General features: G+C 35.4%; 41 protein-coding genes. 22 read left to right on the forward strand and 19 right to left on the reverse strand.

Annotation, left to right across the window (positions count from 1 at the left end; translation table 11 throughout):
- Positions 1-225 precede the first annotated feature (225 nt).
- Positions 226-966, reverse strand: a complete 741-nt coding sequence (locus ABJF08_RS10955; RefSeq protein WP_348116265.1) for a uroporphyrinogen-III synthase — start codon at positions 964-966, stop codon at positions 226-228.
- A gap of 757 nt (positions 967-1,723) precedes the next feature.
- On the opposite strand from ABJF08_RS10955, the gene ABJF08_RS10960 reads away from it, so the two are divergent.
- The 3 genes from ABJF08_RS10960 to ABJF08_RS10970 are packed head-to-tail and all read left to right on the forward strand — an operon-like array spanning position 1,724 to position 4,226.
- Positions 1,724-2,455 carry a polyprenol monophosphomannose synthase gene (locus tag ABJF08_RS10960; RefSeq protein ID WP_348116267.1) on the forward strand — a complete coding sequence of 244 codons (732 nt, stop codon included), beginning with the start codon at positions 1,724-1,726 and terminating at the stop codon, positions 2,453-2,455.
- Positions 2,452-3,792, forward strand: a complete 1,341-nt coding sequence (locus ABJF08_RS10965) for a dihydroorotase (RefSeq protein ID WP_348116268.1) — start codon at positions 2,452-2,454, stop codon at positions 3,790-3,792. The genes ABJF08_RS10960 and ABJF08_RS10965 overlap by 4 nt, the downstream gene beginning before the upstream one ends.
- A complete protein-coding gene (locus tag ABJF08_RS10970; RefSeq protein WP_348116270.1) occupies positions 3,789-4,226 on the forward strand; it encodes a DUF4296 domain-containing protein in 438 nt (145 codons plus the stop codon). Before ABJF08_RS10965 ends, ABJF08_RS10970 begins: the two co-directional genes overlap by 4 nt.
- On the opposite strand, the gene ABJF08_RS10975 is transcribed toward ABJF08_RS10970, so the two are convergent.
- Positions 4,223-5,224 (reverse strand): NAD-dependent epimerase/dehydratase family protein, encoded by a 1,002-nt coding sequence (locus ABJF08_RS10975; protein ID WP_348116271.1) that lies wholly within the window; start codon positions 5,222-5,224, stop codon positions 4,223-4,225. The two genes, ABJF08_RS10970 and ABJF08_RS10975, sit on opposite strands and share 4 nt — an antisense overlap.
- Positions 5,225-5,306: 82 nt before the next feature.
- Here ABJF08_RS10975 and tyrS point away from each other — a divergent pair, with 82 nt between their 5' ends.
- Positions 5,307-6,605 carry a tyrosine--tRNA ligase gene (gene tyrS, locus ABJF08_RS10980; RefSeq protein WP_348116273.1) on the forward strand — a complete coding sequence of 433 codons (1,299 nt, stop codon included), beginning with the start codon at positions 5,307-5,309 and terminating at the stop codon, positions 6,603-6,605.
- 77 nt (positions 6,606-6,682) lie between these two features.
- Here the strand turns inward: tyrS and ABJF08_RS10985 are convergent, their stop codons facing one another.
- Positions 6,683-7,654 (reverse strand): acyl transferase, encoded by a 972-nt coding sequence (locus ABJF08_RS10985; RefSeq protein ID WP_348116275.1) that lies wholly within the window; start codon positions 7,652-7,654, stop codon positions 6,683-6,685.
- Between the two features lie 83 nt (positions 7,655-7,737).
- Positions 7,738-9,678: a T9SS type A sorting domain-containing protein gene (locus tag ABJF08_RS10990; protein WP_348116276.1), complete on the reverse strand. Its 1,941-nt coding sequence runs from the start codon at positions 9,676-9,678 to the stop codon at positions 7,738-7,740.
- Positions 9,679-9,949: 271 nt separating this feature from the next.
- Between ABJF08_RS10990 and ABJF08_RS10995 the strand changes: the two genes are divergently transcribed.
- Both ABJF08_RS10995 and ABJF08_RS11000 read left to right on the forward strand, forming a co-directional pair.
- Positions 9,950-10,648: a response regulator transcription factor gene (locus ABJF08_RS10995; protein ID WP_348116277.1), complete on the forward strand. Its 699-nt coding sequence runs from the start codon at positions 9,950-9,952 to the stop codon at positions 10,646-10,648.
- Positions 10,638-11,726 carry an ATP-binding protein gene (locus tag ABJF08_RS11000; RefSeq protein WP_348116278.1) on the forward strand — a complete coding sequence of 363 codons (1,089 nt, stop codon included), beginning with the start codon at positions 10,638-10,640 and terminating at the stop codon, positions 11,724-11,726. The genes ABJF08_RS10995 and ABJF08_RS11000 overlap by 11 nt, the downstream gene beginning before the upstream one ends.
- On the opposite strand, the gene ABJF08_RS11005 is transcribed toward ABJF08_RS11000, so the two are convergent.
- On the reverse strand, positions 11,630-12,739 hold the full coding sequence (locus tag ABJF08_RS11005) for a glycosyltransferase (RefSeq protein WP_348116279.1): 1,110 nt from the start codon (positions 12,737-12,739) through the stop codon (positions 11,630-11,632). The genes ABJF08_RS11000 and ABJF08_RS11005 overlap by 97 nt on opposite strands.
- Positions 12,740-12,808: 69 nt before the next feature.
- On the opposite strand from ABJF08_RS11005, the gene trmB reads away from it, so the two are divergent.
- Genes trmB through ABJF08_RS11020 form a run of 3 tightly spaced genes read left to right on the forward strand, consistent with a single transcriptional unit; the run spans position 12,809 to position 14,438 of the window.
- Positions 12,809-13,477, forward strand: a complete 669-nt coding sequence (gene trmB / locus ABJF08_RS11010; RefSeq protein ID WP_348116280.1) for a tRNA (guanosine(46)-N7)-methyltransferase TrmB — start codon at positions 12,809-12,811, stop codon at positions 13,475-13,477.
- Positions 13,477-14,103, forward strand: a complete 627-nt coding sequence (locus ABJF08_RS11015) for a LysE family transporter (protein WP_348116281.1) — start codon at positions 13,477-13,479, stop codon at positions 14,101-14,103. The genes trmB and ABJF08_RS11015 overlap by 1 nt, the downstream gene beginning before the upstream one ends.
- On the forward strand, positions 14,100-14,438 hold the full coding sequence (locus ABJF08_RS11020) for an MGMT family protein (protein WP_348116282.1): 339 nt from the start codon (positions 14,100-14,102) through the stop codon (positions 14,436-14,438). Before ABJF08_RS11015 ends, ABJF08_RS11020 begins: the two co-directional genes overlap by 4 nt.
- 55 nt (positions 14,439-14,493) lie before the next feature.
- Here ABJF08_RS11020 and ABJF08_RS11025 read toward each other — a convergent pair whose 3' ends face one another.
- The gene (locus ABJF08_RS11025; protein ID WP_348116283.1) at positions 14,494-15,267 is read right to left on the reverse strand and encodes a glutamate dehydrogenase; all 774 of its coding nucleotides are present in this window, start codon (positions 15,265-15,267) and stop codon (positions 14,494-14,496) included.
- Positions 15,268-15,499: 232 nt separating this feature from the next.
- On the opposite strand from ABJF08_RS11025, the gene gdhA reads away from it, so the two are divergent.
- From gdhA to ABJF08_RS11055, 6 genes are all read left to right on the forward strand, one after another.
- Positions 15,500-16,843 carry an NADP-specific glutamate dehydrogenase gene (gdhA, locus tag ABJF08_RS11030; RefSeq protein WP_348116284.1) on the forward strand — a complete coding sequence of 448 codons (1,344 nt, stop codon included), beginning with the start codon at positions 15,500-15,502 and terminating at the stop codon, positions 16,841-16,843.
- A gap of 153 nt (positions 16,844-16,996) precedes the next feature.
- Positions 16,997-19,279, forward strand: a complete 2,283-nt coding sequence (locus ABJF08_RS11035) for a T9SS type A sorting domain-containing protein (RefSeq protein ID WP_348116285.1) — start codon at positions 16,997-16,999, stop codon at positions 19,277-19,279.
- Positions 19,280-20,002, forward strand: a complete 723-nt coding sequence (recO, locus tag ABJF08_RS11040) for a DNA repair protein RecO (protein ID WP_348116286.1) — start codon at positions 19,280-19,282, stop codon at positions 20,000-20,002.
- Positions 19,999-22,401, forward strand: a complete 2,403-nt coding sequence (locus ABJF08_RS11045) for a TonB-dependent receptor (protein ID WP_348116287.1) — start codon at positions 19,999-20,001, stop codon at positions 22,399-22,401. The genes recO and ABJF08_RS11045 overlap by 4 nt, the downstream gene beginning before the upstream one ends.
- 97 nt (positions 22,402-22,498) lie before the next feature.
- Positions 22,499-23,134 carry a ligase-associated DNA damage response endonuclease PdeM gene (gene pdeM, locus ABJF08_RS11050; RefSeq protein ID WP_348116316.1) on the forward strand — a complete coding sequence of 212 codons (636 nt, stop codon included), beginning with the start codon at positions 22,499-22,501 and terminating at the stop codon, positions 23,132-23,134.
- A 75-nt stretch (positions 23,135-23,209) separates the two neighbouring features.
- The gene (locus tag ABJF08_RS11055) at positions 23,210-24,055 is read left to right on the forward strand and encodes a hypothetical protein (RefSeq protein WP_348116288.1); all 846 of its coding nucleotides are present in this window, start codon (positions 23,210-23,212) and stop codon (positions 24,053-24,055) included.
- 3 nt (positions 24,056-24,058) lie between these two features.
- Here the strand turns inward: ABJF08_RS11055 and ABJF08_RS11060 are convergent, their stop codons facing one another.
- On the reverse strand, positions 24,059-25,396 hold the full coding sequence (locus ABJF08_RS11060; protein WP_348116289.1) for an NAD(P)/FAD-dependent oxidoreductase: 1,338 nt from the start codon (positions 25,394-25,396) through the stop codon (positions 24,059-24,061).
- A gap of 95 nt (positions 25,397-25,491) precedes the next feature.
- Here ABJF08_RS11060 and mfd point away from each other — a divergent pair, with 95 nt between their 5' ends.
- Both mfd and ABJF08_RS11070 read left to right on the forward strand, forming a co-directional pair.
- Positions 25,492-28,830, forward strand: coding sequence for a transcription-repair coupling factor (gene mfd, locus ABJF08_RS11065; protein ID WP_348116291.1), 3,339 nt, complete (start codon positions 25,492-25,494; stop codon positions 28,828-28,830).
- Between the two features lie 103 nt (positions 28,831-28,933).
- Complete coding sequence (locus tag ABJF08_RS11070) at positions 28,934-29,440, forward strand: TrmH family RNA methyltransferase (RefSeq protein ID WP_348116292.1); 507 nt, start codon at positions 28,934-28,936, stop codon at positions 29,438-29,440.
- 106 nt (positions 29,441-29,546) lie between these two features.
- Here ABJF08_RS11070 and ABJF08_RS11075 read toward each other — a convergent pair whose 3' ends face one another.
- From ABJF08_RS11075 to uvrC, 11 genes are all read right to left on the reverse strand, one after another.
- Entirely contained in the window at positions 29,547-29,981 is a 435-nt protein-coding gene (locus ABJF08_RS11075) for a hypothetical protein (protein WP_104514522.1), read from the reverse strand.
- Between the two features lie 91 nt (positions 29,982-30,072).
- Positions 30,073-33,312: a carboxypeptidase regulatory-like domain-containing protein gene (locus ABJF08_RS11080; RefSeq protein WP_348116295.1), complete on the reverse strand. Its 3,240-nt coding sequence runs from the start codon at positions 33,310-33,312 to the stop codon at positions 30,073-30,075.
- Between the two features lie 117 nt (positions 33,313-33,429).
- The gene (gene pgi / locus ABJF08_RS11085) at positions 33,430-35,061 is read right to left on the reverse strand and encodes a glucose-6-phosphate isomerase (RefSeq protein WP_348116296.1); all 1,632 of its coding nucleotides are present in this window, start codon (positions 35,059-35,061) and stop codon (positions 33,430-33,432) included.
- A gap of 64 nt (positions 35,062-35,125) precedes the next feature.
- On the reverse strand, positions 35,126-36,376 hold the full coding sequence (locus ABJF08_RS11090; protein WP_348116297.1) for a peptidoglycan DD-metalloendopeptidase family protein: 1,251 nt from the start codon (positions 36,374-36,376) through the stop codon (positions 35,126-35,128).
- Positions 36,376-37,344, reverse strand: coding sequence for a tryptophan 2,3-dioxygenase family protein (locus tag ABJF08_RS11095; RefSeq protein ID WP_348116298.1), 969 nt, complete (start codon positions 37,342-37,344; stop codon positions 36,376-36,378). The genes ABJF08_RS11090 and ABJF08_RS11095 overlap by 1 nt, the downstream gene beginning before the upstream one ends.
- A gap of 132 nt (positions 37,345-37,476) precedes the next feature.
- Positions 37,477-38,256 carry a DUF3108 domain-containing protein gene (locus ABJF08_RS11100; protein WP_348116317.1) on the reverse strand — a complete coding sequence of 260 codons (780 nt, stop codon included), beginning with the start codon at positions 38,254-38,256 and terminating at the stop codon, positions 37,477-37,479.
- 109 nt (positions 38,257-38,365) lie between these two features.
- Positions 38,366-39,529: a 4-hydroxyphenylpyruvate dioxygenase gene (gene hppD / locus ABJF08_RS11105; RefSeq protein ID WP_348116300.1), complete on the reverse strand. Its 1,164-nt coding sequence runs from the start codon at positions 39,527-39,529 to the stop codon at positions 38,366-38,368.
- A 109-nt stretch (positions 39,530-39,638) separates the two neighbouring features.
- The gene (locus ABJF08_RS11110) at positions 39,639-40,274 is read right to left on the reverse strand and encodes a CCC motif membrane protein (RefSeq protein WP_348116302.1); all 636 of its coding nucleotides are present in this window, start codon (positions 40,272-40,274) and stop codon (positions 39,639-39,641) included.
- 23 nt (positions 40,275-40,297) lie between these two features.
- Positions 40,298-41,455, reverse strand: a complete 1,158-nt coding sequence (locus ABJF08_RS11115) for a homogentisate 1,2-dioxygenase (RefSeq protein WP_348116304.1) — start codon at positions 41,453-41,455, stop codon at positions 40,298-40,300.
- A gap of 172 nt (positions 41,456-41,627) precedes the next feature.
- Positions 41,628-43,868, reverse strand: coding sequence for a patatin-like phospholipase family protein (locus ABJF08_RS11120; RefSeq protein ID WP_348116305.1), 2,241 nt, complete (start codon positions 43,866-43,868; stop codon positions 41,628-41,630).
- The gene (gene uvrC / locus ABJF08_RS11125) at positions 43,855-45,654 is read right to left on the reverse strand and encodes an excinuclease ABC subunit UvrC (RefSeq protein WP_348116308.1); all 1,800 of its coding nucleotides are present in this window, start codon (positions 45,652-45,654) and stop codon (positions 43,855-43,857) included. Before uvrC ends, ABJF08_RS11120 begins: the two co-directional genes overlap by 14 nt.
- Positions 45,655-45,876: 222 nt before the next feature.
- Here uvrC and ABJF08_RS11130 point away from each other — a divergent pair, with 222 nt between their 5' ends.
- From ABJF08_RS11130 to ABJF08_RS11150, 5 genes are all read left to right on the forward strand, one after another.
- The gene (locus ABJF08_RS11130; protein WP_348116309.1) at positions 45,877-46,848 is read left to right on the forward strand and encodes a type I phosphomannose isomerase catalytic subunit; all 972 of its coding nucleotides are present in this window, start codon (positions 45,877-45,879) and stop codon (positions 46,846-46,848) included.
- Positions 46,849-46,864: 16 nt separating this feature from the next.
- A complete protein-coding gene (trxA, locus tag ABJF08_RS11135) occupies positions 46,865-47,158 on the forward strand; it encodes a thioredoxin (RefSeq protein ID WP_348116310.1) in 294 nt (97 codons plus the stop codon).
- A 116-nt stretch (positions 47,159-47,274) separates the two neighbouring features.
- Positions 47,275-48,666 (forward strand): alpha/beta fold hydrolase, encoded by a 1,392-nt coding sequence (locus ABJF08_RS11140; RefSeq protein WP_348116312.1) that lies wholly within the window; start codon positions 47,275-47,277, stop codon positions 48,664-48,666.
- A 240-nt stretch (positions 48,667-48,906) separates the two neighbouring features.
- Positions 48,907-50,046: an Mrp/NBP35 family ATP-binding protein gene (locus ABJF08_RS11145; RefSeq protein ID WP_348116313.1), complete on the forward strand. Its 1,140-nt coding sequence runs from the start codon at positions 48,907-48,909 to the stop codon at positions 50,044-50,046.
- Between the two features lie 2 nt (positions 50,047-50,048).
- Positions 50,049-50,330, forward strand: a complete 282-nt coding sequence (locus ABJF08_RS11150; RefSeq protein ID WP_348116314.1) for a NifU family protein — start codon at positions 50,049-50,051, stop codon at positions 50,328-50,330.
- Between the two features lie 53 nt (positions 50,331-50,383).
- Here ABJF08_RS11150 and ABJF08_RS11155 read toward each other — a convergent pair whose 3' ends face one another.
- Positions 50,384-51,217, reverse strand: coding sequence for a DUF3050 domain-containing protein (locus tag ABJF08_RS11155; RefSeq protein WP_348116315.1), 834 nt, complete (start codon positions 51,215-51,217; stop codon positions 50,384-50,386).
- Positions 51,218-51,408: the final 191 nt, after the last annotated feature.

Consider the following 51,408-nt stretch of genomic DNA (forward strand, 5'->3'; position numbering starts at 1 on the left):
GTCCTGATTCAATTTCTTCTACTACTTGAAGCTTAAAAGAAAGCGAGTAGTCTTTTTGGGTACGTTTCACATAACCAATGTTTATAGGTGTTTTCATTACACTAAGATTTTAGTGTATCGCTATTCTAGGACGGGACAATATTGCATAAAAAAAAGTCCTGAATAAATTATTCAGGACTTTTTTGTTTGTTGTAATTCCGCTTTCGCGAAAGCGGAACAAATATCTTAAGCTTTTTCTTTAATATAATTCTCGATAGCCATAGTCATCGACGGAGACTCTGGTGTAGGTGCTTGAATATCTATTCTTAGACCTTTATCTTCGGCGGCTTTCATGGTAGTGTTACCAAAAACAGCAATTCTAGTTTGCTCTTGAGTAAACTCAGGAAAGTTTTTGAATAAAGACTCTATTCCACTAGGGCTAAAGAATACTAGTACATCATACTTCACGTCAGCAAGATCAGAAAGGTCACTAATTACCGTACGGAAAAAAGTACCGCTAGTCCATTTAACACCTAGTTTATCTAATTCTGCAGGAGTAGAGTTTCCTAATTTATCAGAGCTAGGTACTAAGAAAGTTTCAGTTTTATGTTTTTTAATAAGAGGAGAAAGTTCTGGAAAAGTTCTTTTACCTACGTAAATTTTGCGTTTACGGTATACTACATATTTTTGTAAATAATAAGCAACAGCTTCACTCTGACAGAAGTATTTTAAAGAATCAGGTATCTTATATCTCATTTCTTCAGCAACTCTAAAGAAGTGATCTACAGCGTTACGGCTGGTTAAAATAATAGCTGTGAACTGAGATAAATCAATCTTTTGTTCTCGTACTTCTTTGGCTGCAGCTCCTTCAACATGAATAAAGGAACGGAAGTCTATTTTCACCTTTGTTCTATCGACCAAATTCTGATATGGTGAATTTTCCATTTTAGGTTCAGGTTGGGAAACCAAAATTGTTTTCACTTTCATAAACTCATTTTTCTATTAAATACAAGTCCTCACAGCATAATATACTTATATAAAAGTAGATAGGGTGCGATTTCAAGCGCGCAAAGGTACAAAATAAAATAGAAAAGAGCTGATATTATTAAGGCGCGATATGTATAAATCAATATTATGTTGTAAATAAACAAGAACAACGCTACGATTATAAAGGCTATCAAGAATGGAATTTGCTCCATATGAAAGGCATAGATAACAATAAAATTAATTAAAAGTAGCCCGAAGGAGAATATAGATCTGTTAATATTTCTGTGATGATCGATCACTTCAACGATCTCTTCAAAGTTACAAAGGTGGGCTATGAGTTTTCCTAGATAGTGCTTGCCTAGCAAAAAGGTTGTGGTAAAGGTTAACGCAAGAATAAAGTTGATAAATTGTGGAGGGCTTGCTATTCTAGATTGATAAAACAGATAAACAAATAAAGAGAGACTTATCCCATAAACTATCTGACTAGATACAATGAGTAAGGAGGTACTCTCACCATTAGATTTTGATATTTTTATAAATCTATCTTTAAAATAAGAACTGAGTAAGTCGCCTAGCGGTATGGAAGAAAACCATTTTGCTATAGCTAGGATTATTATACAAATTAATAAGGTAATAGTAATCCAGTCGTTGGGTGATATGTGGCGTAATTCAAAGTTCATAAGAGTCAGCAAAAATAATATGATTTATCAAACGTTTAGTATGCTGCTAGATTAATTGTCTATTTTTGCCGCTGGTTATGAAAAACACAGTAATTATTATTCCTACTTATAACGAAATCGACAACATACAGTTGATGATCGATGCTGTATTAAGTCAAAATAATGATTTGCACTTGCTTATTGTAGATGATAATTCACCAGATGGTACCGGTCAGGTTGTTAAGGATAATTTTTCTAATTATTCTGGTAGGTTATTTTTAGAAGAGCGCGAGGGTAAACAGGGATTGGGTACTGCGTATATTCATGGATTTAAATGGGCGCTGGATAAAGAATATGAATTCATTTTTGAAATGGATGCAGACTTCTCTCATGACCCTAATGATATACCTGTGTTGTACAAGGCTTGTAAGCTAGATGGAGCAGATCTTGCCATAGGTAGTAGATATGTGCGTGGAGTAAATGTTGTTAACTGGCCCATGTCTAGAGTATTGCTTTCCTATTTTGCCTCAAAATATGTAAGATTTATTACTAGAATGTCGATACATGACACGACCGCAGGTTTTAAATGCTATAAAGCGTCACTTTTGAGTAAAATCAACTTAGATAAGATTAAATTTGTAGGATATGCATTTCAAATAGAAATGAAGTTTAAAGCTTTTTTATTAAAAGCTAATATTATGGAAGTTCCAGTAATTTTTACAGATCGTTCTAGAGGACAGTCTAAGATGAGCGGCGGTATTATACATGAAGCTGTTACTGGAGTATTTATTATGAAAATTAAAAGTTTGATAGGGAAGCTTGAATTATGAAGAAGACATTAATTAAAAACGCAAAGATTGTTACTGACGGTGTCACTAGAGAAGGTGATGTTTATATAGAAGGAGACACAATCAAGGAAATAGCAGAAAGTATAAGTGCAAAAAACGCAGATACTATTGTTATTGATATAGAAGGTAAATACTTATTACCAGGAGCAATTGATGATCAGGTGCATTTTAGAGAGCCAGGTCTTACACATAAAGCAACTATAGCTACAGAGAGTGCTGCAGCTGTCGCAGGTGGTATCACCACATTTATGGAAATGCCTAATACAAATCCGCAAACCACTACCATTGAAGAATGGGAGAAAAAGATGGAAACCGCAGCAAATGATAGTCATGCAAACTATGCTTTCATGTTCGGTGGTACTAATGATAATCTAGAAGAGATTCTTAAAGTAGACACTTCTAGAGTGCCAGCTTTAAAATTATTCTTAGGTTCTTCTACAGGGAATATGCTTGTAGATGATAAAGAAGTATTGCGTGAAATATTTTCTAAGGTAAAATTGCGCATCGCTTTACATTGTGAAGACGAGGCTACAATTAAAGCGAACTTTAAAAAAGCGTTTGATACTTATGGAGATGATATCCCTATGGATCAACATCCTAAAATAAGAAGTGAAAAAGCTTGTTATATAAGTAGTAGTGGAGCGGTAGAACTTGCTAAGGAAACTGGTGCTAGAATACATGTATTCCATTTATCTACTGGAAAGGAGACTTCACTTTTTTCTAATAAAGAGGCGATTCAAGATAAGAAAATCACTGCCGAGGTATGTATACATCACCTATGGTTTAGTGATGAAGATTATGCTACAAAAGGTAAGTTTATAAAGTGGAATCCAGCGGTAAAAACAGCTACTGATAGAGAAGAGTTGTGGCAAGCGCTACTAGATGATCGTATAGATGTGATCGCAACAGACCATGCACCACATACTTTAGAAGAAAAATCAAATCCATACACTAGTTGTCCTAGTGGAGGTCCATTAGTACAGCATGCATTGCCTGCAATGTTACAATTTGTTCACGACGAAAAGATTTCTATAGAGAAAGTAGTAGAGAAAATGTGTCATAATCCGGCATTGCTATTTGATATAGAGAATCGTGGTTTTATACGAGAAGGGTATAAAGCAGATCTTGTTGTAGTGGATACTAATAATCCATGGACGGTGACTAAAGAAAATGTACTTGCAAAATGTGGATGGTCACCATTTGAAGGTGTTACTTTTAAAAGTCGCATTATGCAAACATTTGTTAATGGAGAGTTAGCCTATAAAAACTTTAAAGTGAGCGACCATAAAAGCGCTCAAGAACTTGCTTTTAAACGATGAGAATAATAACCGCCATTATCTTAATTTTTTTTACTCTTTCATGCTCGCATGTGGAGAAGTCGGCAAAGCCGGATAATCTATATGATCAAGATAAAATGGCAGCTATTATTACTGATCTTTATATAGTGGAAGGAGCGATATCTTCTAATAGAACGGCTTATATTAAAAAAGGTGTACAGCCTAGTTCTTACCTATTTGAAAAATATACTATGGATAGTATAAGTTTTCAAGAGAACTTAAATTATTATACCGATAGAGTAGAAGAGTATGTGCTAATAATGGAGAAAGTACAAGATAATTTAAAAGTTCTTCAAGACTCTGTAAGTGCGAGGCAAGTGAGGTTTAATGAAGAGCAAGAGAACTTAATTCCTAAAAACACTTTACAAAAAGGTGAGAAAAAGATGAAGGTGAAAAATTTAGAAGAAGAGCTTTAGCGTTTTCTTTCTTTATAAAATTCACAAACTCTTTCTATGGTCTCAGGTAATGAGATAAAATCAAAACTTAAAACTTCTTTTGCGTTCTCGTTAGAATACTTAGTATTTGAGGTTAATGAACTAACGGTTGCTGTGCTCAGTTTTCGTTTTAAGCCTAATAAATTAGGGATTTTTAAAAGGTAAGAAACAGCTGTTAGTAAAGTTTTAGATAGTTTGATGCTCGGTTTCTTTTTATTTAGAGAGATGGCTATATAGTCCATTACATCTTTGTAGGATTTATTTTCAGATACTAATATGAGACGCTCGTTAGTATAATTACTCTCTGTTAACTCTTGCATAGCTTTTGCCACATCTCTCACATCTACAAAACCACTACTACCGCTAGTGTAAAAACTATTACCGCTAGCTGTTTTACTAAACAGTTGACCAGAGCCACTGTCCCAATTTCCTTCTCCTAGAACAACTCCAGGGTTAACGATAATTATTTCTAGATTTTCTTGAGTTGCTCGCCAAGCTTCCATTTCTGCGCCAAATTTTGTGATCGCATAGTCAGTGTTGAGTCCATCTAGATTAAAATAGTCATCTTCATTTACAGCCCTGCCGCCTACGGATTCTCCTAGAGCAGCTATGCTACTTACATGACACAATTTATTAACACCGCTTGCTATGGCTACATTAATCACATTCTCTGTGCCACGCATGTTTATGTTTTTAAGATGCTCAAAATTTGATCCATCTATGGCTGCTGCACAATGATATACAGTAGTTACATTTTTCATTGCTTTTTCAAGACTTGGAATTTCAAGAATGTCGGCTTGCAACCATTGAAAATTTTCCACAAGTGCACTAGCTCCTTTTTCATAAGATTCAAAAATCTCACGTGTCTTATCTAGAGTTTTTAAATCTCGGTAAAGAGCAATGATACTGTTTCCGCTTTCGCGAAAGCGGTATAACAAATGTCCACCTACTAATCCTGTTGCACCTGTGATTAAAATCATGCAGTAAAAGTACACAATACAAGGCTTAAAAAACCTTTAAAAAAAGCCAAACACATATATTTGCAATTGTAAAAATGGAATTATGGCTTACAACTTTGTAGAAGAGTTAAAATGGCGTGGTATGATACACGATATCATGCCCGATACAGAAGAAATGTTACAGAATGAGGTGGTGTCTGGTTATATAGGTTTTGATCCTACAGCAGACTCTCTTCATATAGGTAGTATGGTGCAAATCATTCTATTAATGCATTTACAACGTTCTGGCCATAGACCTATAGCGCTAGTAGGTGGTGCTACTGGTATGATAGGTGATCCTAGTGGTAAAAGTGCAGAGCGTAATTTACTTACACAAGATATTTTAGATAAAAATATCGCTGGGGTGAAAAGTGTAATTTCTAGATTTATCGATTTTGATGGTGGTGAAGAAGAAACTCGTGCGTTACTAGTTAATAATTATGACTGGATGAAGGATTTCAGTCTTATAGATTTTGCTCGTGATATCGGTAAGCATATTACTGTAAATTATATGATGGCCAAAGATTCTGTGAAAAAGCGTTTTTCTGGAGAAGGTGATGGAATGAGCTTTACAGAGTTTACTTACCAGTTGTTTCAGGGTTATGATTACTTGCATCTTTATGAAAAAGAAGGTGTGAAATTGCAAATAGGAGGCTCTGATCAATGGGGTAATATAACTACCGGAACAGAGTTAGTACGTCGTGTTGCTAGAGGTAAAGCTTATGCGATTACAACACCTCTAGTTACTAAAACCGATGGGACTAAATTTGGTAAAACAGAAGGTGGTAACATCTGGCTAGATGCAGATAAAACTAGTGTTTATAAATTCTATCAATTCTGGATTACAGCAACTGATGACGATGCTGTAAACTGGATTAAGATTTTTACGTTCTTAGATCAGGAAACTTGTGAGGCTTTAATTGAAGAGCATCAAAAAGATCCTAGTTACCGTGTCTTGCAAAAACGCCTTGCTGAAGAGATAACAACTTTAGTTCATGGTAAAGAAGCTTATGAAACGGCTGTTGAGGCTTCAGGGATTCTTTTTTCTAAGAAAGTAACTCCAGAGCAATGGGGTAAAATGGATCAGGCAACTTTGTTAGAAATTTTTGATGGTGTACCACAGGTAGAGATAGAAAGATCTTCCATTGCAAATGGTGTGGATGTAGTTACTTTTATGAATGAAACTACTGGATTCCTTAGTTCTAATGGTGAGGTGCGTAGAGCGCTTAAAGAAAATAGCTTAAGCGTTAATAAGAATAAGATTACTGAAGAAAAGATGATTACAGAAGAAGATGTGATTGCTGGAAACATGATCTTATTACAACGTGGTAAGAAAAATTACTTTTTAGTGATTTTGAAATAGAATTATTTCTATACTAATATTTTAAAAGACAATCTGTAAACAGGTTGTCTTTTTGTTTTAAAATGATTTTTGACTCTCTAGTTAACCGCCATTAAATTGCAGCCTCTAATGTCAGAGTGGTCAAATCTACCTAGAACTTGAAAACTACCGTCTTTATAACTCTTGCCTAAATCTTGTGTTGCGATAAAGGAACACGAATTGTAATTGGCTAGATCGATAATATTTAAACCTCCTGTTTTACCATGTTCTATAGGTGATAATGGGTCGTTAGTATTTCTTGTTGTGACTTTCATCCATTGCGGTGTGGTAAAATTGATGCCATCACTTGCATAGGCTTGTGATAATAATTCAGTCATTCCATATTCACTTTGAATACTCGCTTGTGGGAAAGCTGTTCTTAGAATCTGGTGCAGTTCTGGTTTTACGATTTCTTTACGCATACCTTTCATACCGCCAGTTTCTATAATGATGACATTATCGAGTGGCATTGCATACTGTTCTGCTAGTTGTAGTAGAGCAAAGGTAACACCGATAAGAATTACTTTTTGATTCTTTTTCTGAAGGCTTTTTAGGATAACTGCGAGCTCCTCTAAATTGTTGAGGTAAAAACCACTTTCAGTACGTTTAGAATGGTTTATCCATCGTTGTGCCATATATACTAGAGATGAGCCTGTACGGTCTAAATAATGAGGTAATAAAGCAAGAACCACGTAATCATCAATAGATCCGTAAGTCGCTTTAAAACTCTCGTCTAAGCTGTCGTCGTATACTGTTAAGTCTGTTACAAGATGTTTAGAAACTATGCTGCCTGTTGTACCGCTACTGGTAAATGTAATTTGCGCAAGGTTGTTATTGCTTGTTACTTGATGGGATTTAAAAAACTGTATTGGTAAAAAAGGGATTTTTTCTAAGGAGTCCACTTCTTTTATGTCTAGTAAATCGCAATACTTTTTATAGACTGGATTGTGCTGTCTTTGATAAGCATAAATTTTTAAAGCCATTTGCTCAAAAGCTTTATTAGAATCAATATCAAAAACAGGAAATTTCACATCAAGAATTTGAAACAAAAGTAAATAAAAAAGCGCCGCAGTAAAACTGCAGCGCTTAGTAAATTATAAAGGTTAGTTATCGATTACTTGATAACTAGTTTGCGTGTTTGAGTTGCGTTTCCTTGAGAAATCTTAACGATATACATTCCAGAATCAAGGTTACTTACATTTAATTCATTGGTAAGACCAGCTGCAGTTAATACTCTCTGACCTAAAGTAGAATAGATAATTACATCAACAGCTTCTCCATTTGTAGAAACTATGTTAACTGTAGAACCATTTACTGGGTTAGGGTAGATCTTAAAAGTATTTGCGTCAAAAGAATCATTAGATAAAGTAAAGTCATTTGCTACTCCAGGAGTACCTAAATCACCATCACCATAAGCTGTTACAGCAAGACCCCAGTTTGTACCTAAGTCATTATCTGTAGAGTTATAGCTGTTCAAAGATAATTCCATACTAGCACCAGTTCCATCAGGGAAAGTAGCGCCGTTATCCCAAGAAACTTCGTCGATAACAGATCCTCCACATTGGATAGATAATTCATCAGATCCGTTTCCTAAAAACATAGAAGTACCATCATAAACATAATCTGGAGTGATTCCACCGTTTGTAAGAGGATCAGCACTTGCAACAAATACAGCGTATCCATTTGCAGGAACGACTACAGATAGAAGTACTGTAAAGTTTTCGTTTGCATTTGTTAAATCTACGATTTCATAACCTAACATGTCGATCGCAGCTCCTGTTGTGTTGTACACTTCAAAGTATTCACCAAGGTTATCAGCTACCGCAGCAGGGTTTTGCATGATTTCTGTTATTATTAAATCACCAGGATTTGCACAAGTTATAGTGCCTAGACATGCAGGGCTTGAGATGTTGCGAGTTAGAGTACATGAGCTATTTGCCGCATCACCAGTAACTGTAACTGTAAAGTCTACACCTTCAGTAACACCAGTAATTGTAATCTGTCCAGCTGCAACAGTAGAAGGATCATCTCCAGCTACAGTTCCATTACCAGCAGTGTCAATTATATAAGTAGAAGTGCTACCGCCTGTAAAGTCTATTGTTACATCATATAAATCTACACCAGATGTAGAAGTCTGACATGTTTCAGTGATGGTACCTAATTGTAGGTCACATGGGAAAGCAACATCAAAGCTAGTTGTGTCTGTAGTAACTAATGCAGTACCATTAACCATTGCTACAGTTACATTATAAGTTACACCATCCATTACCGTTATAGAGTAAGGAGAAGTTACATCAAGGTTGTCAGTACCATTTACTGTAACATTAAATGTAGCACCTGTAGGAACATTCATAGAGTTCCATGTAATATCAGTGGTAGTTGTACCGCCAGCTAGAGTTGTTCCATTAGATGGAGCCGTAATAGTAACAGCAGGAACTGTAGACATAACTGTTGTGTATGTTCCTATCCCACCTATTAAAGTTTCAAAAGTATCCATACCACCTTGACATAAACCAAGATTATTTAATGAACCTGCACCAGCAAATACCCAGTTAGCTTCTACAAAACCATTATCTGGTCCCGTACCATTAATTCTTTTAGCAGAAGAATCTGCATATTCCCATGTCTGACCAGATCCGTCTACATCGCTTACTCCATATTGATCGATTACAGTACTAGATGCTGTTTCAATAATTCTAATACGGTCATCACCATTTAGGTTAATTACATTATCAGTAAGAACAGTTGCACTTGCTAGACCAGGGAATTCAGTAGCTAATGCTCCAGCACTTCCTGTAGTTGTTACATAAATGAAACTATCTGTAACAGTACCGAATCCAGAAAGATCAAATGCGCTACCCCAAGTTGTGTTTGCATTTGTTTGATTCTCTAATGAGTATAAAGTAAAGTCAACTGTACCGCTAGCATAAATCTCTAATAATTTAGGATTTCCACCAGAGCAATCACCATCCACTATAGAGGTAATTATGGGCTGTTGAGCAAAAGAAGTTGCCGCAATAAGGAACATTACGACGCTTAAGTAAATTTGTTTCATCTTGTTGTAGTTTTTTGCGAATATACAATTTCTATAATGGTGTAAGTTTTGGCTGTCAGTTATTTAACGTTAAAGTAACATGCCTTCTACTGCTACTGATAGTTAAGTAATTGTGCCTGTATTGATAAGTTTCTTAATTCCGCTTTCGCGAAAGCGAGATCATCACAAATTATTTTCATAACTTTAATTTTTAATACATTGAGTTAACCTAAAGCTAACATGGATTTAAAACGCTTGAGTAACTATCTTTTTAATTTAGCCCATTAAGAATATGACAGAAGAAATGAAAGACGCTAAAGCGAGAGTTTTATTAGTAGACGACGAGCCGGATATTTTAGAGATAGTAGGATATAACCTTAAAAATGAGGGTTATCAGGTATTTACGGCAGAAAATGGGGAGGAAGCTCTCAAAATTGCAAAAAAGAAAAAGCCAGACCTTATTATACTAGATGTAATGATGCCAGTAATGGATGGGATTGAGGCTTGCGAGAAAATGCGCAAAACACCAGAATTAGACGGTACTGTGATTACATTTTTAACTGCGAGAGGTGAAGATTATTCAATGATCGCTGGTTTTGATGTAGGTGCAGATGATTATATTACAAAACCTGTAAAACCTAGAGTTCTTGTTTCTAAAGTAAAATCTCTTTTAAGACGTAGGGAAAATGTTACTCCAGAGGCTTCAAATATTTTAAAACTAGGTGATCTAGTTATTGATAGAGATCAATACAAGATTATTTATAAGAAAGAAGAGATGATCCTGCCTCGCAAAGAATTCGAATTACTTTCTTTATTAACTACTAAACCTGGTAAGGTGTTTAAAAGAGAAGAGATTCTCGATGTAGTGTGGGGTAATGAAGTGATAGTGGGTGGTCGTACTATCGATGTACATATTAGAAAACTAAGAGAGAAGTTGGGAGATGACAGTTTTAAGACTGTGAAAGGGGTAGGTTATAAATATGTCAAGTAATACAGCACCGCAAAGAAATAGTTACCGTTTTGCGATTAGATCCTCTATTTATATCGCTGTTATACTTTTTTTACTTTTATTAAGTGTGTCATCTTTTGATGATGTAGAGTTGCCGTTGTACCTTATTTTCTGTTTTTCTTTGGCGTGTTTTTTAATATGCTTTACGATTATTCAGTTTAGGGTACAGCGTTTTATTTATCGACGTATTAAGCGTATTTATGAAGATGTGTCTTTGTTAGAATCAAGTAATTTTGAGGATAGGGAGATAGCTACCGATATGCGTACTCTTAAAGATCAGGTAGAGCGATTTGCTAGAAATAAGAAGACAGAAATAGAAACACTTCAAGTACGTGAGAATTATCGTAAAGAGTTTTTAGGTAATATCTCTCATGAGCTTAAAACGCCTTTATTCACCGTTCAAGGTTATATTGATACCTTAATTGATGGTGCTCATAAAGACAAGGTTATACGTAAAAAATACCTAGAAAGAGCACAAAAAGGAGTGGAACGTCTTACCTACATCGTAAAAGATATGGATATGATCACCAGGCTAGAAGTAGGTGATATGCGTCTAGAAAAAGATGACTTTGATATCGTGAAGTTGATGAAACAAGTGTTTGATCAATTTGAAATGAAAGCGGCTAGAAAGAATATTTCTCTAGTTTTTGATATGAATTATAATAATAAAATTATGGTTCATGCAGATAAGGAGCGTATACAGCAGGTGTTGTCTAATCTTATAGTTAATTCTGTAAAATACGGTAAGCAAAATGGTACTACCGAGGTAGCTATTGAAGACCTGATTAATAATAAGGTAATCGTACGTGTTACGGATAACGGTGAGGGAATAAAAAAAGAATTTATACCTAGACTATTTGAACGCTTTTTTAGAGTAGATAGAACAGGGTCTCGTAGAGAAGGTGGTTCTGGACTGGGCCTTGCAATTGTTAAACATATAGTAGAGGCTCATGGGGAGCGTATTTATGTAGATAGTGAGATAGGTATAGGTTCTGAATTTTCATTTACCCTAGAAAAAGTTTCTGCTAATATAGAAGATATAGATGTGGTGGTAGAATGAGTGTTGCCCAAACCTTTATAATTAGATATTTTAGATAACATTTCTATCTTAAAATTTTCTTGTGTGGCATAAGGTACAAGACCTTTGTCATCTAGTGATTGTGCTAAGTATTCTTGTTCAAACTGTCCAGGTGTAGGGATGAAAAAGGCTTTTTTACCTAATTCATGTAAATCCATTATAGTGGTGTAGCCACTTCTGCTCAACACGCATTCACTTAAATCTATAGCTTTTTGTAAACTTTCTGTAGAGAGGTAATTGTAAAAAGTTACGTTTCCTTTCTTTTCTACTTTTTGTTCTTTTTCTATTCTTCCGGCTATAAATAGAACCTTGCCATGATATCTTTTTATTTCAGAAAGTAATTTCTTTTCTAAAATACCTCGTTGAGGTTCTGGACCGGATAGCAAAATAAGTAGATCGTATTTTTTTTGATACTGACCGGTATTTTTAAATCTAGAAAGTGGACCCAGGTACACTTTGTCTAGTTCGCAATCATTGTTATGTGATAGTTTGCCAGTTAAATTATTTGCTCCACTAACGTCAGGAATCCAGCAAGAATCAAATTTCTTTATATAATGAAGATGCAACTGCGTGCTGAACCAGGTGGTGCTACCAGATAAAACCTGTAGCTGATGTGTTATAATTACTGATGGAATTAAATTGCTGTACATTCCTAGTCTGTTATCTGATATAATACCAGCTATTTTGTGCTCTAGAATTAAGCGACTCAGCATTTTATGTTCATTGCGTATAGCTTTCCATATTTTAGGAGAGTCTTTAAGCATTTTCAATTTTAAATTGCTGCCTTCTTTTGCATATTCAATATCATAAGAAGGTAATTCTATAAAGGTATGGCCTTTAAATTCTTTTTTAAGTAAAGCAAGTGCCTGTCCATCACTAGCTATAATAGGATTGTCCCCATTATTAATGATTTCTAGGATAATAGGAATGCATCTAGTGGCATGACCTAAGCCCCAGTTTAATGGGGCAACCAAAATGTTTTTGGATTTTTGCATGTAGTAAATATACAATGACTTTGTAATCAGGTATATTTGTAGCCATTAATTAACCTTTAAATAATTGTATTGGGAAGTAAAAATAAACTCAAACGATTTAACGAAAACGAAACATTCGACAACGTTATTCAGCCTACTCGTGAAGAAGTAACCACTGGTTTTAAACATCAGGGTAAGTGGAATGAATTTTTCGGTAACGATAATCCTATCACTTTAGAGTTAGGTTGCGGTAAGGGAGAATATACGGTTGCTCTAGCTCGCAAGTATCCTGAACGTAATTTTATAGGTATAGATATTAAGGGAGCGCGTTTCTGGCGTGGTGCAAAAACGGCTATTGAAGAAGGTCTTACTAACGTAGCTTTTTTACGTACTCAAATAGAGTTGGTAGATGACGCTTTCGCGAAAGCGGAAATACAAGAGATATGGATTACATTTCCAGACCCTCAAATTAAATACAAGCGTACTAAGCACAGAATGACTAATCCTGATTTTCTTGCGAAGTATAAGCATATTTTACAAGCTGACGGTATCATGAATCTTAAAACAGATTCTGAATTTATGCACGGATATACTTTAGGGCTGTTGCAAGCTAGAGGAGAAGAAATTCTATATGCACACCATGATGTCTATTCAAATACAGAATCTCCAGAAGAGGTTACCGGTACACAGACTTTTTATGAGAAGCAGTATCTAGAAACAGGTAAAGCGATAACTTATATCAAGTTTAAATTGAAATAATGGCAGGGCTTTTACATTTATTATTCGGTTTAATTATAGGTTTTGTGGGTGTTATACCACCTGGATTATTGAATCTTACAGCAGCCAAAATAAGTGTAAAGCAAAATAGAAAAGCAGCTGTCATATTTGCATTAGGAGCGTCACTCATAGTAGTCGCTCAAGTTTATGTAGGGGTTTTCTTTTCTAAATTATTGAATAACAATCCTGATACCTTATTACTGTTAGAAAAGTTTGCGGTAGTTGCTTTTCTAGCATTATCTGTTTTCTTTTTTATTAGAGCGTTACTTGATTCTGGAACACCGGTTGTAAAAGAGGTAAATAGATCACCTGTTAAGCTTTTTGCGCAAGGAATCATACTGTCGGTTTTAAATATATTTCCTATTCCATTTTACATAGGTTTTAGTTCTTTTCTAGCTAGTCGTGGTTTATTTGAATTTACATATCCTATGGCTCATTTATTTATTCTAGGAGCCGCTAGTGGGACATTTTTAATGTTATTGGCCTACATTACTTATGTGAAGAAGTTTGCCTTTGACAGCAATACATTTGCTCGCAAAATTAATTACCTATTAGGAGGTCTTACTTTGTTTATTGCGGTATTCACCATTTTTAGAATATATTCATGAGTGCAAACGATTTTTATCTAAGAGTGTATGAGGTCGTTAAACAAATACCTTATGGTAGAGTAACTAGCTATGGGGCTATAGCAAAGGTTTTAGGAACACCACGTAGCAGTAGAACTGTAGGTTATGCTATGAATGCTGCGCATAATGATCCAGACGTACCTGCACATAGAGTAGTAAACCGCAATGGAGTGTTAACTGGTAAACACCATTTTCCTGGCACTAACTTGATGCAACAACTTCTAGAAAGTGAAGGGCAAATTATCGAAGAAGATCAAATTAAAAATTTTAAAGAGTCTTATTGGGATCCATTAGAAGAATTAGGATTGCAAGAATAAAAAGAAACCCTGTCTATTTTTAATAGACAGGGTTTCTTATAACGGAGCACGTTTTCTATAGATAGAAGATGTAACCTACGTTAAACCACCATATCCAGTCATTTGCTCTGTTGTTAACATTATTAGGACTTAGTCCATCTACATAATTACTGTCTACATAATAATGCCATTTAGAAGATATTAGGATATCACTTAAATCGCTTATTTTATATCTAAAGCCTAGATCACCTACTAGTGCAATTGCACTACCTTGTGAGGTATCTATACGGTCTATAAATGTAGGGAATGTCGTTACAGGGTTGCCTAAAGGACCTAAGACACTAGTCGCCTCTGGTCTATAGTTTACATAATGAGCTCCAAAACCTACGTAAGGTGCCACTTTAGGCTGACCGCTTTGGAAATCTCTAATACTTAAAGGATACCATTCTATTTGTGCACCTAACTCAAAGACTTTTGCTTTTCCCTGCATAGATCTTAATTGAAGTCCACCTATAGAATTCTTGTCTGCTTCATCACCTAAATGATTAAGTGTAGTTACGTGGTAATCTATTTCACTACGTATTTTAAAATGGTCGTTCCAATACGTGTCTCCGGTATAACAATCACAGTCGGCACGATAGGCAAAATTGATATAGTGAATGAGTCCAACACCTATACCTACATTACCTTTGTTAGTGTTAAAGTCATATCGCTCACCATAATCGCTTTGAAAAGCAACTGGTCCTGTGATAAAACCTAATTCGTGAGAGAAACCTAATTGCGCATTACTGGTAAATATCATTCCTAGAAGGATGATAATGGTTGTAATGTATTTTTGTGGATGCGTCATTAATATAAGGACTTTGTGATAGCGACAAATATAACAAAATGTAGTTCATACAGACATTATTAAATGTGTTTAAACTAATAGAATAGATGAAATACATCTTTATTATGCATGTATATGGTAATAACAACGTGAGTTAACTTAAATTATTGGTAAAAAAAAAATTACGTTAAGCGATAATATTATATTTGCATAATTAACGCAAACGTTTTCTTAAAGGAACAAATTAAAGATAATGGAAAAAAACATCCAAGATTTTATCGATTTGATAAAAAAGAAGAATTCTAACGAGCCTGAATTCATACAGGCAGTAACTGAGGTTGCTGAAACCGTTATACCATTCATCGAAAAGAATAAGCAATACCAATCTGATAAGCTGTTAGAAAGAATGGCAGAACCAGAACGTGTAACTATGTTCCGTGTGCCATGGACTGATGACAGTGGTGAGGTGCAAGTAAATCGTGGGTACCGTATTCAGATGAATAGTGCTATCGGTCCTTATAAAGGAGGATTAAGATTTCACCCTTCTGTTAATTTAAGTATTCTTAAGTTTTTGGCATTTGAACAAGTGTTTAAAAACAGTCTTACTACTTTGCCTATGGGTGGAGGAAAAGGTGGTGCTGATTTTGACCCTAAAGGGAAGTCAGACCGTGAAGTAATGCGTTTCTGTCAGTCGTTTATGGTAGAGTTACAGCGTGTTATCGGTGCAGATACAGATGTGCCTGCAGGAGATATAGGTGTAGGTGGACGCGAGATAGGTTACCTTTTTGGATACTATAAAAAATTAAGAAACGAGTTTACAGGTATTCTTACTGGTAAAGGACGTTCTTACGGTGGTTCTTTAATCCGTCCAGAAGCGACAGGTTATGGAAACGTATACTTTGCACAAAACATGTTAAAGACACGTGGTGAAGAGATCAAAGGAAAAACAGTGGTTATTTCTGGATCTGGAAACGTGGCTCAATATGCTGCAGAAAAAATTTTACAACTAGGTGGTAAGGTAGTTACTATGTCAGATTCTGGTGGATATATCCATGATGCTGATGGTATCGATGCAGATAAACTAGCATTTGTAATGGATCTTAAAAATAATAAACGTGGTCGTATTTCTGAGTACGTAGAGCAGTATTCTAGCGCTACTTATCATGCAGGTGAGCGTCCATGGTCTGTTAAATGTGATATAGCTCTTCCATGTGCAACTCAAAACGAGTTAAATGGTGAAGAAGCAAAAACATTAGTTTCTAACGGTTGTATTTGTGTAAGTGAAGGGGCAAACATGCCTAGCACACCAGATGCAGTAGAGCACTTTGTTGATAGTAAGATCTTATTTGCTCCAGGAAAAGCGTCTAACGCTGGTGGTGTAGCAACATCTGGTCTAGAAATGTCACAAAACTCTATGCGTTATAGCTGGACTTCAGAAGAGGTAGATAATAAATTACACGGTATTATGAATGATATTCATGAAGCTTGTGTTACTTATGGAACTGAAGAAGATGGATTTGTAGACTATGTAAAAGGTGCAAACATTGCAGGTTTTGTAAAGGTTGCAGACGCTATGCTAGCTCAAGGAATTGTATAAGACCTATTTAATTATATAAATTTCGCTTTCGCGAAAGCGGAATTATAATCTATAAGAACCTCTGTAAAATCTACAGAGGTTTTTTCATGCCCTTAATTAAGTTTATTTTTGTTATTATTCATCATATTATAAAGATGAGTACGTTGTAGATATATGAAAAAGCTAATACTCTTATTATTACTCGTCAGCAATTTTTGCGCAGCTCAAGATTTTTCAGATTCTTGGGAAGGTCTTTTTTCCTTTACTAATATTATTGATATAGATGAGTCTGACGATGCTGTTTATGCAGCTAGTGAAAACGCTGTATTTATTTACGACCTTAGTTCTAGAACTTTTACAACCTTAACCACGGTTAATGGGTTGAGCGGCGATGAGATAAGTCAAATTCATTATAGTGAGGCAAAATCTACCCTAATTATAGGATATGAAAATGGACTGCTGCAGGTAGTGGATGCGAGAGGTAATGTGACCAGCGTTGTGGCAATACAAGATAAACAGGTTATTGCGCCAGACGACAAAAGAATTAATGAGTTTAAAGAAAGTGGAGATCTTATTTATATCGCCACAGATTTTGGGATTGCGATTTATAACCTAGAGCGACTAGAATTTGACGATACCTATTTTATTGGAGATAATGGAGCGCAATTAGAGGTAAACACTATCGAGCTATTTAATAATTTTCTATATGCAGGTACTACAAATGGTGGTATTAGACGCGCTAGTATTGTAAATCCTTTTTTAATCGATTTTGCAAATTGGACACAAATAAATGGTAATTCTTGGGATGAATTAGAGAGCTTTAATAACCGTTTATTTGCTACGGCCGTTAACAGGTTTTTATATGAAGAAGGACCGGTAGATTTTTTAATAACCTCTTTACAGTTTCCAGGTAGCGTGCTGGATTTTCATTCTTCAGATCAGTTTTTTACGGTTGCTACTAGAGGTGCTGTACTTGTATATGATTTAAGTTTCACAGAAATTTTGAGAATATCTACGGTAGATGGTATTGCTTATAATTATACTCAAGCGATAACTGTAGGAAACGATTTGTTTATCGGTACAGAAGAAGCTGGGATGATACGTGTCGACCTTTTAAACCAGACTGATTTTGAATTTATTGTAGCAGACGGTCCATCTCGTAATGCTGCTTTTACAGTTACTACTTCTCCAGATGAGTTGTGGGTAGGTTACGGTGACTATGATTTATTTTACAATCCTTTCCCACTAGAGCAACTCGGGATAAGTCATCTGGTAACCGATCAAAGTTGGGAAAACTTTTCATTTGATGATATTCTTAATGTTAGAAGTTTAGGTAGTATAACTGTTAACCCATCAAATCCTTCAGAGCTTTTTCTTAATTCTATGAATGACGGTTTGGTACAGTTTGTAGATGGGGCGGCGGTCACTTTGTTTGATAATACAAATAGCTCTTTAATCCTATCAGAGGTCCCTACTAATAATGGTCCTTTAAGATTTCAAAGATTACCAGATAGTGAGTTTGATAATCAAGGAAATCTTTGGGTATCTCAAAGTCTCGAAGATAATTCCTTACATAGAAGATCTCCATCTGGTCAGTGGACGGCCTTTGATTTAAGTGATGAAATACCTGAAGTATCGCAAAGCATGACTAAAATGGTAATTACAAATGATGGGAAAATTATTTATGGTACGGTAGATATAGGCCTTGTTGGTTTTGATCCAGAAACATCAATGGCTGTAAATTATAATGAAGATTTTAATCTAGTAAGTAATTATATAGGCTCATTAAGACTAGACCTTAATGGACAGTTATGGATAGGTTCTAATTTAGGTTTACGTATTCTGTTTAACCCTAATAGTATATTCACTGACACGCCTAGCGATGCGAGATCTGTAATCATAGAAGATACTAACGGTATTGCGAGAGAGTTGTTACAGGATGAGGCAGTACTAGATATAGAAGTAGATGGTAATAATAATAAATGGGTAGCTACAGCCAGCTCTGGAGCATTCTTGTTTTCTCCTTCAGGAAGAGAAACCTTATTCCAATTTACAACTGATAATTCGCCCTTGCCTTCTAACGCTATTAACGATATAGCTATAGATGAGGGTACTGGAAAAGTATATTTTGCTACAAATAATGGTATTGTAGCATTTCAAGGAGAAAGATCTAGTAAGCCCGAAGATGATCTAGAAAGTGTTAGAGCGTTTCCTAATCCAGTGCGTCCAGGATTTGATGGTAATGTTACTATCGATGGATTAACCGATAGAGCCAGAGTTAAAATAACAGATATAGAAGGTAACTTAGTTTATGAAGCAGTTTCTCAAGGTGGTAGTATACCGTGGGATACTAGAAGTTTTTCTGGGAACAAAGTTGCGTCTGGAGTGTATTTGCTTTTCATTTCTACTAACGATAATATAGAGACTGCAGTTTCTAAACTTATGATAGTAAGATAAATGCTTATAAAAACACAAGCAATTGTTTTATCATCTCTTAAGTATGGAGAGTCAGATCTTATAACAAGATTATACACTAAAGAATTGGGCACACAATCCTATATATTAAAAGGGATACGTAAGTCTAGGAAAGGAAAATTACGCATTTCTTTCTTTCAGCCACTTACACAATTAGAATTAGAAACGCAACATAAAGGGAAAGGTGCTTTAGAATACATTAAAGAGGCAAGAGTTTTATTTCCTTATCAAAATATTCATACCAACATCATTAAGAGCAGTATTACCATGTTCTTTTCTGAAGTACTGTCGCAACTATTAACAGAACAACAACCAGACGAAGAGCTCTTCGACTATCTATCTACAGCTTTTCAATTTCTAGATCAATCTGATCAAGTGGCAAATTTTTCTATAAAGGTATTACTAGACATGACTGGCTTTTTAGGTTTCCAACCAGATGATAGTACTATAGATTTACCATACTTTAATATGCTTAACGGTAACTTTGATGATAATGGACTACAACCACATCATTTAACAGATATAGAAAGTAACTTGTTAAAGTCTTTTCTAGGCATGAAGTTTGATCAAATTAATGAAGTGAAAATGAATAGAGAAGAGCGTAATGACTTATTAAATTTGGTCATTGAGTATTTTCAGATACATTTGCAAATCTTTAAAAAACCTAATTCATTATCAATATTAAAACAGCTATTCGACCAGTGAGATTCATCGCAATACTTTGTCTTTTTATAGGCTTTTATACTACAGCACAAACAGTGACTGTAGTTAATGCAATTAGTAAAGAAAAGCTGTTCTCTGTTGCGGTTTATAATAAAGATAAAAGCATAAGCGGTATTACAGATTTTGATGGTAAAGTATCTTTAGAAAAATTTTCCGACACAGATCGCATATATTTTCAAAGCATGGCTTTCCAAACCTATGTGATTAATAAAGTAGATGTTCTATCACAAGGCACTGTTATAGAGATGGTACCTAGATCAGAAAAGATCAACCCAATAGTTATATCTGCTTCTAAATTTGAACAGCGCAAACAGGATATTCCTCAAAAGATCATTTCACAAACTAGTGCAGAAATTCTTTCTAATAATCCACAGACCAGTGCAGATTTGTTACAGCAGTCCGGACAGGTCTATATTCAAAAATCTCAGCAAGGTGGTGGCAGTCCGTTAATAAGAGGCTTCTCTACTAATAGATTATTGTTAACTGTAGATGGCGTGCGTATGAATAATGCCATTTTTAGAGGTGGTAACCTTCAAAATGTGATTTCTATCGATCCATTAAGTATAGATCGTACAGAGGTGATTTTAGGTCCAGGTAGTGTTGTTTATGGGAGTGATGCGATAGGTGGTGTTATGAATTTTTATACACTAAAACCTAAGTTTGCTCAGGACTCTATTTCATTTTCAGGAAATGCTTTAATGAGATATGCGACGGCAAATAATGAAAACACAGCACATCTAGACTTTAATTATGGTACAAAAAGATTTGCTTCTGCTACGAGTATAAGTATCAATTCCTTTGGAGATCTTAAAATGGGTTCTCACGGGCCAGATGATTATCTTAGAAATCAGTATGCAGACCGTATAGATGGAGTAGATGTTATAGTTGATAACCCAAACCCTAAAGAACAAATCCCTACTGGATACGACCAGATTAATTTATTGCAAAAATTCAGATATCAAGCAACGCAAAACTGGGAGCTGGATCTAGGTATTATTTATACCGCTACAGGTGATTATCCTAGATATGATTCTTTGAGTAGGTTTAATGATAACGGTGACCCACGTGAGTCAGAATGGTACTATGGACCACAGACATGGTTAATGATAAATGCCAAAGCTATTCATAGAGGTAATGGAAAGTGGTATGATAAAATGATCTTCTCACAAGCATATCAACAGTTTGAAGAAAGTCGCAATAACCGCGCTTTTGAAGATGTAGAATTTTTTCAGAATAAAGAAAAAGTAGATGTTTTTACTACATCTATAGATTTTGAAAGGCGCAATCGAGAGAATAATGTTCTTTTTTATGGAGCAGAATTTTTACATAACCGTGTAGAGTCTGTAGGGAGCGTTCTTAATATAGATACTCAAGAACTACAGGACGCTGCAAGTAGATATCCAGACGGTTCTTCATGGAGATCACTCGCTGCCTATGCAAATTACCAGTGGAGACTAGATTCTCAAATCACCATACAGTCAGGACTGCGTTATAATCACATATGGTTAGACGCTCAATTTGATAATAGATTTTTTAATTTCCCTTTTGAAGAGGCGAGCCTTAGTACAGGTGCATTAACAGGTGCTTTAGGAGCGACCTATTTACCAGATGAAACATGGGAGCTTAGAGCAAACTTCAGTACCGCATTTAGAGCACCTAATGTAGATGATATCGGTAAAATATTTGACCCTAGCCCTGGGACGGTTATTGTTCCTAATCCAGATTTAGAGTCAGAGTACTCTTACAATACAGAGTTGGCTGTTAAAAAACGCATCAATGATAAGTTCACCTTTGACGTTTCGGCTTACTACACGCTGTTAAAAGATGCATTAGTTGCTAGAGATTTTCAACTTAACGGTCAGGATATGATTACCTATCAAGGCGAGTTAAGTCAGGTGCAGGCTATTCAAAATGCCGAAAAAGCTACTGTTTACGGTATAGAAATAGGCGCTCAATATGAGTTCAATAAAAATTTGAAAATGTACGGTCATTATAATTGGCTAGATGGAGAGCAAGAAGAATTAGACGGTTCTAAAGTAGCTGTACGACACGTTTCTCCTAGCTTCGGAGATATACATACGGTATATGAAAAAGATAAATTACAGTTAGATGGTTATGTTGTGTTTAACGGTCAGTTTGATTTTAATGATCTTGCTCCTAGCCAGCAAACACGCCCTTATTTGTATGCACTAGACAGTGATGGCAACCCCTATTCACCTAGCTGGTACACCGTAAACTTACGTTCTAGTTATAAAATTAATGATGGACTTACCGCAACGGCGATTTTAGAAAATATAACAGATCAACGTTACCGTACGTATTCTTCTGGAATTGCAGCTGCTGGTCGCAATCTAATACTAGCGTTGAGGTATGCTTTTTAGATAATTGTTTGTGTTGATCTCGCTTTCGCGAAAGCGGAATTATCAACCAACTATCTATATACTAACTACTTTTAATAATTAATAATCACCCTGCAAGCTGGCACTAGAAGTTAAACTCAAAGATCAAACATATCAATTACACCGCAGTGGCGCATGTTATTGGGTAGAACAAGATGTGATTCTTCTTGCCGATGTGCATTTGGGAAAAAGCGCTCATTTTAGAAAGCATGGTATGGCTGTCCCGACACAGGCAGACGATAAAGAATACGATAAATTAAATGCGATTATAGAAGAGTTTCAACCATCTAGATTATGGTTTCTCGGCGATTTATTCCATTCTTATAAAAATGCAGAATGGCACTTCTTTGAACAATGGATCAATTCTCAAACCATAGAAATAGGTTTGGTAATGGGAAACCACGATGTTATATCTCGCGATTCTTTTGAGAGATTGGGCATGAAGACATACGACTCTTTACAGATGGGTAAGGTGCTTTTAACGCATCACCCAAAAGAAATAGAAGGTAGTTATAACATAGCTGGACACATCCATCCATCAATTAAATTACAAGGTAAAGGTAGACAGCAATTAAAACTGTCCTGTTTTTTCTGTACAGATTATGGAATGATTTTACCGGCTTTTGGTGATTTTACGGGCACTTACACTTTAAAGCCTAAAAAAGGGAATAGAATTTTTGCCATTGCAGGTGATGAGGTAGTGGAACTCAATTAGTTTTGTAAGCTTAAAATAATTCTAAATTCCTACAATTACTAAGGTATTCTAATCGCAAGATCCTATCTTTATAAGATGTCTAGAAAATTAACTTCCATATTAAATTTAATAAGTATTATCATTCTAATAGCCTGGAATGGGTATGCAAATACTGGTAACTATAACGGTAAAAGTGTAGGTGACCTGAGTGCAGAGTATGATAATTTATTCACTCCAGCACCGTATGCGTTTTCTATTTGGGGTATTATATTTTTAATGCTGGTTGTCTTTGGTGTCTATGGTGTTTATGTATCGTTTTCTAAAAAGCATCTCGCGGTAAATAAAGATTATAAAGCTGACTTCGTTAAAACAACGAGTCCGTGGTTTCTAGCGGCAAATGTTTTTTGTACACTATGGGTGGCTTTATGGTTAGATGAGCATATTGCAGCATCTGTAGTGATGATGTTAGGGATTCTTTTCTGTTTATTAATGTGTGTACGACAGTTAGATATGGAAATCTGGGATGCGCCATTTCCAGTAATCGCCTTTGTTTGGTGGCCGCTGTGTTTGTATTCTGGATGGATAAGTGTTGCTACTATCGCAAATATTGCTGCATGGTTAAATGGTACTTATGATATAACAATAACCACACAAGTGTATGTCACACTGCTCATGATTTTTATTGCTTTTATGGTAAATCTAGGTATGCTTATTTATCGCAATATGCGTGAATTTGCTCTAGTAGGGGTATGGGCACTAGTTGCGATATTCGTGAGATTTAAAACTCCCATAGATGGATTAAGTAAACTAGCAAGTAATCAAATAGCTTACCTTTCTTTGGGTTGTGCTATACTGTTAGTTCTAGCGATAAGTTTTCATGCGAGGAAAAATGCTGAGACTAATCCTGCAAAGAAAATGAAGGAGTGGAATGTCTCTCGATAAAAGTTACATTCCTTTAAAGTCATTTCCCCAACTAGGATAATTAAAAATAGTTTTTCTTAACTCTTCAAAGGTCATTTGTGCCTTCATAGCAATAGCGATCATATTGATTTGTTCACTAGCTTCTGGCCCTACGATGTGAGCACCTATGATGAGCCCGTTTTTTTTATCTAAAATTATTTTATAGGCATATGCTGTGGCATTGATACGTCTATTATTAAACCACTCGCTACCATCTTCTTGTATCACGTCATAATCTTTACCTTTTTTTTGAGCTTGTAATTCTGTAAGTCCTATACCTGCGCATTGTGGTATGGTGAATACGGTGCTAGGTATAGCTGGTGTGTCTATTCTTACTTTTTCACCGATAAGATTTTTTGCTACTACGTTTGCTTCTATACTACTTAATGGCGTTAAGGGTAGGTTTTTACTAGATACGTCTCCACAAGCATAAATATGAGGTTGGGTAGTGCTTTGTAAATATTCATTAACTACCAGGCCATTTTTATCACTTACTATATGTGCTTTTTCTAGATTTAGAGATTGTATTGCTGGGACTCTTCCTGCGGTATTGAAAACACAGTCTGTAGTGATTTGGTGCATACCGTCTTCCATGGAATAGTTAACGATATATCTCCCTTCTTTTTGCTCAACACTGGATGCTTGGGCATTTTTAATGATTTTAATGCCTAATTGTTCTGATGTTTCTTCAACATGTCGGGCAGTAAATTCTTCAAATGGAGCTAATATTTGTTCTCCTTTTTGAATCATAGTAACCTTAGATCCAGCTCTAGCGAGAATTTGTCCAAACTCCATTCCTATATATCCGGCTCCTACAAATACTACTTTTTCAGGAACTTCTTTCAAGTTGAAAAAATCTCCTGATGTAAGCATGAATTCTTCTCCAGGGATGCTTAATTCTAAAGGAATCATTCCTGTGGCAATAACAAAATGTGATGCTTTTATTTTTTCTCCATCTAGAATAACAATTTTAGGATCTATAAAACGAGCTTCTCCATGTAAACAAGTAATCCCTTTATTTTTGAGTTCTTGTTCTGTTTTATCTGGTATGTCCTTGGTATATCTACGAGCGTAATTCATCGCATCATTCCAGTTGAAGTTAATGGTACCGTCGATACCATCACCGGCCATGTCTTGTGCAAAATTAAATGCTTCTACAGATGCTAGAATAAGCTTCTTAGGATCACAACCTCGCTGTGAGCAAGTGCCACCATATTCTCGATTATCTATTATAGCAACGCTCATTCCAGCTTCTTTACATGTGTTAGCTACTAATTTACCTGCCGTACCGGTACCAAAAACAAAAACATCAAATTCTTTCATATCTTAAAGATAAGAGGGCGATTCATGTGGTTGTATTAAAGAATTCTCAATATTCTTGATATGCTTTCTTCAGGACGTATCTTTGTGATTATATTATGAGTTTTACTACTATTCTTAATCAATTTTCAAAAGCAGCGCAAACGCAAAGCTTAAAGGAAATTGTTGCCCAGTCTCAAGGTTCTACCACCATAAGTGGTCTTAACGGAAGTTCTATATCCATCGCTTTAAAAACTGCATTTCACGATGCAGATAAGCCATTCTTACTTATTTGTAACGATAAAGAAGAAGCTGCTTTTTATTTAAACGATCTAGAAAAAATGATAGGAGAGGATAAAGTCCTTTTCTATCCAGGTAGTTATAGACGTCCTTATCAAATAGAAGAAACCGATAACGCAAACGTGTTATTACGTGCAGAGGTTCTTAATCGCATCAACTCGCGCAAGAAGCCAGCAATGATAGTTACCTATCCAGATGCGCTTTTTGAAAAAGTAGTCACTCGTAAAGAGTTAGAGAAAAATACACTTAAAATATCGGTAGGAGATCAGATTTCCATAGAGTTTGCAAATGAGGTCCTTTTTGAATATAAATTTAAACGTGTGGATTTTGTTACCGAGCCAGGGGAATTCTCCTTGCGTGGTGGTATTCTGGATGTTTTTTCTTTCTCAAATGACGAACCTTATAGAATAGAGTTTTTTGGAAATGAGATCGATTCTATAAGAGTCTTTGATGTAGAGACACAGTTATCAAAGGATCAAACTAAAAAAATCTCCATTATTCCTAATGTGGAGAATAAACAGTCAGAAGAAACTCGAGAGAGCTTTTTAAAATACATTTCTAATAATACGGCTATATTCTCGATGAATATGGATTTATTATATGGTCGTGTTGATTCGCTTTTCGCGAAAGCGGAACAAGCATACAACGAATTGCAAGGTGAAATAAGACAGTTAAAACCTAAAGAAATATTTAGTGATAGCCAGTTGATTAAAACACAACTGAAGTCTTTTAATCATTTTGAATTTACCACAGCACAAGGTGTAGTGGTTTATAAAACCTCTCCACAACCTTCTTTTAATAAGCAATTTGATTTACTTATTGAGAATTTAAAAGAGAATGAAGAAAAAGGCTATAAGAATTATTTATTCTGTAGTAGTGAGCAACAAGCAAAACGTTTTCACGACATATTTGATGACATGAATGCTGATGTGCAGTATGAAACGGCAGTGATGTCTTTATATCGTGGTTTTATAAGTCATGATTTAAAAGCTGTTTGTTACACAGATCATCAAATATTTGAAAGATACCATAAATTCAATTTAAAGAATGGTTATGCAAAGAAGCAGGCAATTACTTTAAAAGAATTAAATACACTCGTGATAGGCGATTATGTAACTCATATCGACCATGGTATCGGTAAATTTGGTGGGTTACAGAAAATAGATGTCAACGGTAAAAAGCAAGAGGCTATTAAATTGATTTATGGAGAACGTGATATTCTTTATGTATCCATTCACTCTTTGCACAAAATAACACGTTACAGTAGTAAAGATGGAAAAGCGCCTAAAGTTTATAAATTAGGTAGTCCAGCATGGAAAAAATTAAAGGCAAAAACTAAAACGAAGGTCAAGCAAATTGCATTTGACTTAATTAAACTTTACGCAAAACGTCGTGCGCAAAAAGGATTCCAGTATGCGCCAGATGGTTATTTACAAAATGAGCTAGAGGCAAGTTTTATCTATGAGGACACTCCAGATCAAAGTAGCGCTACAGAGGACGTAAAAAGAGATATGGAAAGCGATCGACCTATGGATCGTTTAGTCTGTGGAGATGTAGGTTTTGGAAAAACAGAGGTTGCTATTAGAGCAGCGTTCAAAGCGGCAGTTAATGGTAAACAGGTAGCAGTTCTTGTTCCTACCACTATTCTTGCCTTTCAACATGCCAAGACTTTTAAAGAACGTCTAGCAGATTTACCTGTTAAGGTAGATTATCTTAATAGGTTTAGAACCGCAAAAGAGCGCAAAGGTGTTCTAGAAGGACTAGAAAACGGTTCTATAGATATAGTTATAGGGACGCATCAACTGGTTAGTAAATCCATTCAATTTAAAGATCTAGGATTATTAATTATTGACGAAGAGCAAAAATTTGGTGTGGCAGTTAAGGATAAGCTTAAAACACTTAAAGAAAATATAGATACACTTACATTAACGGCTACGCCTATACCTAGAACATTACAGTTCTCGTTAATGGCAGCTCGTGATTTAAGTGTGATTAAAACGCCACCACCTAACAGACACCCAGTAGAGACTAAAGTAGTACGTTTTAGTGAGGAGACTATACGCGATGCGGTGAGTTATGAGATATCTCGTGGTGGACAAGTGTTCTTTGTACACAACCGTATTGAAAATATTAAAGAAGTAGCAGGAATGATACAGCGATCGGTTCCTGAGGCAAAAGTAGGTATCGGTCACGGACAGATGGACGGTAAAAAGCTAGAAGAACTCATGCTTGCTTTTATAAATGGTGAGTTTGATGTGCTCGTTTCTACCACAATTATTGAAAGCGGTCTAGATGTACCTAATGCAAATACTATTTTTATCAATAGTGCCAACAACTTTGGTCTATCAGATTTACACCAGATGCGTGGACGTGTAGGGCGTAGTAATAAAAAAGCATTTTGTTACTTCATCACACCACCGTATGATGTAATGACAGAAGATGCTAGAAAACGTATACAAGCATTGGAAATGTTTTCTGACTTAGGTAGTGGTTTTAATATCGCTATGAAAGATCTAGAAATACGTGGTTCAGGAGATATTCTGGGTGGAGAGCAAAGTGGATTTATAAATGAAATAGGATTTGATACGTATCAAAAAATTCTTAGTGAAGCTATTACTGAGTTAAAAGAAAATGAATTTGCCGATCTTTATGAGACTAACGATAAAGAGAAGAAACATGTTACCGAGGTAACTATAGATTCTGATTTTGAGTTATTGTATCCAGATGATTATATCAACTCGATTACAGAGCGTCTAGCGCTTTATGCAAAGCTTAACGATGTAGAAGGTGAAAAAGGTCTAGAGGTTTATAAAAAGGAGCTTATAGATCGTTTTGGAGAACTTCCTGAAGAGGCAGAAAACTTATTGACGAGTGTTAGGATTAAATGGATAGCTACTCGATTAGGACTCGAGAAGATCGTGATGAAACAAGGTAAGTTTATAGGTTACTTTGTGTCAGACCAGCAAAGCGGTTTCTATCAGACAGAAGATTTCGGTCGTGTACTTAAAGCGGTGCAAAACAATCCTAAGATTTTAAGAATGAAAGAAAAACAAACTCGTGCAGGATTGAGATTGTTACTAACCGTTGAGAACGTGAAAACGGTAGATAAGGTATATGATATATTAAATGCTATCATGCCTACTGCTGTTTCTGCGTAAATGATAGAAATCTGGTGATTTTTTTTGATAAAGGCACAATTAATACTGTCGTTATGAAAATCAAGATACCATATATTAATTTTTACAATTAGAGAGATAAAATTTGAAACAACTTACCCATTACGACATAGAAAACCAGCAGAAGCAATTTCCTATAACCATAGTTTGTGACGCGATTAGAACACCAGAAAATATAGGGATGTGTTTCCGTATATCAGAGAGTTTTGGGGTAGAGAAAATATACTTTCATGAAGACTCGCCTACCATAGCAAATAGAGTGGTTAAAAAAACGGCTAGAAACACTGCTGCCCAAATCGATTATGATACTTACGATAATTTTACAGCTTTAATAAATAAATTAAAGAAAGACGGTAACACGATTATAGGAATCGAGATTACCGATAAAAGTGTTGCTATTCAAAAGTTCGATTTTAAGAATCATGATAAAATCGTATTGCTTTTGGGTAGTGAACGTCATGGTATAGAAAACGTGGACTTACTAGATTACACGGTGTCCATACCTATGTTCGGTAGGAACTCGAGTATGAATGTGATACACAGTCTCGCTATTTCATTATATGAGGTTACCAATCAGCTTTCAGATAAATAGAAATCTGGTTACTCCGGTTTACTTAAATATAAAAACGCCTCGATCAGTAAATAGATCGAGGCGTTTTTGTTTAGTTACGCTTTCGCGAAAGCGAGATTATTACAATCTACATCCATTGTTTCCATGGTAGTCTAGAAAGAACTACTAAAAATGCTAGGGTATAAAATATAGCTAGTACTTTAAATTTACCATTACTAACGATTTTCTTTTTGTGTTTAGAGTATCCTACAGTTAGCAAGGCAACAGCGATGATCATCATTAAAGGATGTTCTAGAGCTAGTAATCTTATCTCTGGAGTACTCATTACAGTAGATGTATCGCTAAATAGCATACTAGAGTACGGAGAGAATGCCCAAAGAGCAAGTCCTAATAAAAGTTGAATGTGTGTAACGATAAGTCCTACTAGTGCTAGACTAAAGTCTTTATTCCCAAATTCTTTTTTACCTGCAAAACCGATTATGGCATTAATAGTTGCGATGGCCAATACTAAGATTAGTAGATACGCCCAACCAGAGTGAGCAGATTTTAAAATGCTATACATAATTTAATAATTTGATTCAAAAATAATTCAAAAACAAAGAACCCTACTCGTTTTGAGTAGGGTTCTTGTAATATATGGTAAAAAGTATTTCTTAGTTAAAGATATATCTAAGACCTACCTGCATTTGCCATCTTGAAGAACGAGTACCTGCGTCATCGATAGTTTCAAAACCTTCTGCAAAGTTAGGGTTGAATGAGAACTCAGGGTCAACACCATTACTTTCTACTTCTACGATACCTACATTACCAAAGCTGTTGGTAACAAATTTTTGCTCACCCCAATCTTTATTCAAGAAGTTGAAGAAGTTAAAGATATCTAGAGACAACTGGAATGTGTGTTTCTTATCATTGATGTCAAGACTAAAATCTTGTAGAACCTTTAAATCAACAATGTGATTCCATGGTCCACGATCTCCGTTACGCTCAGCATACTCACCACGACGTTCACTTAAGTAATCATTACTTTCAATAAAAGCATCTAAAGCTGTCCATTGGTCAGCAGCAGTAACACCATTATTATCTACTAAGTTAATTTCACTTGCGTTTCTTGGTATGTAAAATAAGGCACCATCAGTTGAGTCATCATTAAGTAAATCTCTACCCTGATACGTATAACTTAAAGCACCACCTTGTTGTCCATTATAGAAGATACCGAATGTGGTTTTTATGTTTTCAGTCCAGTTTAACTCATAAGATGCGTTTGCAGACACTCTGTGTCCTACTGCAAATGCAGAGTTACCGATACCAGCATTGTTCTTACCGTCTGCAGTAACTATATTTCTCCATTGAGAACTGTTTTGAGAAGAAGTTCCCTCAAAGATAGATTTACCTTGTCCGTAAGAATAAGAAACCTGACCTCCAAAACCGTTTTGGAATGGCTTAGTAATACTAAATGTACCGTTGTAAGACCAACCTTCATTTGTGTTACTACCTAAGATAATTCTAGTGTAAGTATCATCTATTTCATCACCACGATCATAGAATGGACGTCCGTCTTCATTATTTAAGAATTCAGTTGCATCTCTTAAGTTCAAGTTTTGATAGAAAACATTGTTGATGTTATCGTTGTACAAGAAATCTGCACTTACAATTAATCCCCAGATATCTGTTTTTTGATCTATACCAATGTTGTATTTCATTACTTGCGGCAATTTGAAGTCTGGAGTGAAGATATCTATTTGACCACCATTTGCGCCACTTCCTGGAGCAGGAGAACCGTTTAATGGTTGGTTGAAAGGATCTGCAACAAAGTTTTGGCTACCGAAAGCAGCAGCTTCACCAACAGCGATACCGTTGTTGTTATAAGCACCACCTGGCCATACTAGAGGAATACGTGAAGTAAAGATTCCTAAACCACCACGGATTTGAGTTCTTCTATCACCATTTACGTCCCAGTTGAAACCTGCACGTGGAGAAACATGTATCTGACTTTTAATTCCTTTACCTACACGAGCACCTAGTAAATCTTTACCTTCTGCTTCTAGTAATGCAACACTTCTTGTGTTAAAGTCATCGTTAGCTTGTCCATCTTCAAAGAAAGGAACGTCAAAACGTACACCATAAGTTAACTTGAAGTTATCTGTTAAACTCCACTGATCTTGAGCATAGATACCTAATTGAGAATATGTAAATGCAGCAGCTGCATCTTGGATGTCATCACCAGTAGTTCCTGCAGGATCTAATAAAGAATAAGAGTGGAAATAAGAATCTGCAGCAACATCGTTAGTTGGATCGTTATCGAAGTATGTGTTGAATTCTGCAAGACTGTTGAAACTGTATTGACCATAATTTTGTCTTACAAATACGTTTCTCATATCATAATGCTCAAAGTTACCACCGAAAGTCATGTTGTGAGCTCCTTTAGAAACCTCAAAGTTGTTAGTTACTGTAAAGATTTTCTGCTCAAGAATGTTTGCAGTAGAAAAAGCTTCAGAACCGAATGTGATAGAACCATCACCATCATTAATACTAACTCTTGGGAAAGGATTTCCGATAGGATTACGGTCATCACTTACTTTAGTATAGCTTACGATTAAGTTGTTAGATAGGTTTCTACCGTTAGTAGTATTCCATTCTAATGTAGAAAAGTTAGTTGTAGATGGGAAAAAGATTCCTGCATCTGCAAAGTTGATAGATCTGTTACTACTTTGACTAGGAGAGATAGACTCACCGTTTACGTAGTTGTGCTTTGCAGTAATTGTATTCTTATCATTAATGTTATAATCTAACTTGATAGTGAATTTCTCACTGTTAAGCTCTGTGATTGTGTTTTCATATCCACCAGGATTATAACCAAATGTGTTGATTAAGTTGTCTCTTAATGTGTTGATGTCAGCAATGCTGCTATCTCCATTATATGTGCTAGGGTCAAATGGTCTAGGCTCTTCTTCTCTCTGTACTTCTGCGTTTACAAAGAAGAATAATTTATCCTTGATAATTGGACCACCTACACGTGCACCATAAAGGTTTGCAGTAAATGCATCTAATCTTTCACGGTTATCTTCACTGATACCTACTGGGGTTTTACCAGCTAGTTTTTCATTACGAGTGTAGAAATAAGCACTTCCTTTTACTTCATTAGTACCAGAACGAGTAATTGCGTTAATTGCACCACCTGTAAAACCAGACTGGCGTACATCAAAAGGAGCAACGTTTACTTGAAAAGACTCGATAGCATCGATAGAGATAGGGTTAACACCTATCTGTCCACCGTTAGTACCAGATCCTGCAAGACCAAAAACATCATTGTTTACAGCACCATCCACAAAGATAGAGTTGTAACGGTTGTTCTGACCAGCGATAGAAATAGCACCACCTTCAGAAACAGTAGCTTGTGGAGTTTTTCTTAAGAAATCACCAATTCCTCTTGTTACAGAAGGCATAGTGTTAATTTCACGTTGTGAGATGTTAGTTTCAGTTCCTGTTTTACCAGAATCAAAAACACCGTCTCTAACAGCATTAATAGTAATAGCGTCTAAAGAATTAGACTCGTCTGTCATAGAAATACTAATTTTCTCAGACTGACCTAATTGTAGAAAAATGTTTTCTAATTTTTCTTCTGTCTTACCTACGTAAGAAATGGTAATCGTGTAAGGACCACCTACACGCATGTTAGAAATACGATAGTAACCGTCTATGTCTGTAGAAGTACCATAATTAGTTCCTGTAGGACCATGTACTGCGACTATGGTAGCTCCTAAAAGAGGCTCTTGAGCAGCGTCTATAGTTTCCATGATACGACCATTAATGCTTGAGGTAGTAACCTGTGCACTAACTGCCATAGAACTTAAGAAAAGCCCGATTGCAAATAAAAAGTGTAATGTTCTGTTCATTTCAGAATTAGATTTAGTTTGATTTTGCAAAAGTACGTCGCAAATCATTAATCCAATATTAAGCTAACATTAAGAAGTGAAACACTTGTTAACGTTAATTAACTGAAAAACAGATTTTTATTTATTATGGGAATAAAATCTTTTTAAAAGTGAGTTCGTACTGCTGTCATGGCCATCAGATTTAGAACTTTTTATGTCTGTTAAAATAGCGTCTGCTAGTACCTTACCTAATTGTACACCCCATTGATCATAACTATAGATGTTCCATATCACACCTTCGGTAAAAATTTTGTGTTCATACATGGCCACTAGTTTACCTAAACTTTTTGGGGTAAGTTCATCTATAAGGATAGTGGTAGTAGGTTTATTACCTTCAAAAACTTGAAAAGGAAGCAACTTTTCTATTTCAGATTTAGATTTTCCTGATTCAGCATGATCTTGTAATACTTCTTCTTCAGTTTTACCATTCATCAACGCCTCTGTTTGTGCAAAGAAATTTGCCATAAGCTTGTTGTGATGATCTGGTTGGTTGTATTTCGCTTTCGCGAAAGCGATAAACTGAGCAGGAATTAATTTTGTTCCTTGATGTATTAATTGAAAAAAGGCATGTTGTGAATTAGTTCCAGGTTCTCCCCAAACGATATTACCAGTTTCATAAGTAACTCGATCTCCATTGCGATCTACACTTTTACCATTACTTTCCATAATAGCTTGCTGTAAATAAGCTGGAAGTCTATGTAGGTATTGTGTGTATGGAATAATCGCTTCACTTTGTGCTTTATAAAAGTTGTTATACCAAATGGTCAATAAAGCCAATTGCACTGGAATATTTTTATCAAAAGAAGTATTCTTAAAATGTGCGTCCATTTCTTGTGCACCATCGAGTAATCCTTGAAAATTCTTAGAGCCTATGCCTAATGCAACGCTCATTCCTACCGTGCTCCATAGAGAAAAGCGTCCACCTACCCAGTCAAACATCGGGAAAATGTTTGCTTGATCGATCCCAAAATCTACAGCGCGCTGCACATTACTACTTACTGCAATGAAATGTTTTGCGACTGCTTCTGGATTTACTTTTTCTTTAAACCAGTTTCTAATGGTTGTGGAGTTAGTAAGGGTTTCTTGCGTTCCAAAAGACTTTGAAACAATAACAAAAAGCGTCGTTTCTGGATTAACTTTCTTTAAAACTTCTTCTACATGATCACCTTCTACGTTAGAAACAAAATGTAATGTAAGGTCATTTTTATAAGCTTGCATAGCTTCATAAATCATGACCGGACCTAAGTCGCTACCACCTATTCCTATGTTAACTACGGTATCAAATTTCTGACCGCTTGCTGCAGTGATCGTACCTTTATTTACAGCATCTACAAAAGCAAACATCTTTTTTTTACTCGCTATTGCAGCGATAACATTATCTGCGACAGGTGAGTAAGTGTCAGTAGTCCTTAACGCAGTGTGTAATACCGAACGATTTTCTGTCGCATTTATTTTTTCTCCACCAAAATACGAATCAATCGCGTCGCTCAGTCGGCATTGATTTGCTAGATCGACTAGTTTACCTTGTGTTTCTCTGGTAATTAAGTTTTTAGAAAGATCTACATAAAAATCATCAACCTGTAGAGTCAATTCTTCTGCACGATTTTTATTGTTTTGAAAAGCTTCTTTTAGGTTTAAACTTTTTGCAGTTTTATAATGATCTAGAAGTGCTTGCCATGCAGCAGTAGAAGTAGGGTTGATGTTTTTCATAATCTTATAGATTTTAAAAAAGGAATAATTAATCAGTAGAGTTTGTCTGCTGTTGTACTTGGTGCTATAGTACAGGATCCATTTCCTTAAAAGGAAGTTGGTCTATTTCTATTTTTAAAGGAGCGATAAATTCCATGTAGGTTTCCATGGCTTCTTCTGGAAGAGGATCTGCACTAGGTAGATTCTGTTTATAAGGATCTACTTGTTTTCCATTTACCCAAAACCTGTAACAAACATGAGGTCCAGTGGCAAGTCCGGTACTACCTACGGTACCTATTACCTGGCCTTGTTTTACACGCTGCCCGACTTTTACTTTACGCTTAGTCATGTGTAAATATTGGGTAGAATACGTGCCGTTATGTTTGATTTTTACATAATTACCGTTACCTCCAGTATAAGAGGACTTGGTTACTATACCGTTTGCAGTAGCAACGATAGGCGTTCCATATGCAGCTGCATAATCTGTTCCTTTGTGTGCTTTCCACCTTTTTTGGACTGGATGAAATCTTCTTTTAGTAAATCTAGATGATATTCTAGAGTAGTTTACAGGAGCTTTTAAGAAAAAACTTCTCAAAGTCTTTCCGTTATCATCATAATAATCACTCATTCCTGTGATAGAATCGGTTACATAGTCAAATGCGTAGAAAGGAGTTTCATCTGTCTCAAATACGGCTGCTTCTATAGATTCTATTCCTGCATATATGGAGTCGTTGATGTAACGTTCTTGATAGATCATTTTAAAACGATCTCCTTTTTGAAGTTTAAAGAAGTCAATAGACCATTTGTAAATATCAGATAATTCATAAATGGCACTTAATCCTAGACCTTCTTCGGCCATAGCCTCAGATAGTGTCGAGTTAATAATGCCACTTGCTGTTTTTCTTTTGTAAGAAATAGGATGTTTATCTTTATAAGCAGCGAGAGTGTCATTAAAATGAACAACTACATAATCTAACTTTGAAGGTTCATAAATAAACGCCTCTGGTGTACCTATGCTATCTTTTCTCTTTAAGATTTTAAAGGGTTTTCCAGCTTGTATTCTACGTAGGTCATAGACTTCATTAAGTCTGTTTGCGGTTTTATAGGCGCTTTGACCTTCGACTATATGATCTGAGATTAAATCATTGAATGTTGCGCCACTAACTACTGTGTCAGCTACTAGTTCAAAATCATTAAGATCATAACCATACTTCATTTTAGGTTCAACAACCACAGGTGTAGGCTCTTGAGCTTCTTCGATAGTTTCTACGTCTTCTTTACATGATGTAAAGCCTAGTGCTAGTAACATACCAGCGATGAAATATTTTTTCATCATTACTTTGTGTTTAATACGTGATCAACCCATTGTTTACCCCAGTTCTCGTGTTCTTCTTGCGTCCATAAAGTAGGGAAGTAAGATATTTTCTGAAAACTAGGCGGTAAAAATTCTTTCCAGTTAGTGCCTCCTGTCGCTTTTACAGCTTTTCCTTCTTTTCTCAAATACCTATGTGCAGCGCCCATGTGCATAAGTAGCCAATTGATATTTGCATTTTGATCTAAAAGTCGTAATGCTTTTTGAAGCTCTGGTGTTTTTTCTTCTTCTGGTAAGGATAAGTAGCGCTGATTGAGATTTGTGTGTTCTACTTCATTTGCTATTCTCAAAAACCTAGGAGTGTAACGTTTTTCAAACTGTTTTAGTGTGAGCGTTTTTTCTCCCGTATTCATATCTATACCACCTTTTTTCCAATAGATGTTCTCAAATAGATCTTCAATGGTGTTGTCGTTCTCGCTTTCGCGAAAGCGGGACCTAACAGAAGGGTGAACTAGATTTATTAAATCACTACTGTGAAATTCTATCATCCTGAATTGTGCGCTTTGAAAACCACTAGCAGGAAGTAGGGACATTCTAAATTTTAAGAATTGCTCGCGTTCCATACCTTTAATCATTACCTCAAAAGAGTTGATTAGTACGGTAAAGTATCTATTAATACGCAATATTTTCTCTTCAAAAAACTTACCAGTTAATTGCTCACTTTCTATAATTTGAGTTTGCTCATGTATGATGAGCTTAAAATAAAGTTCGGTAATTTGATGGTAACCGATGAAAATCATCTCATCAGGAAAATCTGTGGATGGTACTTGTAGACTAAGTAAAGTGTCTAATCGTATATAATCCCAGTAGGTCGTAAATCTGTCATAAAGTAAACCATCTAAGTAGGAGAGCATGTCCTGACCGGAATTTTTAAACTTATCTTCTAGTAATTTAATGCGCTGCGCTATTTCTGGGCTGATTTCTTGAGACATGTAGTTCATTTAAAATGACAAGCAAAAGTAATCAACCTTCAGGTTTCTATCAATTTTACGAGGCACAGACTTTATCTTAATTTATTAAATTAAGAGATTAATTCTTGAAATATTTCAATAACGATGAAACTCTTAATCATCTGCAATAATGTGAAAAGAGTGTTTCAAACCTTTGAAAGCTTCTAAGTCTGCGGTAAGAGAACCTACAGCAAGTTTTGCTTTAATTTTTAAAGGCATTTTGTTTTCGTCTTTTGATATCCATACGGTTAGACTTTCTTCTTCTTTAAATACACGTCCAGACTGTACATATGGTCTAAATTTTAAAGAAGCTACTTTACCAAATTTAGTTTTAAGCACTTCTTCACCTAGATATTTAAGTTTAAAGTCAAAGTTTTCTTTATCAAAAAACATAGGTAGAGTAAACTCGTCACCAGCTTTAATAGTTTTTATATCTACCATATTTCTCAAGTGGTAGAAGGCACTCATCATGTCTTGTGTAGATGGTTCAATATCTACGGTAGTTTTTTCATTGTGCTTTTTATCGTTAACCATGGCAGTTCCTGCTTCATGATCAAAGTCTATTTGGATATTTTTAGTGTGTCCGCCTTCATCTATTTTACGAATGAAACGATATGGTTTTACGGTTTCACGATCTATGTAGGTTTCATACTTATCATCTACTTTAAAGAAAAGGTGTAAGAGTCCGGTAGATTTTCCTTTACCTTTTATGTGATAGACTGGCTTACCTTTTAATCGAGCTTTGTCTATTTTCATTTCGGCGTAGCTGGCATTGAAGACGCCGTAATGAATTCTAAATTTGAACCATTCACCATCTTCAAAGGCCTGCTGTTCTATACCGATAGATTCTACTCCTGGAGTAAAGGCTGTAGTAGTTACAAATACAGCTATCATTAAAAAAATAATCTTTTTCATATCTATAAAAATTGATCGTGAATAAAGCATCACGATTTTTTAAATGCAAAGTCTATTCCAAACTGACAACTGTATCGTTATCAGTAAATTATAAAGTACCGCGTAATGCTTGTTCTCTTTCTATTGCTTCAAATAATGCTTTAAAGTTTCCTACACCAAAGGATTGAGCTCCTTTGCGCTGTATTACTTCTATAAACATGGTCGGCCTATCAACTACCGTTTTTGTGAATAATTGTAACAAATAGCCTTCTTCATCTCTATCTATAAGAATACCGTGTTTTTTCAACACCTCTACATCTTCGTCTATCTCTCCTACACGTTCTGTTAGATCGTCATAGTATTCATCTGGTACGTAAAGGAATTCTACGCCTCTCTCTCGCATTGCGCTTACGGTAGCAACTATGTCATCTGTAGCGACAGCTATGTGTTGTACACCAGGACCGTTATAGAAGTCTAAGTATTCTTCAATTTGAGATTTTTTCTTTCCTTTTGCAGGTTCGTTGATAGGGAATTTTACTCTACCATTACCGTTGCTCATTACTTTACTCATAAGAGCTGTATAGTCTGTAGCGATGTCATCGTCTGCAAATGAAATAATTTGAGCAAAGCCCATTACTTCTCCATAGAATTTACACCAAGTATTCATCTCGTCCCAGCCTACATTTCCTACCATGTGGTCTATAAATTTAAGACCTACTGGTTCTGGATTATAATGAGATTCCCATTTTTGAAAACCAGGTAAAAATAAACCGTTGTAGTTTTTGCGCTCTATAAACATATGGACCGTTTCTCCATAAGTGTAGATACCAGATTTTACGATTTCACCGTGTTCATCTTTTTCTACAACAGGTTCTAAATATGGTTTTGCACCTCTTTTAGTAGTTTCTTCAAATGCTTTTCTAGCGTCTTCCACCCACAGAGCAACAACTTTTACCCCATCTCCATGGACGTTGATGTGTTCATTGAGTTCTCCGCCTTTTTGAAGAGGAGTAGTAAGTACAAGTCTTATTTTGCCTTGTTTTAAAACATAAGAAACACGATCCTTAAGTCCGGTTTCTAATCCAGCATAAGCTTCAGACTGAAATCCAAATGCTGTTTTATAGAAATGTGCGCTTTGTTTTGCGTTACCTACATATAATTCTACATAATCTGTTCCTAAAAGCGGAAGGAAGTCTTCAGCCTCTTTGAAAAGTTTTTTGAGTGAATATTCAGTGTTTTGTAAGTCTTTTAAGTTTTTGATTTCAGCTGCCATAATAGTTGTTTAAAAAGTATAAATAAATTGTAATGTCGGTGGTGTTGGGCTAACCTTTATTACCACATGGCCCTCAAATGAGGAGTTATATCTATTCTTTTTGCAATCATTATCCTTCTGTTTCTTCTATTATTTCCTCAATAATAATCTCGTTATTCTCTAAGAGAGAATCGTTTTTCTGTTCAAGAGAATCTAATTCTTCTTCTTCATAATATTGCCAATCCTCATCTTCTGTAGAATCTTCATAGTCGTCATCATAATAAGATTCATTATTATATTGATCTAAGTCATCTAGACTGTCTAGTTCTCCATTTACCGCCGCCATTAAAAGACTACCAAAAAATAAAGCAACAATTAACAGCACTAAACAAACTAAACCTGAAATAGCTACACCTACTATATTGATTATTCTACCAATATTGACACTTTTAAAAGAACTCTGGCTGTACTTACTAGGGTCAGATTTGTAAGTTTTTAAGCTTCTGTTAGCGATAATCAAACCTATGATACTCAATATTAAAGTGATAATGGCTACCAGTCCATAACACCAACATCCGATAAAGAAAAGTACTAAGGAAATAATACCTAATGTAATAGAGCTAGGGTCACCAGATAATTTTTCACCTTGATAGGGAAATTGATAATTTCCTTGGTTTTGATTCTGATTTTGAAATTGTTGCTGCTGCTGATCAAAGTTATTAGAATGCTGCGGCTGATTAGTGTAATTAGGGTTGTTCTGTTCCAACGTTATTTTTTTTACAATATTAATTAATCTAACCAGCTTTTGTGATAACTATCATCAGCAATTTCCAGTCCTTCTTTAGTTACCATTAATGGTTTAAAGGTATCTACCATAACAGCTAGTTCTTCTGTTTTAGTCTTTCCAATACTTTTTTCTACTGTTCCAGGATGTGGACCGTGAGGAATACCTGCTGGATGCAAGCTTATATGACCAGCCTCTATATCATTACGGCTCATAAAATCTCCATCTACATAGTAGAGAACCTCGTCGCTATCTATATTACTATGATTATATGGTGCCGGAATACTGTTAGGATGGTAGTCATAAAGTCTAGGGACAAAACTACATACTACAAAGGCATCTGTTTCAAATGTCTGGTGTACTGGTGGTGGCTGGTGAATACGTCCGGTTATAGGTTCAAAATCATGAATGGAAAAAGCATAAGGGTAATTATACCCATCATAACCCACCACATCAAATGGATGTGAAGCATAGACCATATCAAAAATATCGTCTTGCTTTTTTACTTTAATTAAAAACTCGCCTTTCTCATTGTGGGTTTCTAATGTTTCTGGTCTTCGCAAGTCACGCTCACAAAAAGGAGAGTGTTCTAACAACTGACCGAAGTAGTTTCTGTATCTTTTAGGTGTATAAATAGGTCGTCTACTTTCTACAATGAATAGCCTATTGTCTGTAGTGTCAAAATCAATTTTATAAATAACACCACGAGGTATTAAAAGGTAATCTCCATATTTAAATTCTAGATTTCCTAAATGAGTTCTTAACGTTCCGGTACCACGATGCACAAATAGCAATTCGTCTGCATCGCTGTTTTTATAAAAATAGTCTTGTGTAGCGTCTTGTGGTCCTGCTAGAATTATAGCAACATCGCTATTAATTAATACGGTCTTGCGGCTTTCTAGATAATCTGCTTCAGGTTGTATTTTAAAACCTTTTAGTCGATAAGATTTAATATGATTAGCTAGTGCTATTTCTGGCTTTACACTGTATTGATTCCTTATCTCTTTAACCATAGTAGGTCTGTATTCGTGATAAGAATTTGTAGACATACCATCAAAACCTATAGTTCCAAAAAGCTGTTCTGAATATAGAGAACCGTCAGGTTTTCTAAATTGTGTGTGTCTTTTGGGTGGTATTTTACCCAATTTGTGGTAGAAAGGCATAGTTAAAAGTTAAATCTCTCAAATTTCGTAAATTCCTCAGACCATTCCATGAATAAACTAGATTATTTAACTTTTAAATAGTTTGTTTATTGATATTCAGAAGTTTGAACTTGTGTTAGTCGGCTCTTTGCCTTGAATATATTTGGTAAATAAAAGATTCTTTTCAGTGTTTCTAAAATTTAAATCCTAGGTTAACAAAGACTTGTCCATCATCTTGTTGTGGAGAGAAGCTGTATTTTATTTCTAGAGGACCTAGGAAAGATTCTAATCCGTAACCTATGGCATATCCCGTATATCTAGCCTCGCTAAACCAGTTGTTTTGTTCAAATAAATCATCTTGAGCATTTGCAATGTTTGCGCTGAATATGATGTGATTCTTTTTGAAGACTTCATAATCTGCCTCTAGTAGCAATTTCATCATGGTGCCACCACTAATGCTTAGAAAGTCGTATCCATAAAATGGAATTAGATTGTTAATTCTACGCGATCCATAACCTCCTAGAAAAAAGTCCATAGAAGAGTCGTTAGTATCACCTATGGTAATACCTATATGTGCGTTACCACGCAAAGTAAGATTACCAAAATTGCGCGCATGACCTATCTGTAATTGGGCGATAGAAAATTCTTTAAAGCGTTCTTTGTATTCAGAATTAAATAGATAAAGATGGAAGTCTCCATCAATCTTCCAGCCACTTGATGGAAATTGTGCATTATCATAAGAATCGACCAGTACTTTTCCATAAAGACTGCCTCGAGTGCCGTCTGTAAAATCAGTAACATCATCATCATTTGGATCTGTGGTGATTAAGGTTTCTGTAAAGATGTTAAGCGTCTTAACCTCGGCACCTACCATTAAATTTGCAGATCTATTAAGTCTCGTTTGTAAGAAAACTTGCTGTGTCCAGTCTCTATATTTTACCTCAAGACTATTAACTCCTAATGGACCAAAGTTAGCTGCGTCTTCAATAAATGTAGCATTAGCATCTTTTTGAAATCTCATAAACTCACTGTGCAATCCTATCGACCAGTAACGACCTTTGTCTATGTAATAGTCAAAGTTATATCTCAAATTATCGCCCACTATAAAATCTACTGATACTATGTCGTTATCAAAAATCACTTTTTTTCTAGACAGATTGAGTAATGCCGCACTGCGCGTTAATTCATCATAATGTAGTCCTAATCTTAGATAATTACGCACTTCATTTTCTACTAGATCTATTTCTAGAGTAGCACCTTTATCGTCATTGATAATCTCATAATTAATCTTAGCAAAATTATCTGTAGCCTGGAGGTTTTGAATTCCGGTATTTAAATCAGTGTAGGCCACTTTACCAGGTGTGTTTACTTTAAATCTACCTACTACAAATGCTCTGGTGTAATTTTGATTTCCATTTACATTGATTCTATTAAGATATATGCTATCGCCTATTATATTTTTTAAATTGGGTTTTATATAGTCATCTACTGCAAGCTCTTTGAGTTGATCTATTTTGGCCCTGCCGGCTTGTTCACCTTTTTTAATAATTTCTTCTCCTAAGTCAAAAGACACGACGTTAAAATCATTAATATCTGGCGCGATATAAACGTCGGTTTTTGGAGCTTTATATTTCATCGCATTAATGGTGCGGAAATTGTTGATTTGAGATAATATATCTAAAGCACCACTAAGTTCTTCTCTAGATTTTAAATCGTCTTGTACGTCTACACCTATAATGATATCAACACCTTTTGCTTTTAATTTTTCTATGGGATAGTTGTCTATTACACCACCATCTATAAGAAGTCTGCCATCTATTTCAACAGGAGCAAAGAGTGATGGTAGCGCACCACTTGCATTTACTGCTTTAGGTAAATAGCCGCTGTCTAAAACGATTTCTTCTCCTGTGGTGATTTCTGTAGCGATGCATAAAAAAGGAATAGGTAATTCATTAAAGTCGTCAACATCCTTTACATGGGCAAGCAACCTGGATAGAAGGTCATAAATATTTTGCCCTTTACTTAAAGAAGAAGGTAATTGTACTTTAAAATCTTTGAAAGGTAAGGTTACCGCATATCTTTCAGTATTTCTACGCTCGTAAAATGTCTTTGATTTGCGAGGTATGTCGTCAGATATGATTTTATCAAAATCTATAGTTTTGAAAATAGAATCCAACTGTTTACCTGTATAACCAGATGCGTACAAAGACCCAACTATGGCGCCCATGCTCGTACCTGCTATGTGGTCTATTTTTATACCTAGAGAATCTATTATTTTAAGCGTTCCTATATGTGCTAGACCTTTTGCGCCACCACCAGATAAAACAAGTCCTATCTTAGGTCGAGAATTGTTTTCTTTTTCCTGTGCTAGTGTGAAGTCCGCTTTCGCGAAAGCGAGAACAATAAAAAATAATAAAAGCCTATTCTTCTTCATTTTTATAAAAGTCTATTATCTTTTGAGCTTTAGAAACCCCTACTATTTCTGTAAGTTCTTTCTTTGTAGCATTCTTAACGCGTTTTACACTCCTAAAGTGTTTTAATAATTCAACAACCGTTTTTTCTCCTATACCAACTATTTCATCTAGCTCAGTTTCTATAGCTTGTTTGCTTCGTTTGTTTCTATGATGAGTGATACCGAAACGGTGCGCCTCATTACGCATTTGTTGAATAACCTTTAGGGTTTCAGATCGTTTATCTAGATATAAAGGTACAGGATCGTTAGGATAAAATAGTTCTTCTAGTCTTTTTGCTATACCGATTATGGGTATTTTACCTCTTAAACCTAGTCGTTCTAGTGCAGTAACACCACTTGATAACTGTCCTTTACCGCCGTCTACTATGACTAGTTGCGGTAATGGCTGGTCTTCTTCTAGCAGTCTTCTATAACGTCGATAAACGACTTCTTCCATACTAGCAAAGTCGTCTGGTCCTTCTACTGTTTTTATATTGAAATTTCTATAATCTTTTTTACTAGGTTTTCCATTTTTAAAAACCACACAAGCAGCAACAGGGTTAGTTCCTTGAATATTTGAGTTGTCAAAACATTCCATGTGTCTAGGTTCTTCACCTAGTCTTAAATCGGCTTTCATTTGTGCCATTAATCTATTAACATGTCTGTCAGGGTCTACTATTTTAATAGTCTTAAACTGTTCTTGCCTAAAAAACTTTGCATTGCGCTCTGAAAGGTCCACAACACGTTTTTTATCTCCTAACTTAGGGATAGTGATTTTTGCTTTCTCACCTACATCTACATCAAACTGTGTGTAGATCTCGGTCGATTGAGAGTCAAATCTATGGCGCAACTCTACTATCGCTAATTCTAGTAAATGTTTATCATCTTCGTCCAGTTGCTTTTTAAGTTCCATGGTGTGAGAGCGTGTAATCGCACCATGATTAATCTGTAAATAGTTTACATATCCTGCGGCTTCATCGCTTACTATGGTAAAAATATCTACATTAGAAATATTAGGATTTACTACTGTAGATTTTGCTTGATATCTAGTTAGTATTTCTAGTTTTTCTTTGAGTTGTTGCGCCTCTTCAAATTCCATATTTGCAGCGTGCTCCTGCATCAAGTCAGTAAAGTAACGTACAGCTTCTTTAAAATCTCCTTTTACGATGCCTCTTATAGCCTCTATACTTCTGTTGTATTGCACTTCATGTTGCAGTCCTGCACATGGGCCTTTACAGTTACCTATGTGGTATTCTAAGCACAGTTTAAATTTACCTTCATTAATTTTATCCTGTTGTAAGTCATAATTACAAGTGCGTATAGGGTATAAAGTTTTAACCAGCTCTAGTAGTGTTCTTACTGTTCTCACACTAGTGTATGGTCCATAATATTCACTTCCATCTTTGATCATAGTACGAGTTAAAAAAACTCTTGGGAAACGTTCCTTCTTAATAACCAGCCATGGGTAAGTTTTATCATCGCGCAACATGATGTTATACCGTGGATTGCGACTTTTAATTAAGCTGTTCTCTAATAATAAAGCATCAGTTTCTGTCTCTACCACAATATGCTCTATGCGATAAATGTTCTTAACCATCGTTTTTATGCGATAGCTGTCATGCGTTTTATTAAAATAAGAGGAGACTCTTTTCTTGAGTTTTTTAGCTTTTCCTACATAAAGTAGCTTGTCCTTTTTATCAAAGTATAAGTAAACTCCAGGTGATAAGGGTAGGGTTTTAATCTGAACCTCTAAAGGTGGTATTTCCATAGCACAGTAAAGATAGGGATTATGCTTATTGGGTTGAATATATTTTAATAGAAGTTTAAGGTGTTCTCGCTTTCGCGAAAGCGGAACAATCTACCATTTATAAACATGAGTATTCTTAATTTTCACTATATATTCTTAGCAATAAGGCTAAACTAAGCTGTAAAACAGAGGAATATTTATTCGGTTTGGTTAAATTGCGCAACAGTAACCCTAAAGTACTAAATGAAATTTTATCCCTTAAAATTCAATCCTATTTTTCACTACCGTATTTGGGGTGGTGAACAGCTGAAGACTAGCCTTAATAAAGAGTATGATCAAGAATCCATAGGTGAGTCTTGGGAGATAAGTGCTGTTCCAGATAGTGAAACCGTTGTCTCAAACGGCGTTTATGCTGGTGCGACTATCAATAATTTAATTGAACGATTTAAAGAAGACTTTTTAGGGAAGTCTGTGTATGAAAAGTATAATGGAGAGTTTCCATTACTTATTAAGTTCATTGATGCAAAAAAGCCGCTTTCTATACAGGTACATCCTAATAATGAATTAGCGAGAGAACGACATGATTCATTTGGTAAAAATGAAATGTGGTACATCATGCCTTCTTATAAAGATGCTACTATTACTGTAGGGTTTAAAGAAGAAGTAGATAAAGATTCTTATCAAAAACATTTAGAAAACAATACACTTACAGAGGTTCTCAATGAGTTTAAAGTAAAGGCAGGAGATGCTTTTTACATTCCTACTGGTAGAGTACATGCTATAGGTGCAGGAGTGATGCTTGCCGAGATCCAGCAGTCCTCTGATGTGACTTATCGTATTTATGATTATGATCGTAAAGATGAAAGAACTGGGAAAACGAGAGAGCTACATACAGACCTAGCGCTAGATGCGATAGATTTTGACTTGCAAAGCCAATACCATACCGATTACAGCCGTAAAAAAAATCAACCTAATAAGTTGATTAATTCGCCTTACTTCAAAACTAATTTCTTGAAGATTAAAGGTGTTCTAACAAGAGATCTGTCAGAAATTAATTCTTTCACCATTTATATGTGTGTAAAAGGAAGTGCCACCCTGACTTATCAAAAAGAAGATTACTCTCTAGTACAAGGAGAGTGTATTTTATTACCTGCAGGAATTGATTTAATTACTCTAGATTCTAAAGATGCACAATGCATCGAGGTTTACTTATAATCTAAAATAAATATTTATGTCTAGCTTTAAAGAACTAACTAATAGTGATACACCGGTATTAATTGATTTTTTTGCAACATGGTGCGGCCCATGTCAGACCATGATGCCAGTTTTAGATAAATTAAAGGACGATTTAGGTGATCAAGTTCGTATTCTTAAAATAGACGTAGATAAAAACAAAGCACTTGCGACGAAGTTTGCTATAAGAGGCGTGCCAGCTTTCATGATTTTTAAAAATGGTAAGCAAGTATGGAAAGCTGCAGGTGTACAGCCCTTACATGAATTAAAAGCGCAGATTCAAAAAGCTTAAGTATTCTGGAGGCTAGTTTATTCAATACCATATCGTTTATTTAATCTTCTTACATTTTGTGTAACAAATAACTATCTTCATACTCTAGTTTTAATATAGATTAAAAACTTAGATTTATGAAGACTGTTTTCCATTCTGCTTTATGGGTAGTAACCCTATTATTCTCATTAATCACCTTTGCACAGGAGTTTAACGGTTCTTGGACTGGAGCGATTCAAGGAATGCCGTTGGTTTTTGAAATTTCAAATAGTAATGGCGAGTACGTTGCAAAGATGCAAAGCCCTACTCAGTCTAAAACTTACGTTCCTATGAATAGTATAATGGTAGATGGTAATCAAATTACTATGCTGCTAGATGCTTATAAAATAAAATATCAAGGAGAATTAATAGATAGTAAAATCATGGGGGTTTTTACTCAAGGAGCTGGTTCTGGTGAGATGATTTTAGAGAAAAAAGCATATGTAGAAGTAAAGCCTAATAGACCACAAGAGCCTAAAGGCCCATTTTCTTATATAATGGAAGAGGTGTCATTCACTAACTCTAAAGCAAACGATATAAAACTAGCTGGAACTCTTACGTTACCTAAGGAGGTGAAAAACCCTGCAGTTGCGATATTAATTTCTGGTTCAGGACCGCAAGATAGAAATGAAGAGCTTTTTGATCATAAGCCATTTTTAGTTCTTGCAGACCATTTGACTAAAAAAGGCATTGCTGTTCTTAGGTATGATGATCGTGGTGTAGCGCAGTCTGAGGGGACTCAAAAGGGAGCGACAAGTGAAGATTTTGCTACAGATGTAGAAGCGGCAATTTCTTATCTTAAATCACGTCATGATATTAATGACAAGAAGATAGGTTTAATAGGGCATAGTGAAGGCGGTTTAATTGCGCCTATGGTGATCGCTGATAATAAGAAGGACGTTGCATTCTTCGTCTCGCTAGCTGGTCCAGGAGTAGATGGATATCATGTTTTATTGCCTCAAATAGAAAGAAGTATTAAGTTTCAAGGTGTAAAGGGTGATACTTTAGATTTTGAAACAAATCTTATGGATGCTATGTTTTTAAAAATAATAGATTCTGAAAAATTATCTTCTCAGCTATTAGAAAAAAAGCTTATCACTGTGATGAAGGAAATGGTTGCAAATGCTCCTGATATCTCAAAAGCCAAATATACTGATGAAGTTATATCAGGTCTAAGTAGACAGTTTTCTGACGACTGGATGCGTTTCTTTTTATCCTATGATCCTGAATCTAATTTAAAAAAAGTGAAGTGCCCGGTATTAGCTTTAAATGGTTCTCTTGATTATCAGGTGATTCCAGAAATCAATTTATCAGGTATAGAAAAGGCGCTTTCTAAAAATAAAGACGTTACGATAAAAAAAATAACAGGACTTAATCACCTGTTTCAAAATGCGCAAACAGGAAGTGCTGGCGAGTATGGACAGATAGAAGAAACCTTTGATCCTCGAACGCTCAACTTAATTTCCAGCTGGATCAATTCTAGATTTTAATACCTATGTTTCTTATATCGTTTTCATACTCTATATAAAGGATGTAGTGAATAGTGTTTAGTTTAAGTAATTATCAATTTAAGATGTTCTTGTAAAGGGTTTTAAGACATTGCGTCGGTTTATTTTGATAATATGATATGCTTTCGCGAAAGCGGAATAATTTTTATCTATCTCTTTTATTTAGAATGGGTTTTAACTAACGGCTGTGATCGTTATCTTTGTAATACTCTAAACGTCAAAATGAAAATAGAAAAGAAAGATGTTCTCAAAGCACTAGAAACCATATCGGTTCCTGGAGAAGGACAAAATATGGTAGAAAGTGGTGCAATTAAAAATGTACTTGTTTTTGGTGATGAGGTTGTGGTAGATGTTACTATCAACAACCACAGTTTACAGGCTAAGAAAAAAACAGAAGTTTCTATCTTACAGGCTATTCATAAAGAAGTTTATGAAAAAGCACAAATCAAAGTAAATCTTAAAGTAGAAGCGCCAGAAACGACAGATAAAAAACCTGAAATAAAAGGTAAAGCGATTCCTGGTATAGATAACATTATTGCAGTAGCATCTGGAAAAGGTGGGGTAGGTAAATCTACCGTAACGGCAAATCTTGCTGTCACACTTGCAAAAATGGGCTTTAAAGTAGGTCTTCTAGATGCAGATATTTATGGTCCTAGTGCGACTATAATGTTTGACATCGTTCATGAAAAACCATTATCAGTAAACGTTGATGGTAAATCAAAAATGAAACCAGTAGAGAGCTATGGTGTTAAAATTCTTTCTATAGGCTTTTTTACACAGCCAGATCAGGCTGTAGTATGGCGTGGACCTATGGCTGCTAAAGCTTTAAATCAAATGATTTTTGATGCAGCATGGGGAGATTTAGACTTTTTAGTAGTAGACCTACCACCTGGTACAGGAGATATTCACTTAAGTATCATGCAGTCTTTACCGTTAACAGGTTCTGTTGTAGTTTCTACACCTCAAACTGTCGCACTGGCCGATGCTCGTAAAGGTGTCGCAATGTTTCAACAAGAAAGTATCAATGTGCCTGTTTTAGGTATAGTTGAAAACATGGCTTATTTTACACCACCAGATTTACCTGAAAATAAATATCATATTTTTGGTAAAGACGGTGCAAGAAACCTAGCTGAAGATTTGAAAATTCCATTTTTAGGTGAGTTGCCTTTAATACAATCTATAAGAGAAGCAGGAGATGTAGGGCGTCCAGCAGCAATGCAAGAAGGCACAGATATAGAAAATGCATTTATTGAGATTACTAAAAAAGTAGTGTCTGAAACGGTGCGTAGAAATGATGCTTTACCGCCTACAAAGGCGATTGAAATTACTACTATGGCAGGTTGTAGCGCCGCAAATAAATAATTATGACTGGATCAGAATTAAGAACAGCGGTTGAAGCTGGATTAGAGGAGATAAGACCTTTTTTACAAAGAGATAATGGTGATATAGAATTAGTTTCTATAGACGATGATAAGTTTGTTAAAGTACGCTTATTGGGTACTTGTGTGGGATGTCACGTAAATCAAATGACTCTTAAGTCAGGTGTTGAGCTTACTATTAAAAAGCATGCCCCACAGATAGAAAGTGTTACCGATATTTCTGGTCAAGAATTAAAAGAAGAACAACGAGATAGTGTAGAGTTGTAATTCTAATAGAATGAAAAAAAAGCCGATTCGTGAGAATCGGCTTTTTTTTGTGTTTAAATTAGCTCTAGTTCAGATTCTTTTATTTCTTCTAAAATGCCGTCAAATAATTCTATTCTTGATTGTAAAGCCTCTTTTGCAACCTGTATAGCTTCTTCCCACTTTGATTGATTATCACCACAAAGTAAAGCTACCATTTTATGCGCCATAGGTCCGTGTTCATCTCCATCTAGCTCTATATGTCTATCAAAATAGTATTTGATAGGTTCTAGATCTATATCAAATGTAGATGTAGAGATACCGTCTAGTATTTCAGTAAACATTTCTGGAATTAAATCTTCTCTTCCATAGGTAAATGCTGCAGCTATTTCATGGTCTTTACCTCTGTTGATAATCGTAAATGTAGTGGACAAAAATTGTTTTACATGTAGAGATAATTGTGAGTTATCAATGGTGTCTAGGATATCACTAGATAACGAAAGTGTATCTATTTCATTTTTTGGGATATCTACAGTAATTCCTACTGCCTGCATAGCATTTAAATACATCTCATAATGACTCATCCTATTTCCTAAATGATCTATATCTGTCTCTTCGGCGAGAACTATTTCATTTATTAAATATCTTAGATCAGGATTACCTACTGGTGCCCATGGGGTAGAGGTGCAGGTAAGCGAATTTTGTAATGCTTTTAATAAAGACATAAAATCCCAAACCGCATAAATGTGTGAAGACATAAAAAGCCTTAGATCTTCATCATTTTTGATGTGGTTATATAACTGGTGACTTAGTAACTGTTCACGTACTGTATTTATTTTACTTAAAATTAAATTGGCTTCCATCGCATTGTTTTCTACTGCAAAAATAGTAGCTAGAAAGATCTTAACCATCTTCAGAAAAGAAATTGTTATAGGATTAACTAGTGTTGTGTACTTTATCGAATTGTCTAGTCCTAAATAACCGATACAGATTATTAAAGGATTAAATTTATTATTTAAATCTCAATGAAGCTAGCTTCGTTGAGATTTTTTTGATTTGTATGTTTTTCTTGTTAATTGATTTTGTTTGTGCATTTGAATAG

It is taken from the genome of Nonlabens sp., from assembly GCF_039941875.1.
Lineage (GTDB): Bacteria > Bacteroidota > Bacteroidia > Flavobacteriales > Flavobacteriaceae > Nonlabens.

Coding starts and splice junctions, on each gene's coding strand:
- pgi (WP_348116296.1), bottom strand. CDS start 35,061: ATGAAAAACATCAACCCTACTTCTACTGCTGCATGGCAAGCACTTCTA.
- ABJF08_RS10970 (WP_348116270.1), top strand. CDS start 3,789: ATGAGAATAATAACCGCCATTATCTTAATTTTTTTTACTCTTTCATGC.
- ABJF08_RS11140 (WP_348116312.1), top strand. CDS start 47,275: ATGAAGACTGTTTTCCATTCTGCTTTATGGGTAGTAACCCTATTATTC.
- ABJF08_RS11150 (WP_348116314.1), top strand. CDS start 50,049: ATGACTGGATCAGAATTAAGAACAGCGGTTGAAGCTGGATTAGAGGAG.
- ABJF08_RS10955 (WP_348116265.1), bottom strand. CDS start 966: ATGAAAGTGAAAACAATTTTGGTTTCCCAACCTGAACCTAAAATGGAA.
- ABJF08_RS10975 (WP_348116271.1), bottom strand. CDS start 5,224: ATGATTTTAATCACAGGTGCAACAGGATTAGTAGGTGGACATTTGTTA.
- ABJF08_RS11055 (WP_348116288.1), top strand. CDS start 23,210: ATGTCTAGAAAATTAACTTCCATATTAAATTTAATAAGTATTATCATT.
- ABJF08_RS11035 (WP_348116285.1), top strand. CDS start 16,997: ATGAAAAAGCTAATACTCTTATTATTACTCGTCAGCAATTTTTGCGCA.
- mfd (WP_348116291.1), top strand. CDS start 25,492: ATGAGTTTTACTACTATTCTTAATCAATTTTCAAAAGCAGCGCAAACG.
- ABJF08_RS11155 (WP_348116315.1), bottom strand. CDS start 51,217: ATGGTTAAGATCTTTCTAGCTACTATTTTTGCAGTAGAAAACAATGCG.
- ABJF08_RS11115 (WP_348116304.1), bottom strand. CDS start 41,455: ATGCCTTTCTACCACAAATTGGGTAAAATACCACCCAAAAGACACACA.
- ABJF08_RS11015 (WP_348116281.1), top strand. CDS start 13,477: ATGGCAGGGCTTTTACATTTATTATTCGGTTTAATTATAGGTTTTGTG.
- tyrS (WP_348116273.1), top strand. CDS start 5,307: ATGGCTTACAACTTTGTAGAAGAGTTAAAATGGCGTGGTATGATACAC.
- ABJF08_RS11020 (WP_348116282.1), top strand. CDS start 14,100: ATGAGTGCAAACGATTTTTATCTAAGAGTGTATGAGGTCGTTAAACAA.
- ABJF08_RS11080 (WP_348116295.1), bottom strand. CDS start 33,312: ATGAACAGAACATTACACTTTTTATTTGCAATCGGGCTTTTCTTAAGT.
- trxA (WP_348116310.1), top strand. CDS start 46,865: ATGTCTAGCTTTAAAGAACTAACTAATAGTGATACACCGGTATTAATT.
- ABJF08_RS11005 (WP_348116279.1), bottom strand. CDS start 12,739: ATGCAAAAATCCAAAAACATTTTGGTTGCCCCATTAAACTGGGGCTTA.
- ABJF08_RS11000 (WP_348116278.1), top strand. CDS start 10,638: ATGTCAAGTAATACAGCACCGCAAAGAAATAGTTACCGTTTTGCGATT.
- ABJF08_RS10960 (WP_348116267.1), top strand. CDS start 1,724: ATGAAAAACACAGTAATTATTATTCCTACTTATAACGAAATCGACAAC.
- ABJF08_RS11145 (WP_348116313.1), top strand. CDS start 48,907: ATGAAAATAGAAAAGAAAGATGTTCTCAAAGCACTAGAAACCATATCG.
- ABJF08_RS11100 (WP_348116317.1), bottom strand. CDS start 38,256: ATGATAGCTGTATTTGTAACTACTACAGCCTTTACTCCAGGAGTAGAA.
- ABJF08_RS11130 (WP_348116309.1), top strand. CDS start 45,877: ATGAAATTTTATCCCTTAAAATTCAATCCTATTTTTCACTACCGTATT.
- ABJF08_RS11090 (WP_348116297.1), bottom strand. CDS start 36,376: ATGATGAAAAAATATTTCATCGCTGGTATGTTACTAGCACTAGGCTTT.
- ABJF08_RS10995 (WP_348116277.1), top strand. CDS start 9,950: ATGACAGAAGAAATGAAAGACGCTAAAGCGAGAGTTTTATTAGTAGAC.
- recO (WP_348116286.1), top strand. CDS start 19,280: ATGCTTATAAAAACACAAGCAATTGTTTTATCATCTCTTAAGTATGGA.
- ABJF08_RS11025 (WP_348116283.1), bottom strand. CDS start 15,267: ATGACGCATCCACAAAAATACATTACAACCATTATCATCCTTCTAGGA.
- ABJF08_RS10990 (WP_348116276.1), bottom strand. CDS start 9,678: ATGAAACAAATTTACTTAAGCGTCGTAATGTTCCTTATTGCGGCAACT.
- ABJF08_RS10965 (WP_348116268.1), top strand. CDS start 2,452: ATGAAGAAGACATTAATTAAAAACGCAAAGATTGTTACTGACGGTGTC.
- ABJF08_RS11095 (WP_348116298.1), bottom strand. CDS start 37,344: ATGTCTCAAGAAATCAGCCCAGAAATAGCGCAGCGCATTAAATTACTA.
- uvrC (WP_348116308.1), bottom strand. CDS start 45,654: ATGGAAATACCACCTTTAGAGGTTCAGATTAAAACCCTACCCTTATCA.
- ABJF08_RS11120 (WP_348116305.1), bottom strand. CDS start 43,868: ATGAAGAAGAATAGGCTTTTATTATTTTTTATTGTTCTCGCTTTCGCG.
- ABJF08_RS11060 (WP_348116289.1), bottom strand. CDS start 25,396: ATGAAAGAATTTGATGTTTTTGTTTTTGGTACCGGTACGGCAGGTAAA.
- ABJF08_RS11075 (WP_104514522.1), bottom strand. CDS start 29,981: ATGTATAGCATTTTAAAATCTGCTCACTCTGGTTGGGCGTATCTACTA.
- hppD (WP_348116300.1), bottom strand. CDS start 39,529: ATGGCAGCTGAAATCAAAAACTTAAAAGACTTACAAAACACTGAATAT.
- gdhA (WP_348116284.1), top strand. CDS start 15,500: ATGGAAAAAAACATCCAAGATTTTATCGATTTGATAAAAAAGAAGAAT.